This is a genomic window from Haloferax sp. DFSO52, from assembly GCF_048158745.1.
Taxonomy (GTDB): domain Archaea; phylum Halobacteriota; class Halobacteria; order Halobacteriales; family Haloferacaceae; genus Haloferax.
Map to the genome: position 1 here is coordinate 333,326 of NZ_JBLOPB010000001.1, position 54,059 is coordinate 387,384.

The following is a 54,059-nucleotide window of genomic DNA, read 5'->3' on the forward strand; positions in this document are numbered from 1 at the left end:
CGTCGCCCCCGCATCGCACAATCCCCGACGCTGCATCGCAATCGGTTTCCCCCCACGCGGGCGAAGACGGGTATGCACGTGAGCGAGGGAGGCGTCGAAATCGAGGTGCCCGATGCCCGCGACGGGGCATCCGAGGGGACCGGTGACGACGTCTTCTACAACCCCACACAGGAGTTGAACCGAGACGTCACGGTGGCCGTCTTGCGTGCCTTCCGCGAGCGCGAACCCCGTGCCGAATCGTATCTCGACGCGATGGCGGCCTCCGGAATTCGTGGCGTCCGCGCCGCCGCCGAAGGCTACGACGTGACCTGTGCCGACCTCGATGCCGACGCCGTCGAACTCGCCCAATCGAATCTCGACGCCGCCGGCACCGGCGGAACGGCAGTCCACCGCAACGCGAACGCTCTCCTCTACGACTCGGTGTTCGACGTGGTCGACCTCGACCCGTTCGGCACGCCCATGCCCTTTGCCGACCCGGCGTTCGCCAACACGCGCGACCTCGTCTGCGTCACCGCAACCGACACCGCGCCGCTCTGTGGTGCCCACCAGAAGAGCGGAATCCGCAAGTACGGGTGCGTCCCGCAGAACACCGACTACCACCCCGAGATGGGGCTTCGCGTCCTCGTCGGCGCGCTGGTCCGAACCGCCGCCAAGTACGACAAGGCCGCCGTTCCAATCCTCTCGCACGCGACGCGCCACTACGCGCGGACGTACCTCGAACTCGACGAACGAGCGACGAAAGCCGACGAACTCCTCGACTCGACGGGATTCGTCTACCACTGTGAAGACTGTCTTCACCGCGAGGCCGAACACTCGCTCATCGCGCACCCGCCCGAGTCGTGTGCGAACTGCGGATCCACGCGCATCCTCGAAGCGGGGCCGATTTGGCTCGGCCCCATCTCGGAGCCCGAGTTCGTGGACTCCGTTCGCGACCACGTTACCGACGATTTCGGAAGCGCGAAACGCGCCCGTCGAATGCTCGACACACTCGCCGTCGAACTCGACACACCGACGCACTTCGACCAGCACCGACTGTGCAAACTGTGGGGCCGGTCCGCATCGAAGATGGATGTGTTCCTTGAGACGCTCCGCGACGCAGGCTACGACGCGACGCCTGCTCACTACAACGGAACCGCGTTCAAGACGAACGCGACAGTCGCCGAGATACGCGAGGCCACTGCCGAACTCGACCCCGAAGCGTGAGATTTCGCGCGCCCCGCGGGCACTCGATTTCGGGGTAGTTTCTTCTGCTTCCGTGTCGTCTCGTTGAGACGTGAGCGCACAGATTCGTCCTCTCGTCTCCACCGCGAAGTCCGTCGTCGAGACGGTCCAAGAGAAGGAAATCACCTTCCTCGCGGCGAGTATCTCGTACTACACGCTCGTCTCACTCATCCCGCTTCTCGTTCTCGGTGTCATCGTCGCGACTGCGCTCGGTGGCGAAGCGCTCGAGATGCAAGTGCAGTCACTCGTCGAGCAGTATCTCGTGCCGTCGGGACAGGAACTCGTCGAAGAGACGCTCATGGACGAAACCGGGCAAGGAAGCATCGGACTCGTGAGTCTCGGGCTCACGATCTGGGGTGCACTGAAACTCTTCCGCGGCCTCGATATCGCCTTCTCCCGCATCTACGGCTCTGAGACTGGCGGTATCCTCGAACAACTTCGGGACGCGGTCATCTCACTCGCCAGCATCGGTGTCGGAACCATCGGCGTCGCGATGGTGACGGCGATTCTCGGCCTCCTCGACATCCCATTCATCAACCTCCTCTCACCAGTTATCTTGCTCCTCACGCTCTGTGTGGCGTTCTTTCCGCTCTACTACGTCTTTCCAGATGTCGAACTCACTCCGCGGCAGGTCCTCCCGGGGACGATTTTTGCGGCCATCGCGTGGACGCTTCTCGGTATCGGGTTCGGTATCTACGCAAGCTACGCCGGAGCGTCGGTGGCTGGCGCACTGGGGTCTATCTTGCTCCTCGTGACCTGGTTCTACTTCTCGGGGATTACACTCCTCTCTGGAGCTGTCATCAACGCTGTTCTCGCCGGTGTCGTCGGTGGCGAAGGGACGGAACCGGGCGACCGAAGGCGGGGTGTCGGCAGTGTGGACCGGCAGGTACAACATACGGGAGGCCGACATGACGTTCATACGGACATGAGCGACGACCGAGGTGACACTGATGGCTCGCAGACGGGCGATGACGCTGGCGACGAGACAGGCGCAGGTTCGTCTGTCTCCCCCCGCGGCGCACCCGATATCGCGGAGTTGGAATCGCAGGTCGAAGAGCTCCGTGCGGACCTCGACGCGTTCGAGGCCGACGTAACCGAACGGACGGTCGAGAAACCCAAACTCGAAGAAGAGTTGAAGCGATACGTCCGCCGCCAGATGCGCCGCGGCAAAGCCCGTGGATGGGGGCCGTACCTCGTGCTCCTCTACGGCGTCGTCCTCACGCTCGGTGCGTTCTACTACCTTCAGTCGGACCTCATCGCAGTCATCGCCATGCTCATCATCTTCCTGTCGACGCTGGGGCTCTACGTCCTGTTCGTCATGTTCGGCATCGGACTGAACGTGCTGGGCGTCCCCGGGCGCGCGGTGGATGCAGTTCGAGAACGTCGCAGCTAAGATGCTCACGTTACAGACACGCGGCGTCGGTGAAACTGTCCTCACGGAGCTTCCAGACGTCGTCGTCTTCCTCTTCGGCCTCGTCACGCAACTCGGAGACCAGTGGTTCTTCTTCGTCGCCTTCACCTCGCTGTACTGGTTGTGCTGGCCGCGCCTCTCGGAGCGCCCGCGTCGTGTGGCGGCGTCGTTCGTCGGTCTCGCACTGGCGTCGCTCGCACTCGTCACCGCACTGAAAGTCGGGTTCGCGTTGCCACGCCCGCCGACGGCGTCTGTCGCGTCGGCACCCGCGTGGCCCGCTCCGCTTTCGGACCTGTTCGTCTCGTTTACGACCGACGACGGATTCGGCTTCCCGAGCGGTCACGCACTCGGGACGACAGTCGTCTACGGCGCTGCGGCAGTCGTCCTCGACGTGTGGGACCGCCGCCGTCGAACCATCGCCGCCGCCGCAATCGTGGCGACGGTGTCGCTCTCGCGCGTCGTCATCGGCGTCCACTACGCCGTCGACGTGGTTGTCGGCATCCTCGTCGGTCTCCTGTTCCTCAAGGTGGTCTTCGCCGTCGCCGCCGTCGACGATGTCCCCGGCCACTTCGACCCTGCTCGACTGTTCGGCATCGGGGCGGCCATCGCCGCACTGGCGCTCGCTATCGCCCTCGTCACGGGCGCGCCACACCACGCTGAGAGCACCGCCGCCGCCCTCGGTGGGTCGCTCGGTGGCTACCTCGGATGGACTCGGCTCGGTGACCACGAGTCGCTTCCGACGTTGGACCCCTCCGTCGCCCTCGTCTCGTTCGTCGTCGCTGGCGGTCTCTGGGTCGCCGTCGACGCCCTCGATGCGCCGATTCTGGTGACGGTCCTCGCGACCGGTGCCGTCGTCGCGTTCATCCTCGTCGCACCGCAGTTGCAACTTCGACTCACTGGCGAGGCTCCCGCACAGAGTGCCGACTGACGACAGGGCGACACGGGACACACCTTACATCCCGAGTAGTTTTGCGATGCCGACGGCGACGAAGATGAGTCCGAGAAACCGAAAGGCGTAGCCTCCCGTCTCCGACGAGCGCGCACCGTCGGTAATCGGCCCGAACCGGCGTGCGAACACCATGTCTTCTGCGAAGGACAGCAGCACCACTCCGAGGACAACGAACACCAGACTGGAGTGGACCGACATCGGTCGAACGCTCTCACTGGCGAGTGAAAAACGCAGTCCTGTGTCGTCGCCGCGGGCGACCGAGAGACCAGTGGCTCACGGGTTTGGGGTCAAAAAGACCAGTGGCTCACGGGTTCGGGACCAAAAAGAATCGAAACTGTGTGACGCGTTTAGAACGTCTCGAGGTAGCGGTCGAGTTCCCACTCGGAGACGGAGACGAGGTAGTCCTGGAACTCCTCGCGCTTGGCTTCGACGAACTTCTCGAAGACGTGGTCGCCGATTGCCTCCTGAATGACTTCGTCTGCTTCGAGTGCGTCGACTGCCGCACCGAGGTCCTTCGGGAGCGTCTCGATGCCGTACTCTTCGCGCTTGGCTTCGTCGAACTCGTAGATGTTCTCGCGAACTGGGTCGGGGCAGTCGAGGCCGCGATCGATGCCGTCGAGACCAGCGTGGATGAGCGCCGCGAGGGCGAGGTACGGGTTACAGGACGGGTCGGGGAAGCGAGCCTCGATACGCGAGGCGGCCGGCGTGCGGGCGGCTGGCTTGCGGATGAGTGCCGAGCGGTTGCGGTCGGACCACGCGATGTAGACGGGTGCCTCGTAGCCGGGGACGAGGCGCTTGTAGGAGTTGACCGTCGGGTCACACACTGCCGTCACGGCGGGTGCGTGTTCGAGGATACCTGCGGTGAACTGCTTTGCCGTCTCGCTCAGGTTGAACTCGTCGTCTTCGTCGTGGAACGCGTTCTCGCCGTCCTGGAACAGCGAGATGTGCGTGTGCATGCCGGACCCGTTGATGCGGGCGATTGGCTTGGGCATGAACGTCGCGTGCAGGTCGTGTTCGGCCGCGATGGCGCGGACGACAGACCGGAAGGTCGCGACGTTGTCGGCCGTAGAGAGAGCGTCGTCGTACGTGAAGTTGATCTCGTGCTGGCCTTCGGCGACTTCGTGGTGCGACGCTTCGATGTCGAAGCCCATGTTCTCGAGGCCGTAGATGATGTCACGGCGCACGTCGGACGCGAGGTCCTTGGGAGCGAGGTCGAAGTAGCCACCAGCGTCGTTGGTGACAGTCGTCGCACGACCGTTTTCGTCTTCTTCGAAGAGGAAGAACTCCGGCTCAGGAGCGGCGTTGATGTCGTAGCCCATCTCGTCGGCGCGAGCGATGGCGCGCTTCAGGACACCGCGTGGGTCGCCTTCGAACGGTTCGCCGGTAGACGTGTTGAAGACGTCACAGATGAGGCGGGCCGCCGCACTGTTTTCCTTCTGCCGCCATGGGAGGATGGCGAACGTCGACGGGTCGGGTTCGAGACGCATGTCCGACTCCTGAATGCGGACGAAGCCATCGATGGACGAGCCGTCGAAATAAATCCCCTCTTTGAACGCCTTCTCGGCCTGCGAAGCCGGGATAGAGACGTTCTTCACGGTGCCGAGAATGTCGGTGAACTGCAGGCGGAGGAAGTCGACATTCTTCTCTTCGATTTCGTCGACGACTGCCTGTGCTTCCGCGCTCAGGCCACCGTCGGTGCGTACGTTTTCTTCCGTCATTTTCCTGGACACACGAGTCCAACACCCGGACTCTAAAGACCTTTCCGCTTAATGCAATTCCCCCCTGTGTGCGACAGAATTGGATATTCGTAAAATTCTAATGCCCCCGGACGGTGTCTCAATGTAATGACGTACGAAAACCTCGACGCGAAGCTCATCAACGCACTCCTCGGAGACGGTCGAGCGAGTCTGCGTAGTCTCGCCGAAGAACTCGACGTGTCGGTGACGACTGTCTCGAATCACCTCCGTGATCTCGAAGACGAAGGCGTCATCAATGGGTACACTCCGCGCGTGAACTACGACGCACTCGGCTACGACGTGACTGCCATCATCCAACTGAAAGTCGAAGGGACGGCGCTCGTCGACGTCACCGAGCGACTCCAGCAGGAAAAACAGATGATTTCGGTCTACGAGGTCACCGGGGACTACGACATCATCGCCATCGGCAAGTTCCGTGACACCGACGGCATGAACACACAGATCAAGAAGCTGTTGACCGACGTGGACATCCGCGAGTCCAACACCTCCGTCGTCCTCAACGCAGTCACCGAAAACGAACAGTTCGAACTCGATATCTCAGAGTAGAATCAGACGATTCGCGTTTTCACGTCACGCATCTCTTCGCCGCAGTAGGGACACCGATAGCGCGTCTCGAACCCTCGAGTACTCGTTCGCGTCCGCGTCTCGATTTCGTGGACGGCCACGTCGCGGCCACACGTTCGACACTGTACTGCTGGCATTGCTGAAACTCGCGTGCTAGCTCGGTTAACTCTGCTGGCTGTTTGTTGACCCATTGACACAATACTGTTGCGGTCTGAAAGGGTAGTGTTTCGACTGGAGATTTCGGAATTTCACGCCGTGTGTGACGTGTGTCTGACGGATTCAGGGCTGGAATCACTGGCAGAAATCCAAAGGGTAGTGTTTCGACTGGAGACTCGATGACACAACCGTCCTAGACGGAGTAAAACACAGAGGTGAAAGGTTGCTCGTGCAGTCGAATCCGTGCTGCTTACCCAGTTCGAACCGTCAAATCGGTATTTCTTGCAGTCGCGTTCGACCACGTCTGAGTTCCACTCGAACTCGGTGAACTTGCACTCTTGGCACCCAATTCCGCGCTCCATCGGTGTCGGAGAACGACATGGTCTCACGCGGCCGTTTCGTCGCTCTCCATCACGCCAAACCGGTTGCCTTCCGTATCGAAGCAGTAGGCGAGTCGGCCCACGCCCGGAATCGTCTGCACGTCGTCTGCGACGCGCCCGCCGTGTTCCGTCACAGACTGGACGACGTCGTCGACATCGTCGACGTCGATTGTACAGGTGTACGTCGATGCAGGGGTGTCATCGTCGGGGGTCGGTCCCGACCGTACTGCGAGTCCGCCATCGATACCGGGTGTGTCCGGGTCGCCCGTCATCACTAACCAGTAGTCCATTGGGCCGTCCCATTTCTCGAACTCCCAGCCAAACACCTCACTGTAAAACGAGATTGCTCGTTCCGGGTCGTCCGCTTCGATGTCGAAATGTACCACTCTCGCCATTGTTGTTCCACCTCGTTTCTAGACGCGAACAAGAGAGAAATAGCTATTCTCGGTCGGTTTTGGTGAAATTCTGGATGCTGGAGGCTGGTCAGAAGCCGTCTTCGAACACGAACCTCCCAGTTCCACCTTTTTCCGGGCGTTCGCTGCGCTCACGCCCGCAAAAATCTGGACCAAAACCTCAGCAGAGACCGCTTAGAAGTCTTCTTCGAACACGAACGTCCCGTTGCGCTGGACGACTTCCCCGTCGAGTTCGATGACCGAATCCTCGGACATGTCCACAATCATATCCACGTGCTCGGCGCTCTCGTTGACTTCGTTTTCTTCACCGACCGTCTCGGGGTAGGCCGTGCCGACGGCCATGTGGACGGTGTCGCCCATTTTCTCGTCGAAGAGCATGTTGTAGGTGAACTGGTCGATGTTGCGGTTCATGCCGATACCGAGTTCTCCGAGATAGCGCGCCCCCTCGTCGGTGTTGAACACGCCATCGAGGACTTCTTCGTTGCGTTCTGCGGAGTACTCGACGACTTTGCCCTCCTCGAACGTGACCCGGACACCGGAGACTTCGCGACCCTGCCGGTACAGCGGCAGGTCGAAGTACACCTCACCGTCTACGGAGTCTTTCACGGGGGCGGTGAACACTTCGCCACCGGGGAGGTTGTGTTCGCCCTTGTCGTTGATGGTGATGTTGCCGGCGACGCTCATCGTCACGTCCGTCTCGTCCCCCGATTTGATGTGGACCTCGTCGGCGTCGTCGAGGAGCTCGACCATCTGCTGTTGGTGTTCGGCCTGCTTCTCCCAGTCGAGGCTGACGGCGTCGTAGACGAAGTTCTCGTACGCTTCGGTGCTCATGCCGGCGAGTTGTGCGCTCCCCTTCGCGGGGAACTGCGTGAGACACCAGCGCTTCGAGAGCGCTTCCACCTGAACGGGCTTGTTCGCCCGTCTCCACGCGGCGTTGGTCTCGGGCGACACGTCGCTCTGTTCGCTGGCGTTCATCTCCGAGCGGATGTTGATGAGCACGTCCGCCTCCTCGACGAGTGCGAGTTGGTGCGACGGCGTCTCGAACTCCTCGTGGTCGGCCGCACGGAGGAACGCGCGCATGAAACGGGGGTTCGCACTCGTGGTGACGACGTACCCGCCGCGCTCACCGACGAGTTCGCAAACGGCGGTTACGAGGTCTTCTGCCTCTGCTGGCGCGGAGACGACGACGTTGTCGCCTTTCTCCACACGGGTCGAGTGGTCCACGACAGTCTGGGCGTGTTCGCGGATACGAGGGTCCATACCGTGTGGTGTGTCTCCCCCTGGGCAAACATGTTTCGGAGCACGAACATCGCCACTGTCGGGCGGAACCTGCACGGACCACCGGGCTATTTCTCACTCGATGCGCTCTATCGAGCCAATGATAGATCTCCGAAGCGACACGGTCACCCTCCCATCCGACGAGATGCGTGAGGCCGCCCGCGATGCCGCCGTCGGCGACGACGTGTACGGCGACGACCCGACTGTCAACGAACTCGAAGCACGCGCCGCCGAGTTGGTCGGCAAGGAAGCCGCCCTCTACGTCCCGTCGGGGACGATGGGTAACCAGATCGCTGCCCGCGTCCACGCGTCGCCCGGTCAGGAGGCACTCGTCGACACCGAATCACACGTCTACAAGTGGGAAGTCGGTGGATTCGCACAGTTGTCCGGCCTGCAGATTAGAGCGTTCGACGCCGGTGAGAGCGCGGTGCCCACGCCAGCCCAGATTCGCGAACACGCGCGAGAAGAATCGCTCCACGTCGCTGGAACCGGTGTCGTCTGCCTCGAGAACACCCACAACGCACGCGGAGGTATCGCCATCCCCAAAGCCGATATCGACGCCGCTGCCGAGGCAGCACACGAACTCGACGTTCCAGTTCATCTCGACGGCGCACGCGTGTTCAACGCCTGTGTCGCGCTCGGCGAAGACCCGGCGGCGATGGTCGAGAGCGTCGAGACGGTGATGTTCTGTCTCTCGAAGGGTCTCGGCGCACCCGTCGGGTCGATTCTCGCCGGCCCCGAGGAGTTCATCGAGAACGCGACTCGCGTCCGAAAGCAGTTCGGCGGCGGGATGCGACAGGCCGGCATCATCGCCGCACCCGGTCTCGTCGCCCTCGACAACATCGACCGTCTCGCTGACGACCACGAAAACGCCCGACTACTCGCCGACGGACTCGACGCTATCGAGGGCCTGTCGGTTCCGACGCCCGACACGAACATCGTCGTCGTCGACTCCGAAGACGCAGGACTCCCGGCAGCCGAATTCGTCGACCTGTGTGAAGGTGTCGACGTGCTCGGTGGGACGTTCGGCGAGTATCACACCCGGTTCACGACGAATCTCGATGTCGCTCGCGAGGATGTCGAAGCGGCAGTCGAACGCGTCGCCGAAGCGGTCGAATCGAGATAGCCAGCGTCTCGCTCAGAAAGCGAGCACGATGAACGCCCAGACCAGACCGATTGCGACGAACACGAGACCCCAGAATCTCGCTTTCTCGCGCTGAGTTCGCTCTGCATCCTGTGGTGATTCGTTCCACGTCTTGGGCGAGACGAAACTCCGAGTCTCCATCGGTTGCCTGTAGAGGTAGACGCCGGTTGCCACGACGAGGAGTGCTGAGAGGAGTTCGAAGCTGTTCATCTCACAGTTCAGGTTCGATGTAGACGAAGTGGACTCGGTCGTCCGCGTCTTTGAGTTTCTTTTCGATTGCGGTGATGCGGTCGTCTATCTCTTCGGTGTCGAGTTCGGAGTCGAAACTCACGTCGAGCGCGAGAAGCAGTTTCTCGGGGCCGACGTACGAGGCGCGGAACTTGTCCACGTGGACGACGTGAGGGTCGCTCTTGACGATGGCTTTGAGTTCCTGTTCTTCGCGGGTTGGGACGCTCTCTCCGATGAGGAGCCGTTTGTTCTCCCACGCGAGCGCGACTGCGAACACCATGAGGAGAATACCGATGAGGAGTGCTGTCGCGGCGTCGTACACTTCGTTCCCCGTAATCTCTGTCAGACCGATACCGACGAGTGCGAGCATCGCACCGACGAGTGCGACGGTGTCTTCGGTGAAGGCCGTCAGCGTCGTCACGTCGCTCGTCTCGCGGAACGCCTGGACGAGGCCATCCCACTCGTACTCACGAATCTGCCGCCGAAGTTCGGCGTTGGCTTTGATGAAGGCGTAACTCTCGAAGACGATTGCGCCGATGAGGATGGCGGCGTTGACGTAGACCGGACGAACCTCCATTCCGAGCAGGAGGATACTCTCTGCACCCCCGCTGTGGCCCGTGTGCGTCAGCGCTTCGTATCCGTGTTTTGCCGACTCCCAGCCTGCGATACCGAAGAGCATCACCGAGACGAGAAACGAGTAGAAGAACTGTGCTTTCCCGAATCCGAACGGGTGTGACTGCGTCTCGGCGCGTTTGCTGTATCGGATACCGATGAGGAGAAATACCTGATTCCCGGTGTCGGAGATGGAGTGGTAGGTCTCCGACAGCATGGAGGGGCTACCGGTGGCGAGAAATCCGAGAAATTTGAGGATGGCGATGGCCCCGTTCGCGAAGAGTGCGGCGACCACAACCGACGTGCTACCTGCCATGCCGTGGGCCACTCTCCGCTGCCGGATAGACGTTTCGCCACGGCCACATATTCACTGCTGACTGGCGGAACGTCTCCCAGTTCGGCCGCCGGAAGTCGGTAGCCTTCACTATCTTCGACTCGTAGCAGCGGTATGCTCGTCGTCGTCTCCGACACACACAGTACAGACGGCCATCGTCTCACGAGTCGAACGCTCGACGCAGTCCGAGACGCTGACCTCGTCGTCCACGCGGGTGACTTCATGCGTGAGTCCGTTCTCGACGCGTTCATCGACGAGGCAGCCCAGTTCCTCGCCGTCTACGGCAACAACGACGGTCCAGAGATTCGCGCACGGATTCCCGAGGCGCGGAACTTCACCTACGGCGGCGTGGAGTTCGCGATGACACACACCCGCCGTGGTGGGGGGACGGCGCTCTCACTCTTCGGCCGCGAACGCGGTGCCGACGCCGTCATCTTCGGCCACAGTCACCGTCCGGTGTTCGACGGGACGGCCGCGATTCCACTCCTCAATCCGGGAAGTCACGCACAACCGAGAGGGAACCGACAGGCACACGCCGAACTCGAAACACTCCCGGGTGGTGGTCTCCGGGGCCGACTCGTCACTGTCGATGGCGACGTCTTCGAAACGTTTCGTATCGTGCCCGGCGGGAACTGACGAAAGGTGTGGTGGGGCCGAGAGAACCAGCGGGAACTGGGTGGAGGGCGGTTTCGGCGTTCCGAGGCCACGTCACGGGTCGGCGACGGGGGGCAGGGGCAAAGCTGGGGGCAACGTACCCGTCGTCGATGACCCACTTGTGGCCTCGTACACAGTCGTACGGGGGTACAGGTCAAATACGCACCGTAAGCTAAAACGACCGTTTTAGTCACGAATCATCCACACCGCAACCCACACCAGCAGGACGGTCAGTCCACCGAGGAAGAACATCGTCCCCGGTGAGAGTGACCCAATCGTGTCGGCGATGCCGGGTGCCCCACGTGCGACTTGGGCGGCCGTCTCCGTTGTTGTCTGTGCTGCGGTCGTCACGGGTTCTGCTGCTGTCGCTGGTTCTTCGGCTGGTGTCGGTGTCGCTGCCGGAGTTGCCGTCTCTGTCGCAGTGCGAGTCGCCTCTTCGGTGACCGTCTGCGTCGCCTCGGCGGATTCGGTGGTCGTCTGCTCTGCGATACTGTATCCGCCGTCGCCTTCGGTAGTCGTCGCCGTCGCGTCTGCAACAGTCGTCTCGTGTCCACTCGTCGAGTTCGCTGCGATATCTTCTCCCTCGTAGCTAACTGCCACGTCCGAACTCGTCGAATCGTTCGCCGCGCCGCCACCCCCTCCGGCACCTCCACTGCCGCCAGCGTCGGCACTCTCTGCACTCCCTCCATCAGCGCCGCCGGTCGCAGCGAACGGGAAGATGCTGCCAGTCCGTGCGAGACGGTTCACCACCGCGGCACCGATACCGAGGACGCCGACGCCGCCGATGAGTCGCGAGAGCGCACCTTTGAGCCCTCGTGTCTCGTCTTCGCGTCCGGCGACGACGACGAGCGCACGGTCTGACGGTGTGTACACGTTCATCTCGCGGCCTTTCTCGGAGTAGCGCGTGTCTGCGACTTCGATGAGGCCGGCGTCGGCGAGGTTCCCGAGGTGGTACTGGACGTTCTGGAGCGACGTGTCGACCGATGCGGCGAGTTCTGAGGGCGTCGCTGGCGCTTCGTGGAGTGACGCGAGGACTGACCGAGCAGTCGACGAAGAGATGGCACCGAGTAAGTCGTCGGCTTCGTCGCTGTCGAGGCCGATAACCCGTGGGTCTCGGTCCTCTCGACTGTCGTCGAGGTCGCTGGAATTGGAGGGTAGCAGGTCGGCCATCGAGTAGCGATACTCGTGTTCTTGTGAAAAATATTAACACGTTGGTACGTTCCACGCCGAAATGGCTATACCCCGGGCACTCGGAATGCTGGCACATGGCCGACCCTCTGGTCGTAGACGGCGTCGTCGATTTCCTCGTCGGAGACCCAGTGTTCACTGGGTTGCTCGTCGTGATGTTACTCTTCGTCTTCTTCGCGTATCTTCTCGTGCGGCGGACGCTGCTCGGATTGCGCGAAGGCTACGATGACGCCAGACGCCGATAGGATGTCCTCGACCACTCGGGCGAACTCGCGGGGTATCGAACTGTGGTAGCAGTCGGAACGCTTGCGACGCTCGTCGTTGCCGCACTCGCGAGTCTGTTTATGGCGTGGGCCATCGGTGCCGGGTCGTCCGGGTCCACGCCGTTCGCACCCGCTGTCGGAGCGAACGCCATCTCGGTGATGCGGGCGGGGTTCATCGTCGGCCTCCTGGGCTTTGCGGGCGCGATTCTGCAGGGAGCCAACGTCACCAACGCAGTCGGAACCGAACTCATCGGCGGCGTCACGCTCACCGTCACTGCGGCGGTCATCGCACTCATCACCGCGGCGGTGCTCGTCGCACTCGGCGTCTTCGCCGGCTATCCAATCGCGACGGCGTTCACCGTCACGGGTGCCGTCGTCGGTGTCGGACTCGCCATGGGTGGCGACCCCGCGTGGGCGAAATACCAACAAATCGTGACGCTGTGGGTGCTCGTTCCGTTCGTCGGTGGCGGTGCCGCGTACGCCACTGCTCGAATGCTTCGGTCCGAATGGGTCTCCGAGACGTCGACGGTGCCAGTGCTCGCAGGAGTCGTCGGCGTCCTCGTCGCCAACATGGAGTTCGCAGGACTCGGCGCGAACGGGTCGTCTGCGTCGGTGGCCCGCGCGTCGGCCGTCGAACTCGCTGGCACCATGTTCGGAGAGACTGTGTGGTTCGTGGCGAGTGTGCTCGTCGCCGGCGTCGTCGCGGCGGCCATCGTCGGCCGATGGGTGCGCACAGACCAGACGCGTGGCCAACGGCGGTTTTTGCTCGTCCTCGGCGGACTGGTCGCCTTCTCTGCCGGCGGGAGTCAAGTCGGTCTCGCAATCGGCCCGCTCGTTCCGCTGCTCGATGCGGTTACCGTCCCACTGCTCGCGTTACTCGTCGGCGGGGGTCTCGGGCTTCTCATCGGGTCGTGGACGGGCGCTCCCCGGATGATCAAGGCGCTCGCACAGGACTACTCGTCGCTCGGCCCACGACGGTCGATTGCGGCGATGATTCCGTCGTTCGCGATCGCGCAGACGGCCGTCGCACTCGGCGTTCCCGTCTCGTTCAACGAAATCATCGTCAGCGCCATCATCGGGTCCGGATTCGCTGCCGGCGGGTCCGGCGTCTCGAAGCAAAAGATGGTCTACACCGTCCTCGCGTGGGTCGGGTCGTTGGCGCTCGCGTTCGGACTGAGCTACGGCGTCTTTACGCTCGTGTCGAACGTACTGTCAGTGTGAACGTTCGTGCGCTCCGGGTAGCCGTCGCCAACCTCGTCGCCGCACTCTGGGCAGGGTTCGGTGTCTACCACGTCGCGATGGCTATCGTAACCGGTCTCTCTCTCCGTGGATTTACCTTCGGCGCTGTCGGCCTCGGCGGCTTCTTCTTGGCGATACGATTCCGCGCGCGTTCGGGTCAACTCCAAGACGGCACTGCGAACTCTCGTGAGTTGGTCATGCTCACGCTCTTCGCGCTCGTGCTCATCCTCCTCTCGTTTACACTTCTCGGCTAAAAACAGGGTGGACGAATCAGGCGTCCGGTTCGACTTCAGCTTCTTCGTCGCCGTCGTCACTTTCGTCGTCGACGCCGACGTTGGTTCGGATGCGCGCTTTCATGATGCGCGTGTTGTCGACCTGCTCGATGCGGATGACGATGTCGCCGTAGGTTATCTCCTCGCCTTCTTCGACGAGGCGACCAGCGCGGTTGAAGATGAACCCGGCGAGTGTCTCGAACTCTTCTCCCTCGGGGAGTTCGATGTCGAGCATCTCGTTGACTTCGTCGATGTTGACCTCGCCACGGACGAGGAACGTGTTTTCGTCGACTTCCTCGAACGGCTCTTCTTCGTCTCCTTCGAGGATGTCGCCGACGATCTCTTCGACCATGTCTTCGAGGGTGATGAGCCCCTCGGTGGTCCCGAACTCGTCGATGACGATGACCATCTGCATCCGCGTGTCTTGCATCTCGGCCATCAGCTCGTCCACGTTCTTCGACTCGGGGACGTGGAGGGTCGGCGAGACGATATCTGCGAGCCCGACACCGCGTTCGCCGTAGTACTTCTCGCGGACGAGATTCCGGATGTTGACGATGCCGATGACGTTGTCGAGGTTGCCGTCGTAGACGGGGACGCGTTCGTGGTCGGCCTGCACACAGGTCTCGATGGCCTCGTCGATGGAGGCGTCTTTCGGGACGGCAGTCATGTCGAGACGCGGCGTCATGACCTCTTTCGCAATCGTCGAGTTGAACTTGAAGATGCGGTTGAGCATCTCGCGTTCTTCTTCTTCGATGACGCCCTCGCGCTCGCCCGTCTCGATGAGATTCTGAATCTCGTCGCGGGTGACGTACGTCGTCTCGATGGCGGTTTGGCCGCCCGTGACACGGTTGACGACCCGCGTCAGGTAGTCGAAGAAGATGACGAGCGGCAGCAACAGCAGTTCGGCGTACTTCAGCGGGCGGGCGATTCTGAGCGCCCACGACTCCGTGTTCTCGACTGCGTAGGATTTCGGTGCGCTCTCGCCGAACAGCAAGACGAGCGTCGTGATACCCAGCGTGGAGATGAGCACGGACTGGCCGGGTGAGAAATCGAGCACCGACAGGAGTCCCGTCGCCAGCGCTGACATCGCGATGTTGACGATGTTGTTGCCGACGAGAATCGTGACCAGGAGGCGGTGTGGGTCGTCTTTGAGTGCTTTGACTCGCGTGGCCCCCGGAACCCCGTCATCGACGAGCGAATCGACGCGATGTTTCGCAAGCGAGAACATCGCAATCTCAGAGGAAGAAAAGAACGCCGAGAGTGCGATGAGGACGAGAATCGCGGTCCCGCCGAGGACCGTTATCGTCGTGTCGTCCAGCGGGACGTTCGAGACCTGTACGGCCGCGAATAACGTGGCTGGAAGTGATAGTAGCGGCGGCAAACCCATGTAACTATACAGTCTTGCATGGCACCGGAATTAAGAGTTGCCCTCGGACACCGCCAGACCGGACTGTCGTCGGTGGAGAGACCGAGTGCCCGGGCGCTATTGCGGCGGGGATACCCGCGAGCGAAGCGCTTAGGCGGGGGTCTTCCCAATGTGTCCCCATGTCAGACGACCAGCCGGCGATTACCTTGTATCGGTTGCAGGCGTGTCCCTACTGCGAACGCGTCGTTCGCGTCCTCGACGAACAGGGGCTCGACTACCGCTCGCGCTTCGTCGAACCGATGCACTCCGACCGAAACGTCGTCAAGCGTGTCTCAGGAAAGCGCACCGTTCCCGCCATCGTAGACGAGAACACGGGCGTCACGATGTCTGAGTCCGCGAACATCGTCGAGTACCTCGAAAACACCTACGGAAACGGGGAGGTGGCATAATGGTCGATTTCGACGTGGTCGAACTGCCACCACACGACGCGCCCGACGTTGGGGACACTGCACCTGATTTCACCCGCCCGCTCGTCAACGAAGAGTACTGGGAGGATACGTCGCTCTCGGACCTGACCGACGACGGCCCAGTTCTGCTCGTGTTCCACACGATGGACGGTGCGTTCCCCTCGACGTACATCTGGAACAACCTCCGTGACCGTGGTGTGCCCGAGGAGATTCAGGCCGTCGGCGTCTCGATCTCGTCGCCGTACGAGCACAAGACGTTCGTCGAAGAGCGAGCTGTCGATGCCCGTTTCTTCTCGGACCCTGCGGCGGGCGTCGCCACCGAGTTCGGTATCGAGAACGACCTCGACAACATGACGGGCATCACCGAACACCGACCCGCGGTCTTCCTCCTCGACGAGAACCGTGAAATCCAGTATCGCTGGGTCGCCGCCCAGTGGCCCGACTTCCCTGACTACGACGAAATCGCCGACGCAGTCGCCGAGAACTAAGTCGCCGAGAATTAATCCAGTTCGTCGTCCTCGTCACCCAGTTTCGGCACGTTTCGATACGCTGTTTCGTCACCCAGTTTCGGCACGCTTTTTCTCCCATCTCGCATCTCCTCGGTCATGCCTGACGACGACCTGACGGAGGCGGCCGATGCAATCCGCCGTGGTGAGGCCGTAGTCTATCCGACCGAGACCGTCTACGGGATGGGTGCGGATGCGACGAACCCCGACGCTATCGAACGCGTCTTCGACATCAAACGGAGAGACCGAGACAAACCGCTCTCTGCGGGATTTCCTGACGTTGACGCCGCGCTCGACTACGTCGTCGCCGACGAGACGGAGGAAGCGTTCATGCGTCGATTCCTCCCCGGCCCCGTCACCGTCGTCGTCGAACGCCGCGACACGCTCCCGGACGTGCTCGTCGGCGGCCGAGACCGTGTCGGCGTGCGCGTTCCCGACCACGAACTCGCACGCGACCTGTTCCGTGCGGCCGGCACACCGGTCACGGCGACCAGCGCCAATCGGTCGGGAACCGGGAGCATCACCCACCCTTCGCAGCTCTCCGACGAGATTCGCGACGCCGTCGCTGTCGTCCTCGACCGCGGAACTACGCCGGGAACCGAGAGTACCGTCGTTGACCCCGGCCGCGGCATCATCCACCGACGCGGCGCGAACGCGGACGACATCGCGGCGTGGTTAGAAGCCAACGAGTGACCTCAGCGTCCGCGTCTTCACCCCGCACTGTGTTCGATACGCGCACTCGTCGCACTTCGGAGACCCACGCAGTCGCGGCGGGACGAAGTCGAGTTCCCATGCGACGCGAAGCGCTCGGCGATACGCGGCCTTGTTTCTCGTCGTGAGTCGGACGGTTCGGACGACGCCGTGGGCAGGATATTCGACGTACGCTGTGGGAACTGTCCGCTCTCGCTCCCACGCGAGTGCCTTCGCCAGCGCGACGGCCCGAACCCGTTGTGGTTCCCAGACCCCTCGCTCTGGTGGCGTGCCGGGTGAGACGAGCGACGGGACCGCCGGGTCGGCGACGAGTTTGTGGGCGATGCCGCGACAGTCCTTTCCCGTGAGCCGTACGTCTCTTCCGACTGGTTTCGACAGCGCGTCCCACTCGTCTCGCTCGCTGAGTCGGCGGAGATTCTGGCGATATTTCTCCGGAGTCGTCGCCAGCGGCCGGGTCGCCAGTTCGTCGTCCGCTGCCGTGAGAAGCGTCGGGTATTCGAACGCGAGGGCGCGAATGCGACTGACTTCGGGCGGTGGCGCTCGCTCGTCGTCGCGGCGAGCGTAGTACAGTTGGCGCGGACAGTACGCGGCGCGAGCGAGGTCCGACACAGCGATTCGGTTCGACACGACGCGTCTGGCCTCGTCTTCTGATAAATACCTACGGCCTGGTCGAGACACTCGTTCTCCTCTCGTTCTCCTTCTCGTTCCTCCCCCTGTTCTCTCGGTCAGTGTGTTCCACTCTTGCGCAGAAATGGCTATTTTGTAACTGACAGGCTCACGTTTTGAGCATCTAACGTTCGTCTTGGAGCATTCTGGGTCGAATAAATCCGATTCGCTGCGATTCAGTATTGCACTAAATTGGGAATACTATCCGAAGACTTAATTGGACGCACCTGAGAACTCTCGATGAAAGTCGGTTGGTCCACGACACAGGAACTCGAACGATGGTTACTCTCCTCACTTCCAATGGTTGAACTGGTCTCGCTCGCCCTCTTCGTCGTCGCCAGTTCGGTGAGTCTGTTCATGGCGTGGATAATCGGAGCCGGGTCGGCAGGTGCGACACCCTTCGCACCGGCAGTTGGCGCGAACGCCATCTCGATACTGCGGGCGGGTCTCGTCGTCGGTGTCATCGCATTTCTGGGTGCCGTCGTTCAAGGTGAGAGCGTCTCGTCGGCTATCGGGACCGGTCTCATCGACGGCGTCTCGTTGTCACCCGTCGCGGCAGTCGTGGTGTTACTCCTCGCGGGTGGTCTCATGGCCGCCGGCATCCTCACTGGAATCCCCATCGCGACGGCGTTCACCGTCACTGGAGCGGTCATCGGTATCGGTCTCGCCCTCGGCGGGACGCCCGCGTGGCCGAAATATCAGGAGATTGCGTCAGTGTGGGTTCTGACGCCGTTCATCGGCGGTGGCATCGCCTACGGACTCGCACGAGTGCTCTCGCGCGAGTGGGCACCGGAATCGCTCTCCATCCCGGTGTTGGCCGCGACCGTCAGCGCAGTCGTCGCAAACATCGAGTTCACACTCCTCGGTGGCGATGGTGGCAGTGGGTCGTTCGCGAGCACGCTTGGGTCGTCACTTGCCCCACTCTCCTCGCACGGGTCGCTCGTCGTGACACTCCTCTTTGCGGTTGTGGCAGCCGCGCTCGTCCGCCTCGATATCCGCCGCGACGAACAGCGTGCGATGAACCGGTTCCTCCTCACACTCGGGTCGCTCGTCGCCTTCTCTGCTGGCGGGTCGCAGGTTGGCCTCGCCGTCGGGCCGTTGCTCCCACTCTTCGATTCGATGGCGATTCCGCTCGTCGCAGTGCTCGTCGGCGGTGGGTTCGGAATTCTGCTCGGTGCGTGGATGGGTTCGCCACGGATGATAAAATCGCTCTCACAAGATTACTCGTCACTCGGCCCTCGCCGGGCGATTTCGGCGCTGATTCCATCGTTCCTCATCGCCCAGGTCGCCGTCTTCCTCGGCGTGCCAGTCTCGTTCAACGAAATCGTCGTCTCCGCCATCATCGGGAGCGGTGCGGCCATCACCGGTGGCGCGGGAATCAGTCGGACCAAGATTGCCAAGACGCTCGGCGCGTGGGTCGGGTCGTTCGCTCTCTCGCTTTCGGCCGGCTATCTCCTCTTCACCATCGTCTCGATGGTTCGGTAGCCGACGCGCTGTCGCTGTCTGGTGTGGCCCCCACTGTGTCGAGTCGGGTAGATGTCATTTGCGTGATTTAATACCCGGCTTCCCCTACGAGTACTCTATGGCTTCGACGCCCTCCCTCTCGCCGCTCCGGATGTCACGCCCTGAACTCGCAGTGTTCGTCTCCGGTATCACGAGTATGGGGTTGGAGATTCTCGCTGGGCGAATGATTGCGCCCGAGTTCGGAAGTAGCATCTACACGTGGGGGAGCATCATCGGCGTCTTTCTCGCGGCACTGAGTCTCGGCTATCATCGTGGTGGCCAGCGGGCGAAGACGGCGTCGAACGACAATCTGGTCCGCGTGTTCATCGCCACGGCAGTCTACATTGCCGGCGTCATCCTTCTCGGTGACCTCTTCTTGCAGTCGATGGCGGGCCTTCCCTTGCCGAGTCGATTCGCATCACTCCCCGCGATAACGCTGCTCTTCGGCCCGCCGACCTATCTCCTCGGGTATATCAGTCCGTACGCGGCGGAACTGTCCGGCCGTTCCGACGTCGGCGCAGCGTCAGGACACGTCTACGCCGTCGGCACCATCGGGAGCATCGTCGGTGCGTTCGCGACGACGTTCGTCCTCATCCCGTCGCTGAGCGTGCCGCAAATCGGACTCGTTCTCGGTGGTATCTCGGTCGGAACCGCCGTCCTCCTCGCTCGTCCGAACATCACCCGACAGGAAGTGACCTGGAGCGTCGGCGTCAGCATCCTTCTCGTCCTCGCAGCGGTCACCGGCGGCATCGGCCTCGACAGTGCCGGAACGACGGTCTACCACACCCAGACCGCCTATCAAGAACTTCGCGTCGTCGATGCCGGAGACACGCGGACGCTCTATCTCGACCGCCAACCGCACAGCGCGATGGATTTAGACGACCCGACCCGACACGTCTTCGAGTACACGTCGTACTTTCACGTCCCGTTCCTCCTCTCAGACGATATCGACCGAGTGTTGTTCGTCGGCGGTGGTGGATTCACCGGCCCACGGGTGTTCCTCGAAAAATACCCCAACGTCACCGTCGACGTCGTCGAAATCGACCCAGAGGTGGTGTCTGTCGCAAAGCAGTACTTCCGCGTCCAGGAGTCCGAGCGCCTGAACATCTACACGATGGACGGACGCCAGTATCTCCAGGAGACCAACCAGACGTACGACCTCATCGTCCTCGACGCCTACCGCAAAGACAAGGTGCCGTTCCAGTTGACGACCGTGGAGTTCATGCGACTCACCTCGGACCGCCTCGACGACGACGGAATCCTCTTTGCGAACGTCATCTCCGCACCGTCGGGTCCCGCATCGCAGTTCTACCGGGCAGAGTACAAGACGATGCAGGCGGTGTACCCGCAGGTGTACAGTTTCCCCACCGCTGGGAGCGTCGTCGTCCAGAATATCGAGGTGGTTGCGACGAAGGACTCGACGCTCGTGACACGCGACGAGTTGCAGCTGCGGAACGAGCAACGGGACATCGGCATCGACCTCGCCGCCGAAGTGTCGTCGTATCGGAACGACGAACCGACAGACGACGTCCCGCTCTTGCGAGACGACCGCGCACCAATCGACAGTCTGTTGGACCCGATGATGGGACAACGCTACGTCATCGAGGAGGCGAACGAGAGTGAAGAGAACGAGACGGCGATGGCCACGTCGGCGATGGTTGTGGCAGCGATGGCCACAACGCCGACGGTCATCGCAGCGGTCACGACGATAGCCTAACACAACGACGCGTGGTCGCACGACCTCGACGAACTGCAAGCGCACTGTACCTGCCCACATTCTTGTAAGTCTAATAACACTTAGGCTGTCAGCCATCCATATACCAGTGGAAGATGGTTGAGCCCTTTGCCCCCACAGTGGACGCCTTTGACACCGTGGCGTTCCTCGCGGGGTCTCCGAACCGAATCATGGTACTCGATTCGGTTATCTCGTTTGGCCCGATATCGCGACGTGAACTCGTCGACGTACTCGGACTCTCGCGCGTTACTGTGAGCCGCATCCTCGACGATTTCGAGGAACGTAACTGGGTGTCTCGTCGCGGAACGCTGTACGACGCAACACCAGTTGGCGAGGTCGTCTGTGAACTGTTCGAGAGGTTCCTCCAGACTGCCGGGGCGCTCCACGCCATCTCGGAGGTGCTTCCATGGCTTCCACCCGGGTTCGACGTTGACGTGCGACTACTCACGACGGCTCGCATCACGATACCGACGTGGAGTGACTCGATTGCGCCTGTTCGCCGGGCGGCCAGGCTCTGTGAAGGAAACGACGTTCTCCGAGTCGCCGCATCTGGCGTCGCACCAGACGTAATCAACGGGATTCGGAATGCTGCTGTCGAAGACGGCGCAGATGTCGAGGTCACCTTGACCACAACTGCACTCTCTGTCCTCTGTGGTGACCCGCCGATGCGAATCTGGTTCCACGACCTCGTGGATGCTGGTGGTCGAGTGTACGAACATCCCGGACATCCATATCTACTCGCAACGTGTGACCGGCGAGCAGTCATCGGAATGAACGACGACATGGGCGTTCCACGAGGACTGATCGAATCGACTGACGCTGATATCTTCGAGTGGGTCGCGGAAACGATAACTCGGTGTCGCGAAGAGGCAGTACCCGTCGACAACGAGGTGTTTTCGGGATGATGCGATGCTCGTCAGATGGACTGTGGCCGCCGTGACGTCCCCACTCGACGCGGCCCTGTTTCTCGCTCGTTCGGAGAACCGCGTCCGGGCGCTGAACGCACTCACCGAGCGCCCGTACGACCGTGCAGACCTCGCAGAGACACTCGGCATCTCTCGAGTGACTGCCCAGCGCACGCTCGACATCTTCATCACGTACAGGTGGGCGACTGTGGAGAATCGCTGCTATCGTGCAACCGAACTCGGCGAGGTTGTCTTTGCGGAGTTCGAGTCGATGCTCGAGACGCTCGAAACGACACAGCGACTGGCAGTCGTCACTCCGTGGCTTCCGCGTGAGTTCGATGTCGACGTGCGGCGACTCACTACTGCTCGAATCACGCTTCCTGCGTCCGGAGACCCAACCGCACCACTCAGACGCGCAACTGAGCTGATGGGGAACGCCACGGCAATCCGTGGAGTCGGGTCCGGAATCGCATCCGACGTACTCCGGACCAACCACCGCGCTGTCGTGGAAGATGGACAGTCGTTCGAAGTCGTCTTCTCGGGTGGCGTCCTCGACGTGATTGCAGCAGACAAACAGATGTCCCGATGGCTATCCGAACTGCTCGAAGCAGGCGGGACCATCTACCGCCACGAAACGCCCGACCTCCTTCTCGGAGAGTTCGACCGAGACGTGATTTTCATGGGGGTCGCAGACGAGTCGGGAACCCCACAGGGCGCTATCGAGAGCAGCGACCCGGCGGTTCGCGAGTGGTTCGAGACGACCTTCGAGCGCTATCGTACCGAAGCGACGCCGGTCGACGCCGAGTCGTTCACACCCTGAACGCCGTTCACGGGGTGTACATCGGTCTCGGGGTGTCTATATCGTGTTTGTTAGCAAATGACATATTGATGAAATCGAATAGCTATCAGCCGAACGGTCAGACCGATGATTCGCGTGTCGTGTCCACTCACGACGAGCTATCGAGTCGAGTCGCAGGGCGACGTCGAATCCTCAAGCTAGCCGGGGCAGGTGTGCTCCTCGGACTTGGGGCCGGTACTGCAGGTGCAGCACCACAGGAGGGAACGCCCGGATACTTCGAGGTGAAGGCCTCCTCCCCCGAGTGCGAGGTCATCGAACTCGAATACAGCAGTGGAATTGCACCGGTGACCGTCGATATCTCTGGACCTGCCTCGTACACGGAGATACTCACTCGTGACGACCGCGTCAGAACACTCACGGACGTTCCTCCCGGGACGTATACTGTCGGTGCGTTACCTGGAAAAGAGTACGACCCCGAAGAGGACTCACCCGTGAACGTGGTCGGAAGTCAGCTTGTCGTGGACTCTTGTGTGACTGGTGTGACGGTTAGAGCCGAGTGTAATGGCAATTACTTGAAACTCTTCGCTGAGAACCCCACGAACCAAGATGTGTGGTTAGTCTGGCGTACCGTTTGGCCATTCGGTGCGGTTTCCAGTTCAGGCGTTACCATCCCTGCAAACTCCCCCGAGACGCTCCTCCGGTCCACTCTCGGAGGAGCGGGGTTCACGCACACCTTCACAGCGAGGGTCGGTGCGACCAGTGACACTTGGACTTGGATCGATGTGAACGGGGTGTCCAGTTACACACTTCCACCGTACGAAGAAATCTGTGCATAGAATCCTCGACATCGACTGGCGGCAGGTGCAGGCGGAGAAGACACGGCCGCAGACGCGGCCAAGTCTCTTATAACGATAGTTGAACACGCTGGCATCGTGTTGTAAGGTCGCGAGGAGTACGAAACGTGTCTCTACATCACCCCGAACGGGAACACTCGAATCGAAGCCGGCGACATCGTCTCGATCGTCTCACCCGACTCCCTCCCGGAGCAGTTGCTTCGGGCGTTCGATAAGGAATCGTCGAGTGACGAGTGACTGGTCGCTCGCCAATCGGTGCTGCGACAGCAGAAACAAGGTGAGAACTGCGTTCTCGTTCAGGACGAGATGGTGTCGCAGTTCCACCCGGGGTCGTGGCCGGTTCGTGCGATGAGGTCAGACCGACACGCCGGGCAGTAGTCGGGCGTGACTGCCTTCCCTCGCGGGACGTAGACCGCGTTACCGCATTCCACACACGCATCGTCGACGATGGTCGCACAGTCCGCACAGATGTTGAAATCGTCGACTGTGAGGTCGCGCAGGTTCTCGAGTTGTTTGTCCAGGATGTACTCGTCGATGACCGCCTGACAGCTGTGGCACGGCTTCATAGCGATACACTGTGGGGCTTGGTAGCATGGTACATATAGCTGTCGGAGAGTGTTCGGGTTTCGTGGTTGTTGCTTCGTGAAAAGTAGGGACCGCCCGGATTGTGAACATCGTGGACAGAAGTCCACGTGCTCACACTCGCTTCGCTCGTGTGAACCTCACTCGCAACAAGTTGCTCACTGGTTCAAATCCGTCTTCGTCCACGCACCACGGATTCAGAAGGTGCTCGCACACCCTACGCGGTGCTCGGGAGTCGAGTTCGCGTAGAAGTGGGACCGCCCGGATTTGAACCGGGGTCACGGGCACCCAAGGCCCGAAGTATACCAGGCTAACCCACGGTCCCGCATATACATCTCTTTTCGTCCCAATGTAAAGGGTTTCGTTCTGATTCGTCAGGTAAGCGGGAAGAAATACGCCACCCCGAGGGTGGTCACGACGCCGAGAACCAACTGAAGCGGACCGCCGACGCGCATGTAGTCAGTGAACTTGTAGCCGCCGGGACCGTAGACGAACAGGTTCGTCTGGTAGCCAACCGGCGTCATGAACGCCGTCGATGCCGCGAACATGACCGCGAGAACGAACGAGAAGGGCGATGCGCCCAGTGTGGTCGCCGCTTCGATAGCGACGGGAATCATGAGGACGACGCTCGCGTTGTTCGAGATGATGTTCGTCAACAGCGCCGTCACGAAGTAGAAGACACCGAGGACGGCGAGAAGCGGCAGCACGTCACCACTCATGACGACCATCTCGGCGAGGAGTTCGGCCGCCCCGGAGTTCTCCATCGCAATCCCCAGCGGGATGACGCCCGCAAGCAGGAAGATGACGTCCCACTGGACGGCGTCGTACAGTTCGGTCGGCCGAAGGCATTTCGTCGCGACCATCGCGAGCGACCCGAGCAACGCGGCGACGACGATTGGAATGAAGTTGAGCGCTGCCAACCCGACGACGCCAGCGACGATGCCGACGGCGACGGGAATCTTCGATTCGCGGAAGTCGTGGCGCTCGATCTCCTGTGCGACGATGAAGTCACGGTTGGTGTCGAGACGTTCGACACTCTCGACCGTCGCCTGTACGAGCAACGTGTCACCGACACGGAGCGGGAGGTTGTCCATCCGGCGGCGGATGAGTTCGCCACCACGACGGAGAGCGAGGACGGTGGCGTTGTATCGCTGGCGGAAACTCGCGGTCGCGAGCGACTCGCCGACGAGCGACGACCCCGGTGCGATGACTACTTCGACGAGGTTCTGGCCTTCGCCTGCGATTTCGAGTTCGTCTTCGGTCACCGTCGCCGGCACGATGTCCAACCCCTCCATGTCGAGCAGGTCGACCAGCGTGTTGCGGTCGGTTCTGACGGTGAACACGTCACCGGCTTGTATCTCCTTCGGGCCGAGTGGTTCGAGGAAGACGCTGTCACCACGAATCAGTTGCAGCAGGTCGACGTCGAAATCCGTCTCGACGAGCGCTTTCTGGACCTGTTGGCCGATGAGTGGTGAATCGTCTCGGACGACCACTTCGGTCAGGTACTCCGCCAGTTCGAACTCTTCGGTCAGGTCGAGTCGCGGTTCGATTCGCGAGGGGGTCAGTCGGCGGCCAATCGTCAGGAGGTAGACTGTTCCGACGACCATGACAACGGCACCCAGTGCGGTGAATTCGAACATCGAGAAGGGCGCTTCACCGGTGATACGGGCGTACACGTCGCTGGCGAGGATGTTGGTCGAGGTTCCGATGAGCGTCAACATTCCGCCGAACATCGAGGCGTACGACAGCGGCAAGAGCAGTTTCGACGGCGACGTTCGCCCGCGTTCTGCGAGGTCCGTCACCATCGGCAACAGAATCGCCACGGCGGCGGTGTTGTTGATAAATCCCGATATCGGCCCGACGAGGCCGACTGTCGCGGTCAGTTGCTTCAACTCGCTGTCGCCAGTGAGTGCAGACACTTTCGCACCGAGTATCTGGATGACACCGGTTCGCTGGACGCCATCGCTCAGGATGAACATCGCGAGCACCGTCAACGTCGCCGTGTTGGCGAATCCGGAGAGTGCGTCGCCGGGATACGACTCGAAGAGAATGATTGGTTCGCCGAGCAGACCCGCGCCTACGAGTGCCTCCGAGGCGGGTTGAATCAGCATCAACGTCACCATGATGCCGATTGCCGTCACGTCGACCGGAACCGGCTCTGTCGCAAAGAACAGTAACGCGACGAGGATGACGGCGAAGACGACGATGATTGCCGGCGTTATCGCTACCACGCACGTATCGACGCGCTGGCACCCGAAAAGCGTGCGGGATGCGGAACGTCTCTTTTGGCCGACTGTCTCGTCTCGGTGGTCGCGGTTGACGCTGGTTATCGGTCGTCTTCGGCGAGTTCGAGGTCAGCGACGATATCGTACGGTGACAACCCACTCCGAATACCGTCGAGGATGCGGAACGCCTCTTTCGGAGCGAGGAACTGTCTCGTGACGGCGACGCCGAGCGGTGTCGGATCGAGGCCGTCGATGAAGCCCCATTCGAGCAGTTTGCCGACTGCGTGAGTCGTCGGCACCTCGCCGAGCATTCGGTCGTTGAGCGATTTCGCTTTCTTGCCGGCGACGACGATGTTCGCCAGCGTCTCTTCGGCGGCCGACGACTCGTCGTAGACCGTTCTGACCTCCTCCATCTCACCTTTCAGGAGTTTGAACGCGACTTCGTCTTCGGTCATCTCCATCGAGTTGTGGTAGGCGGCGTCGGGTTCGACGAGCAGGTAGACGGTCCCTTTGTCGTGGTAATCTGGTCGGCCGGCGCGCCCGAGCATCTGGCTGAACTCCTGGACAGAGAGCCACTCAATGCCCATCGCCAGCGTGTCGAAGATGACCTGTGACGCGGGGAAGTCGACACCGGCGGCGAGTGCAGCGGTGGTGACGACGGCCGCGAGGTCCTGATTGGCGAACTGTCGTTCGACCCGCTTTCGGCGCTTGTAGTCCAATCCGGCGTGGTACGGGGCGGCGTTGTACTCCAACTTGCGGGAAATCTCGTGACAGCGTCGTCGTGAGTTGGTGAAGATAATCGTCTGGCCGCGGTAGCCCTTCGAGGACTTCGTGTCGAACGCCCGTTTCACGAGTCGGTTCTCGATGCGAGGTTTCTCTTGTCCGCTTGCGAAGGTGACGTGTCGCTCGATGGGAACCGGTCGGTCTTCGTACTCGATGAGTTTCGCCTTCAGGCGCTGCGCAAGCCACTTCGGGTTGCCGACGGTCGCAGAGAGGTAAATCCACTGCGCGCCGTCGTAGTTGTCGCGGCCTTTTGCGCGGTTCTCGCAGTAGTATTTCAACCGCGAAATCATGCCGTCGAGACGGTGGCCGCGCTCTTCTTCTTTCAGCGTGTGAACCTCGTCGATGACGACGGTGCCGATGTCCCCGAGGTCTTTGCCCGTCCGGAGCGCGTGGTCGATACCTTCGTAGGTACCGACGATGACGTCGGCGTTCGGGTCGAACCGGTTCCCGTCGTCGTTGATTCTGCTCGCGCCGACGCGAATCGTGACGTTTCCGAGGTGGCCATAGCGTTCCTTGAAATCCTCGTGTTTCTGGTTGGCGAGGGCGACGAGCGGGACGAGAAAGAGCATCTTCCCGTTGCCCTTCAGCATGCGGTCGATACCGGCGAGTTCGCCGATGAGCGTCTTCCCCGTCGCGGTGGCACTGACCACCAGTTGGTCGTCGCCGTCGAGCGTGCCGTTTCGGACGGCGAGACTCTGCACCGGGAGCAACGTCTCGAACCGCTCTGTCAGCATCGACTTGAGGTTCGGATGGATATCGAGGTCGGCCGTATCGACCAAATCGACGTCTTCAGTCGTCGCGCTGATGGTGTCGAACTTCGTCAGGTCGGGGTCCAACTCGCCCTGTAAGAGGTTCGTGATACGAGTCAGGTCGCCCGTCTCGTAGAGGAGTTCTTCGAGGCGGTCCTGGGCTGCTCTCGTGAGGCCGCCAGCGAAGGAGAGTTCCTGTTCGAGTTCGCGGACGGCACAGTCGCGGCAGACGTACTCGTGTTCGGCTTTGATAGCCGTCTCGTCGGTGATGGGGGAGTAGCGGCCGTTCGCCGAGCATCGGCGACAGGTTCGGACGACGAGCGCCTCCAGTTGATAGCCGTCGAGCATCGCTTTGAGTTCCTCACGGCCGTGCTGGGAGGTCTGCTGTGAGATACGGATTCGAGAGGCAGACCGAGCGAGTTCGACGAACTGACTCGGGTCTCGTGGCGTTTCTTCGCCCTTTCGGATGACGAGGAATCGCAACGGACGGGGGCCCGCGTTCGTCTCTTTGAGTTCGAGTTTGCCGCGGAGCACCCGCTTTCCCTCTCGCTGGACCACGACGAGATAGTCGTCGTCCATCTGGTGGAGAAAGAGCGTGTCGACGCGGGTGACCTGTTTAGACACGATGCCTGCTACGGTGACGTGGTATTTCAGGGATTCGTCTGCGCGTCGTGTCTGAGGTTCGTCTGCGCGTCTCGTCCGTGGTGTGACTGTGTCGCGTCCTCTCTGCGTGTCTGTTGCTGTGGCTACTTGTCGTCGACGAGTTCGATCGCGTCGTCACCGTTCGGGACGGCGCAGAGGAACGACCCTTCCTCGTCGGATTCGTTTCGGTACCAGTGGACGACGCCAGCGGGGATGAACAGTGAGTCGCCCGCCTCGACTTCGAACTCTTCGTCGCCGATGCCGACGACGTACCGCCCAGAGAGGACGTGCTGTTCGTGTTCGACTTCGTTCGTGTGTTTCGGAACCGAGGCACCGCCGTCGAGGACGAACCGCCGAATCGCGAAGTTCGGTGCGCCGTCGTCGCCGGAGATGAGGACGCCTTTCGACATGCCGTCGGCAGCGCCAACCGATTCGTAGTCGACATCCTCGCCACGCTTGACGACCGGTTTCGGTCGAGAATCGCTCATGTCTATGTGTGTATCGTCGGTCCGCGTAAGCCTTGCTCCCGTAACTGGACTCTCATCTACCTGCTGGACTCTCATCGACTTACTGGATTCTCATCGACTTACTGGATTCTCATCGACTTACTGGATTCTCATCGACTTACTGGATTCTCATCGACTTACTGGATTCTCATCGACCTGCTGGACTCTCGTCCACCGACCGCTCTTCCATCTCTCCACTGCCCTGATTACTTAAGCCCCCTGCGTGACTAGTAGCGGTATGCGAGGAATCCGCATCGGTAGTGTCTTCGGCATCCCGATCAGGTTGGACCTCACGTTTCTCCTCATCCTCCCGCTTTTCGCGTGGCTTATCGGGTCTGACGTCGGGAATCTCTCACTCCTCATCAACAACCTCTTCGGGGCCTCTATCGACGGGGACGCACTCTCTGATGGCTCGATACAGTGGATTCTGGGCAGTGCGGCCGCAATCGGGTTGTTTGCTGGCGTTCTCCTCCACGAGTTCGGCCACTCGCTCGTCGCGATGCGGTACGGCTACGAGATCGAGTCGATTACCCTGTGGCTCTTCGGCGGCGTCGCTCGATTCAAAGAGATTCCAGAAGACTGGAAACAGGAGTTCACGATTGCAGTCGCTGGCCCACTCGTCTCTGTCGCCATCGGCGTCGTCGCGTACGCCGGGTTTATCGCACTCCCGGACTCGCTGGGACCCCTGAAGTTCGTCACGGGCTACCTTGCCTTGATGAACATCTCACTCGCCGTGTTCAACATGCTCCCCGGATTCCCGATGGACGGTGGCCGAGTGCTCCGTGCGCTTCTCGCCCGGAATCGCCCCCACGCCAAGGCGACCCAGATGGCCGCCGAAGTCGGGAAGGTGTTCGCGTTCCTCCTCGGTATCTTCGGGCTGTTCTTCAACCTCTTCCTGGTCGCACTGGCCTTTTTCATCTACATGGGCGCGTCCGGCGAAGCCCAACAGACCGTGCTCAAAGCGACGTTCCAGGACGTCGTCGTCAACGACATCATGACCACCCGAGAGAATCTCGACGTTATCGACGAGAAAGCGAGCGTCACCGAACTCCTCGAACGGATGTTCGTCGAGCGACACACCGGCTATCCGGTCCTCCAGAACGGCCACCTCGTCGGGATGGTCACCCTCGACGACGCCCGCGGTGTCAGAGAAGTCGAACGAGACGCCTACCTGGTCGAAGACATCATGAGCGACGAACTCGCGACCATCGACCCATCGGCGGACGCGATGGACGCGATTGCACTCATGCAAGAACGCAGTGTGGGCCGACTCCCGGTCGTCGACGAACAGGGCGAGTTCGTCGGCCTCGTCTCGCGGTCGGACCTCGTGACCGCCTTCAACATCATCCGCAGTCGCGGCTCACTCGACACGATGGCCCGGAACGAAGGCGGCCTTCCGCAACTTCGCTAACCTCGTACTCCCTCTTACTTCGGTTCTTCCCGGACTTCTTCGGTTCGGGTCGTGTCTTCTCGGTTGGCTTGGTTTCGGTCCGCGTCTTCTCGTGATCGTTCGATTGCGGCTTCACTCTCGTAGAGGTCGACTGTCGCGTGTTCCCAGACCCACGAGACGGCGTCGTCGAGAACGGCCGAGTCGGAGCCAGTGAGTTTGATTCGCGTCGGCCCACCTCGATTTGGGTAACTGCCGACTTCGACGCCGAACCGCTCGGCAGCGAGGCCGAGTTCGCGGGCGACTGCGCCCTCCGGTGCATCGGCGTAGAACTCACGCGACACTCTGTCGCCGGCGAATCGCTCCGAAATCCCGTCGAACATCGGTTTCATCTCGTCCGGAATCCCCGGCAGGACGTAGACGTTCCCTGCCCGGCACCCCGGTGCGAGTCCCTCGTCATTCGCGAGTACCTCCGCACCCGCTGGCATCGAGGCGTACCACTCTACGTCGAGGTCGAAGTCGATGTCGGGCCGGCGTTCGAGAATCGCCGCGATGGTCGTTTCGACCTGTTCGGCGGCCTCCTCGTTGACGACGAACTCACGCTCTAGACCGGCGGCGACGGCCTCCATGGTGATATCGTCCGGCGTTCCGCCCAGTCCACCGGTCACGATGACCGCGTCGAAATCGGCGCTCCACGCCGCGACGACGCCGGCGATGACTTCGTGGTCGTCTGGAACCGTCTGAATCCGGGCCACTGTCGCTCCCCCGTCGGTGAGTCGCTTGGCTAGCCACGTCGCGTTCGTGTTCTCGATGTCGCCTGCGAGGAGTTCGTTGCCGACGGTGAGGATGGCGACGTTCATTGGGTGTTCAGTCGTGTCGATGAAAGAAAGGCGTACCCGTTTTGCGCAGTCCCCGCCGATATCTCTCACTCGAGTCACCTCTCGAAGCGGGCGTTCGTCTGCGACGAGGACCGCGAAAAGTTCGGAGTCGTGACCGCTGCGACAGTCCCAGCGAGTGGTTAGCCTGCGGGGACAGTCGGCCCCACTGGATCTTCGTTGTCTTCCGGGTCGCCCCGGTTGAGTATCGCGTCGCGGATGCGGTCGAATATCGATTCGTCTGTGCGAAGGGTTGGGGGACGCATACCGTGTAGTATGTTGTGCGTTGTCACACTTTGTTCTGGTGGGAAACGATGTGAGTGGTTTCTCGGTCTCGCCTACCGGTAGACCTGCCGGACGGTCGTCTCGTTTACGAAGTACGTCGCTTCGGTAACCCTGTCTGCTTCTACGTCGCCACTCGTGTACCAGTACTCCTGTTCGAAGTGGACGTACACACCGCTTCCCGTCCGGTTCGTCACACGTGCCGACCCGTGACCGACGCCGTATCTGTCGTAGTGGTCTATCGAGTCGAGCGTCTGTGTTTCATGGTGGTCGAGTGCCCGTTCTTTCGCTTCATCGTCGCTAATCGGTGGGTTCGGTGTCGGCGTTGGCGTGGATGTTGGCGTTGGCGTCGCTGTTGTTGTTTGGGTGGTTTCCGTCCGTGTCGGTTCGGTGCTTGGAGTGACGCCGAGACAGCCGGTAGAGAGGAGAACGATGGCGAGGACGAGGGTGAGTGTGGAGGGTCGCACAGGTTGCTGTCTAATAGATGATGTATGTGTTTTGTGGGATGGTCGGTGCGAGAATTGAACCCCAGTCGCTCACTTCGTTCGCTGTGCGCGACCTCCCCGATTCAATTCTCTCCGTCGGACTTCGCACATTCTCGATTGGTACTCGCGGTGCTCACTGCCGTGAGCACACGCTCGAAGGGTGAGAATGTGAAGAAGGTCCAGGTGCGAGAATTGAACCCGCGTCTCAGCCTCCACAAGGCTGAAGGATAGTCCACTACCCCAACCCGGACACGCTGCAACCATCTGTAATCCGCTACGACTAAAATACGTTACGCTACGGCCCCGGAGTGACAGAACCTCACAGTCCACACCCTACTGCACCGCTTTGAAGGCGTGTTTCCACGTCCCGAGATTCGACCCCACGCGAACCCAAAGCGGCACGAGCGCCTCCAGATACCGCGCCGACGTGATATCGCCCACGTCCATCACACTGGGCCATCCGAGTTCGACCACTATCTCTTCGGTCTGTGCTTTGGCATCGTCGTCGTTGCCACAGATGAACATCGGTGGCGTCTCCTCGTCGAATTCGGGGTCTATCATCTGGATATTCGAGACGGTGTTGAAGCACTTCACCACCGAGGCGTCGGGAAGCGCCTCTTGAATCCGTTCGCCGAGCGAGTCAGTTCCACCGAGCGAGAGATGCGGAACACCGCTGGAGAAGTCGAGTGGATTCGTCGCGTCGAGGACGAGTTTCGCTGCAAAGTTCTCTGAGCCGGCCATCTCGACGACGGCTTCGGCGGCATCACCGAGGACTGCAAGGACGACGACATCGCCGTACGCGGCCGCCTCTTCGAAGGTTCCGACAGAGACATCGCCGTCGCTTGGGTCCAGTTGCGCTCGAAGTTCGTCCGGATTTCGGGTCCCGAGCATCACGTCCCACCCGTGGCGGTCGAACCCCCGCCCGAGTGCGCGCCCCACGTCACCACTCCCGAGAATTCCGACACGAGTTGTCTCCATTTCTGTACATAGGGTCCCGGCAGAAATATAGCCCGCGTCGGACGCCAGCGAGAGCGGGAATCTTTTGCTCCTCAACGCCAAATGAACGTCTACGCGTGGCTATCACGGACAAAATCTATCTCAAAAATCACCGCCAAATCGTCTCCCAGCTGGACGCGAACATCCCGAAACGCGTCTTCAGCGGGGCGACGCTCGAAGTGCTCTACTCCGGCGAAGGCCTGACGAAGGTCAACGGCGCGACCCGTGACCGACTCCTCGACTTCGCAGAGGACTTCCTCGACTGCGAGAACTCGGACGACATCTACACTGGCTACCCTGAGCGCAAGTTCATCGCCTACCTGCTCGAACTCCGGGCACAGGGCCTCGGCCCCGACGCCATCGTGGACGTGATGAGCGACGAATACATGGTGTACGCCTACCCCGGCGACGTGCTGTCGTTCCTCGACAACTCGGTTCGGACGCTCGAATCGGTCGAAGCGCTCGCTGACGTCGAAGGCGACAGAGAGATGCAACAGGAAGCGCGGCAAGCGAAGAAGGACCTCGTCGGTCCGCGCTGAAGTCGGCTGCGGGCGGATCTTTGCGCCCGCGACAAAGGCCGTCAGTTATCCGAGTCGAAAGGAGGGTTCGTCGCTCGCGGCGTCGAGGTCCTCCAGTTGGATGACCTCTTCGACGTCGTCACGGTCGCTTTCGAGTTCTTCGCGGAGGTAGTTCACGTAATTTTTGTGCTCTTCGAGTTGCTCGCGGAGGTGGTCGGCCTCGAGTTCGAGGCGCTCGTGTTCGCGGATGAAACTCTTCGGAACCTCGACGGTCGGCGGGAACGACGTCTCGTCGCTCTCGCGGAGCGTCTCCAGTTCGTGTTTCGGGACGACCTGTACCTGACCGTCGTGGGCAACTAACGTGTCCACGTAGTCGCGGAAGACGGCGGACAGGGAGATGTCCCGCTCTTCGGCTATCTCCCGGAGTGTCTCGAACGCGTCTTCGTTGACGCGGAACGAGATGGTCTTATTCTTGTTGCCCATGTTACTGTTCGCTCTGTAGTCTGACCACTTAATATTTCGTCAGACGGGGTGTTCGACCGGTCGAACGCTCCGAAAATGGGGGCGAAACGGTGGAAACCGTTCGTCGATTCGGTTCGATTGGGGGAACTGTCGCCTCGATAGCGACGAGTTACGCGCTCAGTTCGTCTGCCTGTTCGAGGCTTTCGAGTGCAGCGATTGCGGCGTCTTTGTACTCGTCGGCGTCGAGGTCGTAGTGTTCGCGGGCCATCCGCGCGTACTCGTTGCCCTCGTCGTCGATGCGCCCGATTCGGTCGAGCGTTCGCTCGGCAGTCTCGGTCACCCAGCGGTCGCGCGTCGCCGCGTCGACTTCGGTGATGGACTCGGGGCGGACGGAGACGTTGATGTTTCCGTCGTCCGTCTCGTAGGTCCGCGGTTTGCCGACGACGGCGACGTACGCGGGCGCTTCGAGGTCACGCAGTGCGCTCGCGGCCTCGGGCTGGTACTGGCCGGCGTAGACGAAGAACGTCCCCGTCGGGTCGACGATGCGACCACGCCAGTACTCGTTGTCTTCGCCCACGTCTTCTTTCTCGGTGAGGGTCCCCACGAGGAAGACGCGGTTCGCGCGTTCGCCCGTCGGGAGCAGCAAGTAGACGGGTGCGCGTTCGTCGTCGGACTCTTTGAACGTGTAACCGGCGTCGTTGAACTCCTGTGCAAAGACGCGTCGGGCGACCTCTCGGGTGGGAATCTCGTTGGAACTCATTTACATCGACCTCGCTTTGATCAGCAGTTCTTCAGCATCTGTTGGTGCACCGAGTTGCTCGACTTCGTTCGCGAGCACGTATCGGCCGAACGTCGGGCCGGTGACGCGGTAGTAGTACCCAACGAGGTCACCGCGCATCTCCTCTTCGACGATGGTGGTGTCGAGGGCGTCCATGGCCATTTGCTTCGCTTCGTCCAGTTCGATGCCAGTCAGTTCCTCGGTCATCTCCCGGTTGAAGATGACTTCGTGGACCTCGTCGCCGTCGTCGAGGACGGCCTTGATGCGAAGGTCGAACTCGCCTTCGACGTTGCCGTGTTCGGAACACCGCCCGTTCTGGAGGACGCGCGTGCAGTCCTCTTCGGGACAGCGTTTGATGAGGCCGCTTCCGGACTGGATGTCCACGAGGGCACCTTCGACGGCAGTCGAGTCGTCGCCGACTTCGATTTCTTCGTCGAGTTCCGTGATGCTCGTCGTCCGGTTGAGCTTCACGGAGAAGTTGCCCTGGTACTCGTCGGTGACGACGTTCCCCAGCGCGTACGATTTCCCTTCTTCGAGTTCGGGGAGTTCGGACGTGGTGAACGAGACGAACTTCATCCGGCCGGATTCGTCGCCGAGCAGGCCGACCTGTGCGATGGAGTCGCTCCGGGGTTCCCAGAGGTCGACGACTTTCGCTCGCACGTCGACCCACTGTTCGTCCTGGTCGATGTCGTTGAGCAGGGTCTGTTCGTTGCCGCCGGCACCGCCGCCGAGCTCGTCGCGCTCGATACCTGCTTCGTCGAGGTAACTGTTGACGACGCTCCGCCGTGCTTCGTCGACAGGGACGCGGTACTCGCTGACGAGGCGTTCGAGGCGCTCCTCGACGTCGTCTGTGGACACGTCTAGATGGTCCGAGAACTGTTCAGCTATCTCCGCTGCGTGGGTTCGCAAATCAGTCATGGTCTTCCTCGCCTCCACCTTGGTTTCCATTGGGAGGCATACGGAGCTTGGATGCGTATTCATATAAAAATGTCTGAGGCGGAGTGAAAGTGAACAGCACCTCCGAATGAACGAGGAATTGATAGCCACGGGGCACACATCCCTTTGCATGGACGACCGCCTCGAAAGCATCATCCGAAGCGCCGCCCGGACCGCCGGGAAGCGGTACGAGGAGGTCAAACGCGCCTATCGAGACGGCCACGCGTCGTCGGACAGGTTCGAGTCGCTGCCCCGAGATTCTGAGGGCCGTGCACAAATCGTCTGCCGACGACACGCCGAGCGCCGCGCCGTCGCCATCGACGCGAAGGGCCGCCCGGCCTGTTTCGACCCGGACCATCCCGACTGTCAGGGGTGTGCCGAGGATATCCGCGAAGGCATCGTCGAGACGTGGTAACCACCGAGCCGGCGTGCGTCGAGATTGTGTGAGTTGAACGGCGTGAGTTTTGGGTCTGCAGTGTGACCCGGCGGTATGGACCGCCCAATCGTCGCACTCGTCCTCGCTGGCGGCACCGGCACGCGTCTCTTCCCCGCGAGCCGGAGTTCCCGTCCCAAACAGTTCCTCTCGTTCGACGGTGACCAGTCACTCCTCTCGGCGACCGTCTCCCGTGCCGACTTCGCCGACCACGTCGTCGTCTCCACCCGCCCGGCGTTCGCCGACCAGATTGCAGACCACGCACCCGACGCCGATGTCGTCGTCGAACCGGCGGCCAAAGACACCGGCCCGGCGCTCGTCTACGCAACCCACCGAATCGCAGCGCTGTACGACGACCCGCTCGTCGTCGTCCTCCCGAGCGACCACCACGTCGGCGACGGTTTTTCGGAGGATATCGCCCGCGGTGCCCGTGTCGCCGCCGACACAGACTCGCTCGTCGCCTTCGGCATCGACCCGACTCGCCCGGACACTGGCTATGGATACATCGAACCCGGCACAGACCGGGGCGATTACCGCAGTCTCGTCGCCTTCCACGAGAAACCGGACGAGGAGACGGCGACGCGATACGTCGAGCGGGGCTATCTCTGGAACGCTGGGATGTTCGCGTGGACGCCCGACGCGCTCTTTTCGGCCGCCCGCGACTCGCCCCTCGAACCGCTGGTCGATGCGCTCGACGACGGCGACCCGCAGGCCGGATTCGAGGCCGTCGAGTCGGTCAGTATCGACTACGCCGTGATGGAGCGCGCGACCGACGCGGCAGTCGTTCCCGTCCACTTCGAGTGGGACGATTTAGGCTCGTGGGACGCACTCGCCCGTATTCTCACCCCCGACGACGATGGCAACGTGGCACTCGGCGACGACCCCACGTTCGTCGATGCTGCCGACAACGTCGTCGCCACCGACGGCGCGAACGTCTCACTCGTCGGCGTCTCCGACCTCGCGGTGGTCTCGTGGGACGACGAGGTGCTCGTCGTTCCGAAAGCCGACGCACAGCGTGTCCGCGAGGTAGTCGCGAAATTGAAAGCCGACGGGCGATTTTAGCCCTTCGAAGGGGCGAATTCAGGCGCTCCGCAACGTCCCGCCATCGACGGGCACGCACGCACCGGTGACGAAACTCGCCCGGTCGCTGGCGAGGAAGGCGACCACGTCACCGAGTTCTCGTGGGTCGCCGACGCGGTTCAGGGGGATATCGTCGGCCCACGACTTGAGTCCCGCGTCGTAGGTGTCGTGGTCGCCGCGTTCGACTGCCGCTTCGACCAACTCTTCGATACGACCCGTCTCGTGTGCACCCGGTAAGACGGCGTTCACGCGGATGCTCGGCGCGAATTCACGCGAGAGCGACTTCACGAGGCCGATGACACCGCGTCGAACCGCGTTCGAGAGGATGAGGTTGTCGACGACTTCTCTGACCGTCGTGGAGGTGATACAGGTAATCGTTCCGGCGTCGCTCGCTTCGAGGTGTGGCCGGGCGGCTTGCACCGTCCAGACGGCGCTCATCACGAGCATGTCGAACGCACCGTACCACTCTTTCTCGGTCAGGTCGGTGAACCCGCCCGGTGGCACGCCACCGGCCGAGGTGACGACGTGGTCTACGCCACCGAACTCCTCGACTGCCGCCTCCACGAGCGTCTCTAACTCTTTCTTGCTCGTGATATCCGTCTCGACGCCGACGACGTCGCCAGCGAGGCCCTTCAGGTCTGCTTCTGTCGCCGCGAGGCGCTCAGCGTCGCGTCCACAGATGACGACGTTCGCGCCTTCGGCAACGAGTGCTTCGGCACTCGCTCGCCCAAGTCCGGCGGAACTCGCCGTCACAATCACCGTATCTCCGTCGATTCCGAGGTCCATGCGAGACGCGACAACCCCCGCGAGCAAAAACGTACGTGACCGTCTCGTCAGGAATTATCAGCCTGCCGCCGAACGCGAACGCGACCATCACTGGTGACGCCGACGAACAGTGACTCTTTGACTTCACGTCCCTTTACCGCCTCGCCGGCGGCGTCTGAGACGATTTTCATCAGGTCCGGTGCGGTCTGATTCACCTTTACGCCCGCGTCGTCGCAGGCGTCGTAGACCTGTTTCGGCACGTCGTACAGGTCGCTTCCAGCAGCGACTTCGATACGAACTGGGGCCGTGAGGGCATCGACGAAGGTGACCGTCTCGCGGGCTTTTTCGACGTTTGCGCGGGCGCTCGCTTCGACACTGGAGACGTTCGCGCGCGAGGTCCCGAGATAGTCTGCGATGGTCGATTGCCGGACGCCCTGTTCGCGGAGCGCCAGCACCTCTGCTTGTCGACGGGTGAGAACGCTCCGTTCGGGGTCGAACCCTGCCGTATCGAGCAGTTCGTCTACATCGGGCACCGTCTCGTCGTCGTGTCCGGCGTCGCTCATACTCGACCTATGCAGTCGGGATGAAAAAAAGATACAGCAGGCTGACTGTCCACTGGAACGCGGTGACGAGGTGCCGTCACTCGCCCCAGAAGTTATCTCGACTTCCGAGTGCTTCGGGTCGCTTCGGGCCTTTGCGCTTGGACCGCTTCGACGGGCGCTCCGGTTCGCCTGCTCCGGTTTCGCTCTCTGCGTCTTCTGCATCGGCGTTAAGGGGGAGGCGCTCGACGATTTTCTTCGCCCGAGCGTGACTTCCCTTGACCTGGTCGATGCGAACGATGGCTTTGGCGTCCGGAAGGAGGCCGTCGACGAAGACGATGAATCCGTCTTCGGTTCGACCGACACCCGCACCACTCTCGTGGATGTCCTCGACTGTGACGACGACTTCTTCGCCGGGTTTGACAGGCTGTTGTTTCAGTTCGCTGATAGGCCTATCGTAATGTTCACACCACTCTGCACCGCCGCGGTCGCCGTAATATTGACACCCCATCCCGGCGATTCGCTCCGAGAAACTGGGGCATTCGTCCGCCAATGGACAGTCCGACATGGGCGGAATTACACTAGGGGCACTCTAAACGCTTCCGGGTAGGGCCCCACCGCCGAAACGCTTTCTGCCGTCGGGTCAAACCCCGCGACATGGCCGAACGTGTCCCCGAGTTTGCGCTCCTCATCGGTGTCTTTCTCGGACTCTCCGCAACCGTCTCTGCCGCCGTCCTCACCGGCACACTGTTTCGACCCCTTCTGTTCGGCGTCGTCGCGTGCTACCCCTTTGCGGCGTTCGGTGTCGTCCGTTCAGACGACCCGTCTGAAGCACTTCCCCCGAAGTACGTCCTCGGTATCGGCGGGGCTCTGGGTGCTCTGGTACTCGTGTCTGCCCTCCTCGAACGCCCGTACGTCGGTGTCGTTCCGGGCCTCCTCGCAGCGACACTCGTATTCCTCCCGCCTGCCGCGTACGCGACGTACTTCGGTGCCGACGTGAACCCACTTTCGCCAGCCCAGACGCTCGTCGTGAGTACCGCTGTCGGAGCGACGTTCTTCGGACTTGCACCGCTCGTGGGGTCCCTCAGTGCAGTTCTCGGTCTCGCCATCGGGCTCTCGGGTGCGCTCTACGCCGATGCCCGCGGGTTCCACCCCACCCACCGACAGCAACGTCTCGGCATCGCCGTGGGAGTCGTCGCTGGTATCGCACTCGCGTGGTTCGGGCTTGCGATGCGACTTCCGCTGGGGCCAACGACGGCGGCGGCCGCCGGACTGGTCCTCGCTCCGAGTTTGTTCGTCGCGCTCACGCGTGCGCGAGAGAGATAATCAGCGTCTGAGAACAGACTGCAGAAGAGAACTGGACGAAAATTCAGAACTCAAGCTAACGGCGTCCGCTCGACAACCGTCCCATCGTAGGTCGGATACTGCTCGACGATTTCGCCGTCGTCGATGTCGCCTTCTTCGATCATCTCTTCGAGCAACCACCACGCGACTTCGACGTGGTTCGATTTGATGGAGTAGAACTCGTCTGGGACGCCGAGTTCGATGAAGCGCTCGGCCGGGGTGTAGGTCTTCCCGTAGACGAGGGTTCCGTCTTCGGTTATCTCGTCGAACGGGCGACTCAGGTTCTGGGCCATCCGCTTCAGGCGGTTGCGGTGCTGGGCGGCGTCTTTGAAGACAGAGGTACAGAAGTAGACGCGCTCGTGGTCTCCCATCTCGTCGAGGATGGCCCGTTTCGAGCCATCGACCGCCGACATGTGGCCCTCTTGGAGTTCGTAGCCCTTCTGTTGCATTCTCCGATAGTTGCCGTCGGACATCTCGAACTCGTTGATGTTACAGAACTCTGCGGCACCTTCGTCGAGGAATTCGAGGAACTCGGGTTCCGCCCGGATACCCGGAATCTCGAAGGCAGGTGTGAGGCCCTCTTCGCGGGCGATGTAGAGGATATCTTCCCACTCGGTTCCGTGCATGTCGCCCCAGAGTTCGAGCGGCGGGTGGAACCGAATCTCGTCGAGTCCCGCCTCGGCGAGTCGGCGCATGTTCTCGCGCCCGCCGGTGATTCCGGTGTAGAGGTGGATGTGGTGGTCCTCGCCGAACTCGTCTTTCAGGAGCGAGATGTAGTGACAGGTCTTGTCGAGCGCCTCCTGGGGTTCACCACCGGTGATAGACGACCCGAGGGCGTCCATGCGTCGTGCCTCCTCGATGACGTCGTCGTCGGACTCGACGAGTCGCTCGTTGGCGTACACGTCGGTCACGTTCTTGCGGTTCTCACCGAGTGGGCAGTAGAAGCAATCGCGCTCGTCACAGTATCCGTAGACGAAAAGCACCATCTTCCCACCCATGGCGCACTGTTCGCAACCCTTCGAAATCATTCAGTTACAGGCGTATACTTGATGCATCGTCAAAAGGCGTCCGACTTGGACCGACGAGCAACTCTGTGCGTCCGCACCTGCTTCCTGCAGAGAGAGAAGTAGACGGTACGGTTAATATCAATCAGCCTGAATTTATGCTATGGGCGTCGGGGGCGTCTTTGGTGGGAACGAACCCATCTCTGTCCTCCTCGTGGGTGGTGAGCCAGGAATTGCAGCGGTTGCATCTGAAGTTCTCGCTGCCCACCCGAGTATTGAGACGGAGGTAGTCGCAACCCCAGCGGAGGCGTTCGCCCGCATTGACTTCTCGAACGTCGACTGTCTCGTCTCTGAGCAGGCGTTTTCGAACACGACCGGTATCGACTTCCTCCGCGACGTTCGCGACTCCCACCCGAATCTCCCGTTCATCCTGTTTACTCGCCATGGCTCTGAAGCTGTTGCGAGCGATGCAATCTCCGCCGGCGTGACCGACTACCTGCGAAACGATTTGTCGGCGGAAACATTCGACGTGCTGGCGCACCGAATCGTCGAGGCGGTTTCGGCCGCACGAACGTCGAGAACGCGCGACCAGCTATTCCAGTGGTACGAAGCAATCGTCGAGGAGTCACACGTCGGACTGTACGTCGTACGAAACGGCCGTATCGTCTTCGCGAACGACTATCTCTTGACGCTCCTCGGATACGAACTCACGGACGTAATTGGCCACCGAATCGTCGACTTCGTCGCTGAACACGACCGGCAGGTCGTCGAAGAACGCGTCGCTCCACAGACCGATGGCGGGGTCGAGTCGATGACGTACACTGTCGATATCATCAACGAACACGGCCACCCGGTTACGCTCGAACTCACCAGTCGGCGGGTCACGGTGGGTGACGAGACGGTCAACGTCGGCGCGGCGACGGACGTCACCGCACGCCTCGCGTCAGAACGCGAGATTCGGCGGTCCGAGCGCATCACTCGACAGGTCATCTCGTCGCTTCCGGACATGGTCTTTCTGTCCGAACCGGACGTGTTCGACATCGTCTACATCAACGACACGTTCAAAGAGGTCTGGGGCCGCCCGAAATGGACACTGTACGAAGATCCCACGTCGTTCTTCGAACTCGTCCACGTCGACGACAGAGCGCGACTCAAACAGGGGGTCGAGAAGGTGTTTCAGGATGTCGCAGACGGAACCGCCGAAGAACGATACGAGTTCGAATTCCGGTTCACCCCCGAGGGGAGTGAGACTGTTCGGTGGGCAACCGCGCGTGCGGTCCCCCTGTACGACGAAGACGGGAGTATCACGAACATCCTCGGCGTGATGACTGACCTCACAGAGCGCATCAGACGAGAACAGGAACTCTCCCAACAGAACGCTCGTCTCGAAGCGTTCGCGCGCGTCCTCTCACACGATATTCGTGGGCCGCTGGCGGTCGCACAGGGCCGACTTGACCTGGCTCAAGAGACGGGCGACCAATCGCATCTCGACTACGTCGAACAGTCGCAACGACGAATCGCCGAAGTCATCGAAGACGTTCTCTCGTTGGCCTGTGACGACGGAGCCGTCGTCGACAGGTCTCCGGTCGAGTTGGCCGAGGCGGCGGCATCTGCGTGGAATCTCTGTGGAGCAGACACCACCCACGCACGCGTCGAAATCGGTGACTTACCGACCGTTCAGGCCAACCAGAGCCAGGTGAAACGCCTCTTCCAGAACCTCTTTCGGAACTCGCTCGAACACGCCGGCGCTCCTCGTGATACCGACCTCGTGATTCGCGTCGGGTCGCTCCCGTCCGGTCGTGGATTCTTCGTCGAAGACAACGGGCAGGGTATCTCCGAATCGATTCGTGACGTGCTGTTCGAACAGGGCACCTCGACGAAGACAGAGGAGGGACACGGCCTCGGCCTCAACATCGTCAAAAAAATCGTCCACACACACGGCTGGTTGATACGCCCTGCTGAAAGCGACAGTGGCAGTGCGCGCTTCGAAATTCTGTTCGATACTGTCGGGGACGGGGCGGCCATAAACTGACCACGCGCTGTCGGTACCGACTGACGAGGGCGCAAACGGCCTCGCCCCCGAAAGCAGATATATCCCCACGGCATACAGACGAACGATGCTCTTGGTCCTCTGTGTCGACCTCGACGACGACCTTGGACGTAAGACGGGGCTCAAAACTCCCGTTGTCGGCCGACAGAACGTCGAGGATGCAGCAGTAGCACTCGCTACCGCCGACCCAGAGGATTCTGACGTGAACGTCCTCTTTCAGGGAATTCGCGTCCACGACCAACTCCTCGAAGAAGAAGACGAAGAGGTCGAAGTCGCGGCCGTCACCGGTGTCGAAGGCAGTGACGTGAAGGCGAACCGGGCTATCGGTGAGGAAATCGACACGGTCCTCGCCAGCATCTCGACGGGTGAGTCGATTCACGCGATCGTCATCTCCGACGGTGCGCAGGACGAATCCGTCCTCCCGGTCATTCGGTCTCGCGTCCCCATCGACGGCGTCCGCCGCGTCGTCGTCAGACAGGCGCAGAACCTCGAATCGATGTACTACACGATGAAGCAGGTTCTCGCAGACCCCGAGACGCGTGGGACCATCCTCGTTCCGCTCGGTATCTTGCTTCTCATCTACCCCTTCGTCACCATCGCGAGTTTCTTCGACGTGCCCGGAGCCGTCGTCTTGGGACTCATCTCGGCACTCCTCGGTCTGTACACGCTGTTCCGAGGTCTCGGACTCGAAACTGCCGTCGACGAAGCAGCGAACCGCGCACGCAACGTGCTCTACGCTGGCCGTGTCACCATCATCACCTACGTCGCTGCCGCCGCACTCCTCGTCGTCGGCGGGGTTCGCGGTGTCGAACTGGTCCAGACCGTCTCGGACGCCGTCGGGGGCAACCCACCGGCAGGTCTCATCCTCGCGGCACTCGTCCACGGTGCAGTCGAGTGGTTCGCCGCCGCCGGAATCACGAGTAGTCTCGGACAGGTGACCGACGAGTATCTCCACGACCGATTCAAGTGGCGGTATCTCAACGCGCCGTTCTACGTGGCCGCCATCGCAATCGTGCTCTACGCACTCTCTGGGTTCTTCCTCCCCGAGGGCGTCGCCAGAATCCAGACGTTCGACCTCCCCGGGCTCGCCGTCGCACTCACGGTGGGTACCCTCCTTGGGGTGTTGAGCACGCTCACCTTCGCGGTGGCAGAATCTCGTTTCCCGACGGCACCTGAAGCCGAACAACCTGCCTGACGCGCGGCATTTTGCGGGTGGTATTAGCCCGCCCGGCGACAAGGAGTCTCATGCCGACGAGTCGAATTACCCTCTACATCGCAGCGAGTGTGGACGGCTACATCGCCACTGACGATGGTGGCGTCGAGTGGCTGAACGAGTTCGAACAAGACACGGCGAACGGCGATATCACCGAGGCGTACGAGGAGTTCTTCGACTCTCTCGACTGTCTCGTCATGGGAGCGACGACGTACGAACAGATACGCGGGTTCGGTGCATGGCCGTACGAGGACAGACCGACGTACGTCTTCACCCACAGAGACCTGCCACGGGCCACTGAAACTGTCGAGTTCGTCGATGGAGACGTCGATTCCGTAGCTACGGAACTCGAAACGCAGTACGACCACATCTGGCTCGTCGGCGGGGCGCACCTCGCTCGGGAGTTCCTACGTGAACACCACGTCGACGAACTTCGACTCTCGGTCATTCCAGTGCTTCTCGGGAGCGGCATACCACTCTTCACAGAAGACCACGAGACCCGTCGATTGCAGCATCTCGACACGACCACGTACAACTCCGGAATCGTCGAACTCCACTACAAAATCAGGACGTGACGGCTTTCGTGTGTCGCACACGACGACTCCCGAACGAGGACTGAGTGTCGACTTCGTCGGGCTAACTCTCGCGGACCACGACGAACTGCGCCAGCTCGCGGAGGTACTCCAGCGGTTCCGAGTCCTCTACGCCGGACGATTCGAGTGCACTGAGTGCATCGTCCGCCTGTTTTCGGGCGCGACGGTTCGCCTCTTCGGGCGTGAGATTGGTCACTTGCACGAGCGACGGGCGGCCCATCTCGGCGTCTTGGCCGGTCGGTTTGCCCAGTTCTTCTGCGTCGGCAGTGGCGTCGAGAACGTCGTCGCGAATCTGGAAGGCGACGCCGACACGCTCTGCGTAGTCACCGAACGCTTCGACGACGTGGGCGTCTCCACCGGCGGCGACAGCACCGAGTTCGGCGGCAGCGCGGAAGAGCGCGCCAGTCTTCCGGCGTGCGAGTTCCATGTACTCCGTCTCGTTCGACGGGATGGCGACGAGTTCGGTCGCCTCTCCTTCTCCGAGTTCGACCATCGATTCGGCGACGATGCGAGTCGCGCGGTCACTCGACGACAGGAGGGCGAATGCCTCTCCGAGCAAGCCGTCAGAGGCGATGATTGCCGGTCCGTAGCCGTATTCGGACCATGCACTGGGCGTCCCGCGGCGAATATCCGACCGGTCGATGATGTCGTCGATGACGAGTGAGGCGTTGTGGACGAGTTCGACGCCGACGGCGAAGTCGACGGCGTCTTCGGGTGTACCCCCGACGGCTTCGCAGGCGAGGATGGTCACAGCAGGGCGGACGCGCTTGCCGCCCGCCAGAGCGACGTGGTCGAGTTGGTCGGCGAGTTCCGACGGTTCGACCGCCGAGACGACCTCCTCGAGGCGGTCGTTTACCATCGTGACCCGGCGCTCCAGGTATTCCATTGTCGGTTCGTAGGGTTGGGTAGGGAAGTACGTACCGGATTTGTCGAAACTACGCGACCAGGACCCACTCGCCGGCGACTTCTGACCGAGAGAAGACGACGGTATCGGAGCGGAGACGTCTCGACGGTGAGCGTCGAAAATACCGCAAAACTCTGTCTTTGTGAGCGGGAGCGAACGAAGGCTCGTGAGACGCGTAGTGTCTCACGGTGGACCAAAAAGATGAGAATTTGAGCGTCTATTCGAACTGCTTGATGAGTTCCGGAACCACGTCGAAGAGGTCACCGACGATACCGTAGTCGGCGATGTCGAAGATAGGCGCGTCGGGGTCGGTGTTGATGGCGACGATGTTCTCGGCACCCTTCATGCCGGCGACGTGCTGGACTGCGCCGGAGATACCGACCGCGATGTAGAACTTCGGCGTCACGACTTTCCCGGACTGGCCGACCTGCCGGTCCTTCGGGAGCCAGCCGTTGTCGACGATGGGGCGCGACGAGGAGAGCGTCGCACCGAGTGCGTCCGCGAGGTTCTGGACGAGTTCGAGGTTCTCTTCTTCTTCGATACCACGGCCGACGGAGACGAGCACGTCGGCGTCCGTGATGTCGACATCGCCGCCGCCGACTTCTTCGAAGCCGGTCACGCGCGAGCGGACGCGAGACTCGTCGAGTTCGAAGTCGAAGGCTTCGATGGCGGGTTCGCCGGCCGCTTCGGTGGGTTCCCACTCGGCAGGGCGGATGGTGACCGCGGCGTTGTCGGCGTCGACTTCCACGGTGGATTCGACCTTCGAGGCGTACATCTCGCGTGTGACCACGAGGCCACCGTCGTTTTCGAGGCCGATTGCGTCGGTCACGAGCGGGATGTCGAGGGATTCTGCGACGGCGGGCGCGTAATCGAGGCCGTTGACCGTGTTGCCCATGAGGACGTACGTCGGTGCGAGTTCCTCGTAGAGGGCGGCGACTGCCTGCACGTACACGTCGTGGTTGAATTCGTCACCCTCAGCGATGGTGTGGATGGTGTCGACGCCGTCGAGCGAGAGCTCCTCGGCGAAGGCATCGACGTCGCCGCCGATAATCGCGAGATGGAGGTCACCGTCTCCGGCGAGTTCGGCACCGGCGGTGACGAGTTCGAACGAGACGTCACGGAGTTCACCACGGCGGTGTTCGGCGACTGCGAGAACGTCGCTCATTGGGCACCCACCCCCTTGTCACGGAGGACAGCAGCAAGTTCAGCGGCTTGGTCTGCGGCCTCTCCTTCGAAGTAGACGGCGTCGGACTCCGTCTCCGGTTCGTACATGTCCGTCAGGACGAGTTGCGATTCGACCGCCGAGGCGTCGAGACCGAGGTCCGAAAGCGACTGCGGCTTGATCTCCTTGGACTGCGCCTGGCGGATGCCACGCAGACTGGCGTACCGTGGCTCGTTGATACCGGTCTGGATAGAGAGGACCGCGGGAAGGTCGACGTTGGAGAGCTCCTCGACACCACCTTCGAGTTCGCGGCGGAGGTTTGCCACGCCACCGTCGACATCGAGGTCGAGTGCGTTGACGACTGCGGCCCACTCGAAGTCGATGGCGGACGCGAGCGAGACGCCGGTCGCGCCGAAACTGTCGTCGTTGGCTTGCACACCAGTGAGGACGAGGTCTGGGTCTTCTTCTTCGACGACTGCGGAGAGGAGACGCGTCTTCGCACCGACGTCGAGGAGGTCAACGTCTTCGAGCGCGTCGTCCCACACACGAATCGCGCGGTCGACACCCTTCGCGAGCGCCATGCGGATGGTCTCTTCGGACCGCTCGGGACCGATGGTAACGCTGACGACTTCGACGTCGTCGTTCTCCTCTGCGATCTGGACGGCCTCTTCGACCGCGTACTCGTCCCACTCGTTGAGATCGTACTCGAGATACTGCTCTGCGACGTGTAGCCCGTCGAGTTCGAAGTCTTCCTCCACTTCGGCGACTTCTTTGACGGTTACAAGAACTTTCATCAACGTTTAGTATTGAATGCGGGTGAATAAACGTTTTCGACAAGCCTTCGCCGTCCGTCTGTCACTCGGTTGATTACTCTTCGGTCTCCTCGTTGTCTGGGAGGGAGATGAGGTTCTCTCGACCGAGTCTCAGTTTCTCGACGCGGCCGTTGTCGGCCATCGAAGAGAGCAGTTGCGAGACTTTCGCGTCGGACCAGCCAGTCTCTTTGACGATGTTTGCTTGCTTCATGCGCCCACCGCTCCGCTCTAAGAGCAGTTCGACGCGTTCCTCGTCGGAGAGGAGGTCCATATCGACGCCATCGTCGTCTGGTTCGACGGGTGGTATCTCGTCGTCGGAGTCTTCCGAATCGGTGTCTGTGCCCGCCCCACCTGGAGGGTGTCCCCCCGAGTCTGCTGCACCGTTCGGACTCGTTGGTTCACTCCCGTCCGACTGCCGACGGAGGTAGACGATGACTGCCGCGGTCAAGACGGCGACGGCAACGATGCCGCCGATGATGAGTTCCCACGGCAACTGGGGTGGTTGGCCGCCTGTCGAGACGTAACTCACGGTCAACTCCTCAGTGGATTCGAAGGTCCGTGGGCCTTCGATGACGACTGCGTTGTTTTTGAGTGGGAGACTCGTACTGCTGACGGCGTAGCCCGATGGGGTCTGGATAGTGAGGTTCTGATTCGCTCGGAGCGACGTGAGCCACGTCGCGTCTGCTCCTGCCGCGAAGGCATCACCCAGACGAAGGCCGTTGTCGGTCTGTTCGAGGAAGTTGGTCCATGTGAACGACAACGAGATAACGCCGGTGTCGTTTTCGACGTACGCCGTCGTGGTGGCGTTCTCGATCGCCATCGAGCGCCCCGTCTGTTCTTCGGCCGTCTCGCTGACCCGTTCGAAGAGGGCCGCGTCGAGGCCGATGTCCGAGGTTCCTGCTTCGTACTCCTGTGCAAACTCCTCGAAGGCCGCAGTCTCGTTTTCGTTTTCGAGGTTGTACCGCATCACGATTTCCCACTGTGCAGACTGGTCGCTGTGGAGTTCGATGAATATCTCTGTCTCGGGCGACCGTTCGAGGGTCGCCTGTTGGGACGCGGCCAGTGGATGGGACGCGGCCAGTGGATGGGACGCGGCCAGTGGCGAGTTGAGGGCCGTCGTCGTCGCACCAGCGTCACGAGTGGTCACAGACGAACTGCTCGCTGTGACCGGTGCCGCGACACCGGCGACGACGAGTAGGAGAGCAACGATGAGGACGGCACTCCGCATACGTGAAGTCGTTTCATCCGGCGATGAAAACGCTTTCCATCGACTCAACGCCCCTGACCACCTCGCTCGCGGTGCGGGTTCGAATACAAGAGGGCAATTTTAGTACCGGCATCGTGTACCCTTACCGCGATGAAGGCCCTCCCGATCTTCGTCGTCGTACTCTTGGTGGCTTCACCGGTTCTCGCGGCAGCGAATCCCGGTGGCGTCGCGGGTGAAGCGGCCGCTCTCTCTGGGGCGACGCCCGCACAACTCGAGCCATCGTCGAACGATACCATTCGAACCCTCGACATCGAAGACGAATCGTTGGTTCGCTCACGGGTCGAAACAGAGTACGTCGACCTCGGCCCGTCACTCGACTTTGCCTCTCTCAGGGCTGTGGGCCAAATCCAGACCCGCGCGTCTGTCGAACGAATCGAGTCGGTCGACGACGTCAGTAGCCGGAGTCAGTTGATACTCGGAGAGTTGAACACGGTCGAACAGCGGGCGATTGCTCTCCAGAGCGCCCAGCAATCTGTTATCACACAGTTCAACGCCGGGGAGCTTTCAGCCCGGGAACTCCTCGTCGAACTCGCCCGAATCGACACTGAAGCCCGCGACCTCGAAACCCGACGCGTGGCACTGCGCGAACTCGCGCAAGAGACGCCCGACTTCTCTGTGGACTCTGGCCGATTGGCAGCACTCGAACGTGAACTCGACACGTTTACCGGACCTGTCCGTTCGCACGCCGCCGACGTCATCTCCGGGAAGGCCGAGCCAACACGGTTCTCGGCCCGAACGAGCCAATCGGGAGTCGTCTTGAGTGCCGTCGCTGACGACACGTACATCCGAGAAGTCTATCGGAGCGACCTCCGAGATAGAGACAGGAGCGGTCTCTCGCCGACAGTCGCACTCGACACCGTCGCAGAGAACTACCCCGAAGTGTGGGCGAGTCGCGCCACGCAGAACGGTGCCGACGTGGTCGGTGCGGGGAACAGCTATCTCGTCCGCATCAACCACGATAGAGGACAGCTGTACGCCTACGTCGACAGCGGGAGTCGCCAGGTCTTCAAAGAGTCTCAGATTCGGCCACTCGAATCGGTCTCGAACGGCACGCCTGCGACCGAAGTCAAAGACGGCCTCGAACTGACCGTCTACCGAACCTACCCCGGTGGCCCACTCCGCATCCAACTGAACGAGTCGGCCAGCGGCGACCCCATCGACGCGAACGTCACGATTGGCGTCGAAGCCAACCAAGAGAGTACGTTCCTCGGCCGAACTGGCCCCGATGGGACCATCTGGACTGTCTCGCCGTCGAGTACGTACTCGATTACGGTCATCAGAGGGAACGCCGCAGTCGTGTTGACCACCGCGCCAACCGCTGTCCCAGCGTTGGCGACCAACACGACCGAAACGAACACGACAGAAACCGTTCTCCCACCCACGCAATCAGCACTCAGTGCCTCTGCGGCGTAGTTCCTCAGCGTCTGCAACATCGTTCTTCCCCGGTCCTCTTGCGGCGTCGTTCCTCTCCAGCATCTGCAGTGTCGTTCTTCCAGTTCCATCACCGCCGTCATCCTTCCAACGAGACGACTGCACCACCCCTGCGAACCTTCTTATCCGATGACGGGGCCACTCCGCTTCGATGTCCGACAGCTTCCACTGTGCGACGCGTGGTTCGACGGTGCTCGTGGGGAGCGTTCTCGTCGTCGCTCTCGTCGTCGTTCTCGCCGGCGTCGTCGGTGTCGCCGCGCTCGACGCTGCCGAGTCGGCCCCCGACCCAGTTCGCCCAACCGTCCTTTCGGCGTCAGTAACAGATGGAACGCTCACGCTCACGCACGAGGAGGGTGCGCCGCTCGACGTTCGCTCGCTCCGAATCCACATTACAGTCGACGGCGACTCACTCGCGTATCAGCCACCGGTTCCGTTCTTCTCGGCACGGGGATTCCGTCCGGGGCCGACTGGCCCGTTCAACTCGGCGTCTGACCCGGAGTGGACGGTCGGCGAGTCAGCGAGCGTTGCGGTTGCGGGGACGAACGACCCGGCGCTCACGAGTGGTTCGCGAGTCGTCGTCCGGGTCTCCGATGGTGAGACACCCATCGCAGTCCTTCGGACAGTTGCGTCGTGAGAACCAGTGCGCGTGCGAGAGGATGGAGTCTTACTCGTCGGCCGGTGCGCGTGCAATCGTCACGATGGCGCGCGGACTGCCGGGTTGTCGCTGGAGGATGTGGTGTTCGATATCGACGAAGCCAGCGTCCTCGAACATCCGGTCGGCCTCTTCCTCGTCGTAGAACAGCATGATGGCGTCGGCGAGTTTCTGGAAGACGCCGGTCTTCGGATAGTCGGGGCCGACGACGAGGACCTTGTTTCCGGGTTTGACCACGCGGCGGAACTCTTCGAGGGCGGTGACGGGATTCGGCCAGTACTCGATGGACCCGGACGACCAGATAACGTCGAACGAGTCGTCCGCGAAGGGAAGTCGTTCGGCATCGCCGCGGTAGAAGCGAACTTGGTCGTTCTTGCCGAACTTCTCCCACGCCTTCTGCATCTGGTGGATACTCTGGTCTAACCCGTGGACGTCGTCGGTGTACCGGAGCAGTCCTTCAGTCCCAAATCCGGTGCCACAGCCAACGTCGAGGACGCTGTCGCCCTGCTGAATGTCGAGCATCTCGAGCGCCTCGTCGCGCATCTCCTCGTTCCAGATGAACGGGTTCACCCGGTCGTACACCTTCGAGAGGTACTTGTAGAACAGGCGGGCCCGCGCTTTATTTTCGAGGACTCCCATTGCGCCGGAATTAGGACTCACTGATGATAACGGTGCGGATTCGTCGCGCAGTTTTGGTGGGTGCGTCTACCACGTCGGTCGGCTGTCGGTGGGAGCACGTGACGTGGTGAATCCGGCATGCTCACGCGAACTTTCCGCAAACACCTTATACAGCGGTTGTACAACATTTGGGTGATACGAGTATGCCGAGACAAGAGGTTCTCGAAGAAATCAAAAAGGTCGAGCAGGAGGCCGACGAGATCGTCGAAGAGGCCGAGGCCAAACGCGAAGAACTCGTCGCGGAGGCCCGTCGCGAGGCCGACGAGATTCGTTCCGAAGCCGAGTCGAAGGCGAACGAACTCGAATCCGAGCGCTTGTCCGAAGGGCGCGAGGAGATCGAGGCGGAGCGACAGCGTATTCTCGAAGAGGGTGAAGACGCCCGAGACGAGTTGATCTCCGATGCCGAAGACCGTATCGACGAGGCGGTTACCTACGCAATCGGGCAATTCGAGGAGGCGGTTGATGCTCAGACCTGAGCAAATGAGTAAGGTCTCGGTGGCAGGTTCCAAGGGCGTCATGCCCGATGTCATCGAGGCTGTTCACGACCTCAGTGTCCTCGACCTGACCGAATACGACGGGTCGTGGCAAGAGGAGTTCGGGTTCGACACGGGAACGCCTATCGAAGGCGCAGAGACGGCATCTGAGAAGCTCGTCACCGTCCGCTCGCTCAAGAGCATCCTTGGCGTCACCGAAGAGGACGCCGGTCGGCAGCGCATCGTGCCGAACGATGCCCTCGACGAACCCCTCGAAGAGACTCGTGAGAAGGTCAACGATCTCGACGACCAGCAATCTGAGATCGAAAACAAGCTTGCGGCCGTCGAAGAGAACATCGACGCGATGGAGCCGTTCGTCGACCTCGGCATCGACCTCGACTTGCTCTCGGGGTACGACTCGCTGCAGGTCGTCGTCGGCTACGGAAAGTACGAAGTCGTCGAACGAGCCCTCGTCGACGCCGACGAGATCGACGCGTTCGAGATATTCTCGGGCCAGCGAACCCTCGCCGCCGTCGGGCGACCTGTCGAGGGCGCGTCTGACTCTGCACTGGTCGACGCACTCGTCGGCACCGAGTTCACGACGTTCGAGATTCCGGACGCTTCGGGAAGCCCCGAAGACCACCTCCGCGACCTCGAACAGCAGAAGCGTGAACTCGAATCCAAGCTCGAGACCGTCGAATCCGAGCTTCACGACCTGAAGGTCGAAGAAGGCGAGTTCCTCCTCGCAGCAGAAGAGCGACTCGCAATCGACGTCCAGAAGACGGAAGCACCGTTGTCCTTCGCGACGACTGAGAACGCGTTCGTCGCCGAAGGCTGGATTCCGACAGCGCAGTACAACCAGTTCGCCAGCGAACTGAAGAACGAGGTCGGTGAGAGCGTCGACATCGAAGAACTCGAACGTGCCGAGTTCTCGCGCGACGGTCACGACCACGCAACTGAAGACGTCGTCGAAAGCGGTGGAACCGCCGCAGCAACGGATGGCGGAACGGTTACGATGGCGAACGACGAACCGCCGACCGTCCAGGACAACAGTGGTGCGGTCAAGCCGTTCGAACTGCTCGTGCAGGCAGTCAACCGACCGAACTACCACGAACTCGACCCGACTGTCATCCTGTTCTTGACGTTCCCGGCGTTCTTCGGGTTCATGATCGGTGACTTCGGGTACGGGCTTCTGTACACCGCAATCGGATACTTCCTCTACACCAACTACGAGAGCGGCGCGCTCAAGAGCATGGGTGGCGTCACCATCGCGGCCGGTGTGTCCACCACGATCTTCGGTATCCTCTACGGCGAAATCTTCGGGCTGCACCTCATCACCGAGTACTTCTGGGTCGGTGTGGTCGGACTCGAACACGCACCCATCGAGAAGGGGCTGTCGCCAGCGACCGCAGAGTGGGCACTCGGATGGCTCACCGTGAGCGTCGTCCTCGGTATCATCCACCTCAACGTCGGGTACATCTTCGACTTCTACGAGAAGTACGATCTCCACGGCATGAAAGAGGCCGTCCTCGAATCCGGTTCGTGGATTCTCATGCTCAACGGGCTGTGGATCTGGATCTTCAGCTCCGCGCTCGGTGACCTCCCGCCGGACTTCCTGTTCACTACGTTCAGCAGCGAGGGCGTCATCCCCCTCGGATTCACCGGCTTCTCGGCAATCGTCGGCTGGGCAGGTCTCGGTGCCTTCTTCGTCGGGCTCATCTTCCTGGCGATGGCTGACTTCATCGAAATCGTCGAGTTCCTGAACGTTCTCTCGAACGTCCTGTCGTACACCCGTCTCGCCGCAGTGTTGCTCGCGAAGGCCGGAATGGCCTTCACGGTCAACCTGCTGTTCTTCGGGGCGTACGAGCACCACGGTGA

At 61.5% G+C, this 54,059-nt stretch carries 59 protein-coding genes and 2 tRNA genes (1 of these 61 cut by a window edge); 29 read left to right on the forward strand and 32 right to left on the reverse strand.

What is annotated here, in order from left to right; translation table 11 throughout:
- Window positions 1–72: 72 nt before the first annotated feature.
- From ACK3SC_RS01735 to ACK3SC_RS01745, 3 genes are all read left to right on the forward strand, one after another.
- Window positions 73–1,203, forward strand: coding sequence for a tRNA (guanine(26)-N(2))-dimethyltransferase (locus ACK3SC_RS01735; protein WP_416838402.1), 1,131 nt, complete (start codon window positions 73–75; stop codon window positions 1,201–1,203).
- A gap of 70 nt (window positions 1,204–1,273) precedes the next feature.
- Window positions 1,274–2,614 carry a YhjD/YihY/BrkB family envelope integrity protein gene (locus ACK3SC_RS01740; protein WP_416838403.1) on the forward strand — a complete coding sequence of 447 codons (1,341 nt, stop codon included), beginning with the start codon at window positions 1,274–1,276 and terminating at the stop codon, window positions 2,612–2,614.
- 1 nt (window position 2,615) lies between these two features.
- On the forward strand, window positions 2,616–3,560 hold the full coding sequence (locus ACK3SC_RS01745) for a phosphatase PAP2 family protein (protein ID WP_416838404.1): 945 nt from the start codon (window positions 2,616–2,618) through the stop codon (window positions 3,558–3,560).
- Between the two features lie 24 nt (window positions 3,561–3,584).
- On the opposite strand, the gene ACK3SC_RS01750 is transcribed toward ACK3SC_RS01745, so the two are convergent.
- Window positions 3,585–3,779 (reverse strand): hypothetical protein, encoded by a 195-nt coding sequence (locus ACK3SC_RS01750; protein ID WP_416838405.1) that lies wholly within the window; start codon window positions 3,777–3,779, stop codon window positions 3,585–3,587.
- 149 nt (window positions 3,780–3,928) lie between these two features.
- Complete coding sequence (glnA, locus tag ACK3SC_RS01755; protein WP_416838406.1) at window positions 3,929–5,299, reverse strand: type I glutamate--ammonia ligase; 1,371 nt, start codon at window positions 5,297–5,299, stop codon at window positions 3,929–3,931.
- A 126-nt stretch (window positions 5,300–5,425) separates the two neighbouring features.
- Between glnA and lrp the strand changes: the two genes are divergently transcribed.
- A complete protein-coding gene (gene lrp / locus ACK3SC_RS01760; RefSeq protein ID WP_416838407.1) occupies window positions 5,426–5,884 on the forward strand; it encodes an HTH-type transcriptional regulator Lrp in 459 nt (152 codons plus the stop codon).
- A 2-nt stretch (window positions 5,885–5,886) separates the two neighbouring features.
- On the opposite strand, the gene ACK3SC_RS01765 is transcribed toward lrp, so the two are convergent.
- From ACK3SC_RS01765 to ACK3SC_RS01775, 3 genes are all read right to left on the reverse strand, one after another.
- A complete protein-coding gene (locus ACK3SC_RS01765; RefSeq protein WP_416838408.1) occupies window positions 5,887–6,039 on the reverse strand; it encodes a hypothetical protein in 153 nt (50 codons plus the stop codon).
- Between the two features lie 404 nt (window positions 6,040–6,443).
- Window positions 6,444–6,833: a VOC family protein gene (locus tag ACK3SC_RS01770; RefSeq protein WP_416838409.1), complete on the reverse strand. Its 390-nt coding sequence runs from the start codon at window positions 6,831–6,833 to the stop codon at window positions 6,444–6,446.
- A gap of 192 nt (window positions 6,834–7,025) precedes the next feature.
- Complete coding sequence (locus tag ACK3SC_RS01775; RefSeq protein ID WP_416838410.1) at window positions 7,026–8,111, reverse strand: aminopeptidase; 1,086 nt, start codon at window positions 8,109–8,111, stop codon at window positions 7,026–7,028.
- A gap of 118 nt (window positions 8,112–8,229) precedes the next feature.
- On the opposite strand from ACK3SC_RS01775, the gene ACK3SC_RS01780 reads away from it, so the two are divergent.
- The gene (locus tag ACK3SC_RS01780; protein ID WP_416838411.1) at window positions 8,230–9,255 is read left to right on the forward strand and encodes a threonine aldolase family protein; all 1,026 of its coding nucleotides are present in this window, start codon (window positions 8,230–8,232) and stop codon (window positions 9,253–9,255) included.
- 12 nt (window positions 9,256–9,267) lie between these two features.
- Here ACK3SC_RS01780 and ACK3SC_RS01785 read toward each other — a convergent pair whose 3' ends face one another.
- Together ACK3SC_RS01785 and ACK3SC_RS01790 are read right to left on the reverse strand one after the other, a co-directional pair.
- Window positions 9,268–9,483 (reverse strand): hypothetical protein, encoded by a 216-nt coding sequence (locus tag ACK3SC_RS01785; RefSeq protein ID WP_416838412.1) that lies wholly within the window; start codon window positions 9,481–9,483, stop codon window positions 9,268–9,270.
- A 1-nt stretch (window position 9,484) separates the two neighbouring features.
- Window positions 9,485–10,429, reverse strand: coding sequence for a cation diffusion facilitator family transporter (locus ACK3SC_RS01790; RefSeq protein ID WP_416838413.1), 945 nt, complete (start codon window positions 10,427–10,429; stop codon window positions 9,485–9,487).
- Between the two features lie 132 nt (window positions 10,430–10,561).
- On the opposite strand from ACK3SC_RS01790, the gene ACK3SC_RS01795 reads away from it, so the two are divergent.
- On the forward strand, window positions 10,562–11,083 hold the full coding sequence (locus ACK3SC_RS01795; RefSeq protein WP_416838414.1) for a metallophosphoesterase: 522 nt from the start codon (window positions 10,562–10,564) through the stop codon (window positions 11,081–11,083).
- Between the two features lie 204 nt (window positions 11,084–11,287).
- Here ACK3SC_RS01795 and ACK3SC_RS01800 read toward each other — a convergent pair whose 3' ends face one another.
- Window positions 11,288–12,271: an ArsR/SmtB family transcription factor gene (locus ACK3SC_RS01800; protein WP_416838415.1), complete on the reverse strand. Its 984-nt coding sequence runs from the start codon at window positions 12,269–12,271 to the stop codon at window positions 11,288–11,290.
- A 95-nt stretch (window positions 12,272–12,366) separates the two neighbouring features.
- Between ACK3SC_RS01800 and ACK3SC_RS01805 the strand changes: the two genes are divergently transcribed.
- From ACK3SC_RS01805 to ACK3SC_RS01815, 3 genes are read left to right on the forward strand one after another with little or no spacing between them, the layout of a single operon-like run.
- A complete protein-coding gene (locus ACK3SC_RS01805; protein WP_416838416.1) occupies window positions 12,367–12,534 on the forward strand; it encodes a hypothetical protein in 168 nt (55 codons plus the stop codon).
- A 42-nt stretch (window positions 12,535–12,576) separates the two neighbouring features.
- Entirely contained in the window at window positions 12,577–13,773 is a 1,197-nt protein-coding gene (locus ACK3SC_RS01810; protein WP_416838417.1) for an anion permease, read from the forward strand.
- Window positions 13,770–14,045, forward strand: a complete 276-nt coding sequence (locus ACK3SC_RS01815; RefSeq protein WP_416838418.1) for a hypothetical protein — start codon at window positions 13,770–13,772, stop codon at window positions 14,043–14,045. The genes ACK3SC_RS01810 and ACK3SC_RS01815 overlap by 4 nt, the downstream gene beginning before the upstream one ends.
- 16 nt (window positions 14,046–14,061) lie before the next feature.
- On the opposite strand, the gene ACK3SC_RS01820 is transcribed toward ACK3SC_RS01815, so the two are convergent.
- Window positions 14,062–15,450 (reverse strand): hemolysin family protein, encoded by a 1,389-nt coding sequence (locus tag ACK3SC_RS01820; RefSeq protein WP_416838419.1) that lies wholly within the window; start codon window positions 15,448–15,450, stop codon window positions 14,062–14,064.
- A 158-nt stretch (window positions 15,451–15,608) separates the two neighbouring features.
- On the opposite strand from ACK3SC_RS01820, the gene ACK3SC_RS01825 reads away from it, so the two are divergent.
- The 3 genes from ACK3SC_RS01825 to ACK3SC_RS01835 all read left to right on the forward strand — a co-directional run bounded on the left by ACK3SC_RS01825 (window position 15,609) and on the right by ACK3SC_RS01835 (window position 17,095).
- Complete coding sequence (locus ACK3SC_RS01825; RefSeq protein ID WP_416838420.1) at window positions 15,609–15,878, forward strand: glutaredoxin family protein; 270 nt, start codon at window positions 15,609–15,611, stop codon at window positions 15,876–15,878.
- Entirely contained in the window at window positions 15,878–16,384 is a 507-nt protein-coding gene (locus ACK3SC_RS01830) for a redoxin domain-containing protein (protein ID WP_416838421.1), read from the forward strand. Before ACK3SC_RS01825 ends, ACK3SC_RS01830 begins: the two co-directional genes overlap by 1 nt.
- Before the next feature lie 117 nt (window positions 16,385–16,501).
- The gene (locus ACK3SC_RS01835) at window positions 16,502–17,095 is read left to right on the forward strand and encodes an L-threonylcarbamoyladenylate synthase (RefSeq protein WP_416838422.1); all 594 of its coding nucleotides are present in this window, start codon (window positions 16,502–16,504) and stop codon (window positions 17,093–17,095) included.
- Here the strand turns inward: ACK3SC_RS01835 and ACK3SC_RS01840 are convergent.
- Entirely contained in the window at window positions 17,078–17,740 is a 663-nt protein-coding gene (locus ACK3SC_RS01840) for a CRISPR-associated protein Cas4 (RefSeq protein WP_416838423.1), read from the reverse strand. The two genes, ACK3SC_RS01835 and ACK3SC_RS01840, sit on opposite strands and share 18 nt — an antisense overlap.
- 339 nt (window positions 17,741–18,079) lie before the next feature.
- On the opposite strand from ACK3SC_RS01840, the gene ACK3SC_RS01845 reads away from it, so the two are divergent.
- The 5 genes from ACK3SC_RS01845 to ACK3SC_RS01865 all read left to right on the forward strand — a co-directional run bounded on the left by ACK3SC_RS01845 (window position 18,080) and on the right by ACK3SC_RS01865 (window position 23,557).
- Window positions 18,080–19,264, forward strand: a complete 1,185-nt coding sequence (locus tag ACK3SC_RS01845) for an anion permease (RefSeq protein WP_416839924.1) — start codon at window positions 18,080–18,082, stop codon at window positions 19,262–19,264.
- A gap of 97 nt (window positions 19,265–19,361) precedes the next feature.
- A complete protein-coding gene (locus ACK3SC_RS01850; protein ID WP_416838424.1) occupies window positions 19,362–20,999 on the forward strand; it encodes a spermidine synthase in 1,638 nt (545 codons plus the stop codon).
- Window positions 21,000–21,112: 113 nt separating this feature from the next.
- Window positions 21,113–21,922, forward strand: a complete 810-nt coding sequence (locus ACK3SC_RS01855) for a helix-turn-helix transcriptional regulator (RefSeq protein ID WP_416838425.1) — start codon at window positions 21,113–21,115, stop codon at window positions 21,920–21,922.
- A 4-nt stretch (window positions 21,923–21,926) separates the two neighbouring features.
- Window positions 21,927–22,742, forward strand: coding sequence for a helix-turn-helix transcriptional regulator (locus ACK3SC_RS01860; protein WP_416838426.1), 816 nt, complete (start codon window positions 21,927–21,929; stop codon window positions 22,740–22,742).
- A 191-nt stretch (window positions 22,743–22,933) separates the two neighbouring features.
- Complete coding sequence (locus ACK3SC_RS01865; RefSeq protein WP_416838427.1) at window positions 22,934–23,557, forward strand: hypothetical protein; 624 nt, start codon at window positions 22,934–22,936, stop codon at window positions 23,555–23,557.
- A 314-nt stretch (window positions 23,558–23,871) separates the two neighbouring features.
- Here the strand turns inward: ACK3SC_RS01865 and ACK3SC_RS01870 are convergent, their stop codons facing one another.
- The 5 genes from ACK3SC_RS01870 to ACK3SC_RS01890 form a co-directional block, all read right to left on the reverse strand.
- Window positions 23,872–24,141 carry a hypothetical protein gene (locus ACK3SC_RS01870; protein WP_416838428.1) on the reverse strand — a complete coding sequence of 90 codons (270 nt, stop codon included), beginning with the start codon at window positions 24,139–24,141 and terminating at the stop codon, window positions 23,872–23,874.
- Window positions 24,142–24,409: 268 nt separating this feature from the next.
- Window positions 24,410–24,482 (reverse strand) — tRNA-Pro (locus ACK3SC_RS01875).
- Between the two features lie 49 nt (window positions 24,483–24,531).
- Entirely contained in the window at window positions 24,532–26,388 is a 1,857-nt protein-coding gene (locus tag ACK3SC_RS01880) for an SLC13 family permease (protein ID WP_416838429.1), read from the reverse strand.
- A gap of 95 nt (window positions 26,389–26,483) precedes the next feature.
- Complete coding sequence (locus ACK3SC_RS01885) at window positions 26,484–28,538, reverse strand: DEAD/DEAH box helicase (RefSeq protein WP_416838430.1); 2,055 nt, start codon at window positions 28,536–28,538, stop codon at window positions 26,484–26,486.
- A 122-nt stretch (window positions 28,539–28,660) separates the two neighbouring features.
- Window positions 28,661–29,044 (reverse strand): cupin domain-containing protein, encoded by a 384-nt coding sequence (locus tag ACK3SC_RS01890; protein ID WP_416838431.1) that lies wholly within the window; start codon window positions 29,042–29,044, stop codon window positions 28,661–28,663.
- Between the two features lie 256 nt (window positions 29,045–29,300).
- On the opposite strand from ACK3SC_RS01890, the gene ACK3SC_RS01895 reads away from it, so the two are divergent.
- Window positions 29,301–30,473, forward strand: coding sequence for a CBS domain-containing protein (locus tag ACK3SC_RS01895; RefSeq protein WP_416838432.1), 1,173 nt, complete (start codon window positions 29,301–29,303; stop codon window positions 30,471–30,473).
- A 14-nt stretch (window positions 30,474–30,487) separates the two neighbouring features.
- Here the strand turns inward: ACK3SC_RS01895 and ACK3SC_RS01900 are convergent, their stop codons facing one another.
- The 5 genes from ACK3SC_RS01900 to ACK3SC_RS01920 all read right to left on the reverse strand — a co-directional run bounded on the left by ACK3SC_RS01900 (window position 30,488) and on the right by ACK3SC_RS01920 (window position 33,069).
- Complete coding sequence (locus ACK3SC_RS01900; RefSeq protein ID WP_416838433.1) at window positions 30,488–31,309, reverse strand: competence/damage-inducible protein A; 822 nt, start codon at window positions 31,307–31,309, stop codon at window positions 30,488–30,490.
- A gap of 158 nt (window positions 31,310–31,467) precedes the next feature.
- Entirely contained in the window at window positions 31,468–31,590 is a 123-nt protein-coding gene (locus tag ACK3SC_RS01905; RefSeq protein ID WP_416838434.1) for a hypothetical protein, read from the reverse strand.
- 72 nt (window positions 31,591–31,662) lie between these two features.
- Entirely contained in the window at window positions 31,663–32,073 is a 411-nt protein-coding gene (locus tag ACK3SC_RS01910) for a hypothetical protein (RefSeq protein WP_416838435.1), read from the reverse strand.
- Between the two features lie 195 nt (window positions 32,074–32,268).
- Window positions 32,269–32,341 (reverse strand) — tRNA-His (locus ACK3SC_RS01915).
- An 83-nt stretch (window positions 32,342–32,424) separates the two neighbouring features.
- Window positions 32,425–33,069: an NADPH-dependent F420 reductase gene (locus ACK3SC_RS01920; RefSeq protein ID WP_416838436.1), complete on the reverse strand. Its 645-nt coding sequence runs from the start codon at window positions 33,067–33,069 to the stop codon at window positions 32,425–32,427.
- 95 nt (window positions 33,070–33,164) lie between these two features.
- Between ACK3SC_RS01920 and ACK3SC_RS01925 the strand changes: the two genes are divergently transcribed.
- Window positions 33,165–33,626: a DUF5814 domain-containing protein gene (locus ACK3SC_RS01925; protein WP_416838437.1), complete on the forward strand. Its 462-nt coding sequence runs from the start codon at window positions 33,165–33,167 to the stop codon at window positions 33,624–33,626.
- 45 nt (window positions 33,627–33,671) lie between these two features.
- On the opposite strand, the gene ACK3SC_RS01930 is transcribed toward ACK3SC_RS01925, so the two are convergent.
- The 3 genes from ACK3SC_RS01930 to ACK3SC_RS01940 form a co-directional block, all read right to left on the reverse strand.
- Entirely contained in the window at window positions 33,672–34,088 is a 417-nt protein-coding gene (locus ACK3SC_RS01930) for a ribbon-helix-helix protein, CopG family (RefSeq protein ID WP_416838438.1), read from the reverse strand.
- A gap of 148 nt (window positions 34,089–34,236) precedes the next feature.
- Window positions 34,237–34,827: an RPA family protein gene (locus ACK3SC_RS01935; protein WP_416838439.1), complete on the reverse strand. Its 591-nt coding sequence runs from the start codon at window positions 34,825–34,827 to the stop codon at window positions 34,237–34,239.
- A complete protein-coding gene (locus ACK3SC_RS01940) occupies window positions 34,828–35,763 on the reverse strand; it encodes a replication factor A (RefSeq protein ID WP_416838440.1) in 936 nt (311 codons plus the stop codon).
- A 148-nt stretch (window positions 35,764–35,911) separates the two neighbouring features.
- Between ACK3SC_RS01940 and ACK3SC_RS01945 the strand changes: the two genes are divergently transcribed.
- Window positions 35,912–36,196: a hypothetical protein gene (locus ACK3SC_RS01945; RefSeq protein WP_416838441.1), complete on the forward strand. Its 285-nt coding sequence runs from the start codon at window positions 35,912–35,914 to the stop codon at window positions 36,194–36,196.
- Between the two features lie 75 nt (window positions 36,197–36,271).
- Window positions 36,272–37,276 carry a mannose-1-phosphate guanylyltransferase gene (locus ACK3SC_RS01950; protein WP_416838442.1) on the forward strand — a complete coding sequence of 335 codons (1,005 nt, stop codon included), beginning with the start codon at window positions 36,272–36,274 and terminating at the stop codon, window positions 37,274–37,276.
- Window positions 37,277–37,294: 18 nt separating this feature from the next.
- Here the strand turns inward: ACK3SC_RS01950 and ACK3SC_RS01955 are convergent, their stop codons facing one another.
- The 3 genes from ACK3SC_RS01955 to ACK3SC_RS01965 form a co-directional block, all read right to left on the reverse strand.
- Window positions 37,295–38,080 (reverse strand): SDR family oxidoreductase, encoded by a 786-nt coding sequence (locus ACK3SC_RS01955; RefSeq protein ID WP_416838443.1) that lies wholly within the window; start codon window positions 38,078–38,080, stop codon window positions 37,295–37,297.
- 47 nt (window positions 38,081–38,127) lie between these two features.
- Window positions 38,128–38,622 (reverse strand): Tfx family DNA-binding protein, encoded by a 495-nt coding sequence (locus ACK3SC_RS01960; RefSeq protein ID WP_416838444.1) that lies wholly within the window; start codon window positions 38,620–38,622, stop codon window positions 38,128–38,130.
- A gap of 76 nt (window positions 38,623–38,698) precedes the next feature.
- Entirely contained in the window at window positions 38,699–39,166 is a 468-nt protein-coding gene (locus ACK3SC_RS01965; RefSeq protein ID WP_416838445.1) for a TRAM domain-containing protein, read from the reverse strand.
- 89 nt (window positions 39,167–39,255) lie between these two features.
- Between ACK3SC_RS01965 and ACK3SC_RS01970 the strand changes: the two genes are divergently transcribed.
- Window positions 39,256–39,924: a hypothetical protein gene (locus ACK3SC_RS01970; protein ID WP_416838446.1), complete on the forward strand. Its 669-nt coding sequence runs from the start codon at window positions 39,256–39,258 to the stop codon at window positions 39,922–39,924.
- A 50-nt stretch (window positions 39,925–39,974) separates the two neighbouring features.
- Here the strand turns inward: ACK3SC_RS01970 and ACK3SC_RS01975 are convergent, their stop codons facing one another.
- Window positions 39,975–40,970 (reverse strand): radical SAM protein, encoded by a 996-nt coding sequence (locus tag ACK3SC_RS01975; protein ID WP_416838447.1) that lies wholly within the window; start codon window positions 40,968–40,970, stop codon window positions 39,975–39,977.
- Between the two features lie 139 nt (window positions 40,971–41,109).
- On the opposite strand from ACK3SC_RS01975, the gene ACK3SC_RS01980 reads away from it, so the two are divergent.
- From ACK3SC_RS01980 to ACK3SC_RS01990, 3 genes are all read left to right on the forward strand, one after another.
- Window positions 41,110–42,978, forward strand: a complete 1,869-nt coding sequence (locus tag ACK3SC_RS01980) for a PAS domain S-box protein (protein WP_416838448.1) — start codon at window positions 41,110–41,112, stop codon at window positions 42,976–42,978.
- 85 nt (window positions 42,979–43,063) lie between these two features.
- On the forward strand, window positions 43,064–44,191 hold the full coding sequence (locus ACK3SC_RS01985) for a DUF373 family protein (RefSeq protein ID WP_416838449.1): 1,128 nt from the start codon (window positions 43,064–43,066) through the stop codon (window positions 44,189–44,191).
- A gap of 50 nt (window positions 44,192–44,241) precedes the next feature.
- Window positions 44,242–44,784, forward strand: coding sequence for a dihydrofolate reductase family protein (locus tag ACK3SC_RS01990; RefSeq protein ID WP_416838450.1), 543 nt, complete (start codon window positions 44,242–44,244; stop codon window positions 44,782–44,784).
- Window positions 44,785–44,845: 61 nt separating this feature from the next.
- Here ACK3SC_RS01990 and ACK3SC_RS01995 read toward each other — a convergent pair whose 3' ends face one another.
- The 4 genes from ACK3SC_RS01995 to ACK3SC_RS02010 all read right to left on the reverse strand — a co-directional run bounded on the left by ACK3SC_RS01995 (window position 44,846) and on the right by ACK3SC_RS02010 (window position 48,908).
- On the reverse strand, window positions 44,846–45,688 hold the full coding sequence (locus ACK3SC_RS01995) for a polyprenyl synthetase family protein (RefSeq protein WP_416838451.1): 843 nt from the start codon (window positions 45,686–45,688) through the stop codon (window positions 44,846–44,848).
- 235 nt (window positions 45,689–45,923) lie between these two features.
- Window positions 45,924–46,871, reverse strand: coding sequence for an electron transfer flavoprotein subunit alpha/FixB family protein (locus ACK3SC_RS02000; protein ID WP_416838452.1), 948 nt, complete (start codon window positions 46,869–46,871; stop codon window positions 45,924–45,926).
- Window positions 46,868–47,662, reverse strand: coding sequence for an electron transfer flavoprotein subunit beta/FixA family protein (locus tag ACK3SC_RS02005; protein ID WP_416838453.1), 795 nt, complete (start codon window positions 47,660–47,662; stop codon window positions 46,868–46,870). Before ACK3SC_RS02005 ends, ACK3SC_RS02000 begins: the two co-directional genes overlap by 4 nt.
- Before the next feature lie 73 nt (window positions 47,663–47,735).
- Complete coding sequence (locus tag ACK3SC_RS02010; protein WP_416838454.1) at window positions 47,736–48,908, reverse strand: helix-turn-helix transcriptional regulator; 1,173 nt, start codon at window positions 48,906–48,908, stop codon at window positions 47,736–47,738.
- 129 nt (window positions 48,909–49,037) lie between these two features.
- Here ACK3SC_RS02010 and ACK3SC_RS02015 point away from each other — a divergent pair, with 129 nt between their 5' ends.
- Both ACK3SC_RS02015 and ACK3SC_RS02020 read left to right on the forward strand, forming a co-directional pair.
- On the forward strand, window positions 49,038–50,360 hold the full coding sequence (locus ACK3SC_RS02015) for a hypothetical protein (protein ID WP_416838455.1): 1,323 nt from the start codon (window positions 49,038–49,040) through the stop codon (window positions 50,358–50,360).
- Between the two features lie 169 nt (window positions 50,361–50,529).
- Window positions 50,530–51,012 carry a type IV pilin gene (locus ACK3SC_RS02020; protein WP_416838456.1) on the forward strand — a complete coding sequence of 161 codons (483 nt, stop codon included), beginning with the start codon at window positions 50,530–50,532 and terminating at the stop codon, window positions 51,010–51,012.
- A gap of 30 nt (window positions 51,013–51,042) precedes the next feature.
- Here the strand turns inward: ACK3SC_RS02020 and ACK3SC_RS02025 are convergent, their stop codons facing one another.
- Complete coding sequence (locus ACK3SC_RS02025) at window positions 51,043–51,669, reverse strand: methyltransferase domain-containing protein (protein ID WP_416838457.1); 627 nt, start codon at window positions 51,667–51,669, stop codon at window positions 51,043–51,045.
- Between the two features lie 182 nt (window positions 51,670–51,851).
- On the opposite strand from ACK3SC_RS02025, the gene ahaH reads away from it, so the two are divergent.
- Together ahaH and ACK3SC_RS02035 are read left to right on the forward strand one after the other, a co-directional pair.
- Window positions 51,852–52,184: an ATP synthase archaeal subunit H gene (gene ahaH / locus ACK3SC_RS02030; protein WP_416838458.1), complete on the forward strand. Its 333-nt coding sequence runs from the start codon at window positions 51,852–51,854 to the stop codon at window positions 52,182–52,184.
- A 4-nt stretch (window positions 52,185–52,188) separates the two neighbouring features.
- Window positions 52,189–54,059: the 5' portion of a V-type ATP synthase subunit I gene (locus ACK3SC_RS02035; protein ID WP_416838459.1), read on the forward strand. Its footprint extends 283 nt past the window's final position; the window shows 1,871 of its 2,154 coding nt (coding positions 1–1,871); the start codon lies at window positions 52,189–52,191; its stop codon lies off the right edge, out of view.

Excerpts from the sequence above, each read along its gene's own strand:
- ACK3SC_RS01995 (WP_416838451.1), bottom strand. The coding sequence starts at position 45,688 with ATGGAATACCTGGAGCGCCGGGTCACGATGGTAAACGACCGCCTCGAG.
- ACK3SC_RS01930 (WP_416838438.1), bottom strand. The coding sequence starts at position 34,088 with ATGGGCAACAAGAATAAGACCATCTCGTTCCGCGTCAACGAAGACGCG.
- ACK3SC_RS01820 (WP_416838419.1), bottom strand. The coding sequence starts at position 15,450 with ATGGGTTTGCCGCCGCTACTATCACTTCCAGCCACGTTATTCGCGGCC.
- glnA (WP_416838406.1), bottom strand. The coding sequence starts at position 5,299 with ATGACGGAAGAAAACGTACGCACCGACGGTGGCCTGAGCGCGGAAGCA.
- ACK3SC_RS02010 (WP_416838454.1), bottom strand. The coding sequence starts at position 48,908 with ATGCGGAGTGCCGTCCTCATCGTTGCTCTCCTACTCGTCGTCGCCGGT.
- ACK3SC_RS01790 (WP_416838413.1), bottom strand. The coding sequence starts at position 10,429 with ATGGCAGGTAGCACGTCGGTTGTGGTCGCCGCACTCTTCGCGAACGGG.
- ACK3SC_RS01920 (WP_416838436.1), bottom strand. The coding sequence starts at position 33,069 with ATGGAGACAACTCGTGTCGGAATTCTCGGGAGTGGTGACGTGGGGCGC.
- ACK3SC_RS02000 (WP_416838452.1), bottom strand. The coding sequence starts at position 46,871 with ATGAGCGACGTTCTCGCAGTCGCCGAACACCGCCGTGGTGAACTCCGT.
- ACK3SC_RS01770 (WP_416838409.1), bottom strand. The coding sequence starts at position 6,833 with ATGGCGAGAGTGGTACATTTCGACATCGAAGCGGACGACCCGGAACGA.
- ACK3SC_RS01980 (WP_416838448.1), top strand. The coding sequence starts at position 41,110 with ATGGGCGTCGGGGGCGTCTTTGGTGGGAACGAACCCATCTCTGTCCTC.
- ACK3SC_RS02015 (WP_416838455.1), top strand. The coding sequence starts at position 49,038 with ATGAAGGCCCTCCCGATCTTCGTCGTCGTACTCTTGGTGGCTTCACCG.
- ACK3SC_RS01890 (WP_416838431.1), bottom strand. The coding sequence starts at position 29,044 with ATGAGCGATTCTCGACCGAAACCGGTCGTCAAGCGTGGCGAGGATGTC.
- lrp (WP_416838407.1), top strand. The coding sequence starts at position 5,426 with ATGACGTACGAAAACCTCGACGCGAAGCTCATCAACGCACTCCTCGGA.
- ACK3SC_RS01780 (WP_416838411.1), top strand. The coding sequence starts at position 8,230 with ATGATAGATCTCCGAAGCGACACGGTCACCCTCCCATCCGACGAGATG.
- ACK3SC_RS01765 (WP_416838408.1), bottom strand. The coding sequence starts at position 6,039 with ATGCCAGCAGTACAGTGTCGAACGTGTGGCCGCGACGTGGCCGTCCAC.
- ACK3SC_RS01900 (WP_416838433.1), bottom strand. The coding sequence starts at position 31,309 with ATGAACGTCGCCATCCTCACCGTCGGCAACGAACTCCTCGCAGGCGAC.
- ACK3SC_RS01905 (WP_416838434.1), bottom strand. The coding sequence starts at position 31,590 with ATGCGTCCCCCAACCCTTCGCACAGACGAATCGATATTCGACCGCATC.
- ACK3SC_RS01955 (WP_416838443.1), bottom strand. The coding sequence starts at position 38,080 with ATGGACCTCGGAATCGACGGAGATACGGTGATTGTGACGGCGAGTTCC.
- ACK3SC_RS01985 (WP_416838449.1), top strand. The coding sequence starts at position 43,064 with ATGCTCTTGGTCCTCTGTGTCGACCTCGACGACGACCTTGGACGTAAG.
- ACK3SC_RS01775 (WP_416838410.1), bottom strand. The coding sequence starts at position 8,111 with ATGGACCCTCGTATCCGCGAACACGCCCAGACTGTCGTGGACCACTCG.
- ACK3SC_RS01850 (WP_416838424.1), top strand. The coding sequence starts at position 19,362 with ATGGCTTCGACGCCCTCCCTCTCGCCGCTCCGGATGTCACGCCCTGAA.
- ACK3SC_RS01945 (WP_416838441.1), top strand. The coding sequence starts at position 35,912 with ATGGACGACCGCCTCGAAAGCATCATCCGAAGCGCCGCCCGGACCGCC.
- ACK3SC_RS02025 (WP_416838457.1), bottom strand. The coding sequence starts at position 51,669 with ATGGGAGTCCTCGAAAATAAAGCGCGGGCCCGCCTGTTCTACAAGTAC.
- ACK3SC_RS01970 (WP_416838446.1), top strand. The coding sequence starts at position 39,256 with ATGGCCGAACGTGTCCCCGAGTTTGCGCTCCTCATCGGTGTCTTTCTC.
- ACK3SC_RS01795 (WP_416838414.1), top strand. The coding sequence starts at position 10,562 with ATGCTCGTCGTCGTCTCCGACACACACAGTACAGACGGCCATCGTCTC.
- ACK3SC_RS01835 (WP_416838422.1), top strand. The coding sequence starts at position 16,502 with ATGCCTGACGACGACCTGACGGAGGCGGCCGATGCAATCCGCCGTGGT.
- ACK3SC_RS01830 (WP_416838421.1), top strand. The coding sequence starts at position 15,878 with ATGGTCGATTTCGACGTGGTCGAACTGCCACCACACGACGCGCCCGAC.
- ACK3SC_RS02020 (WP_416838456.1), top strand. The coding sequence starts at position 50,530 with ATGTCCGACAGCTTCCACTGTGCGACGCGTGGTTCGACGGTGCTCGTG.
- ACK3SC_RS01965 (WP_416838445.1), bottom strand. The coding sequence starts at position 39,166 with ATGTCGGACTGTCCATTGGCGGACGAATGCCCCAGTTTCTCGGAGCGA.
- ACK3SC_RS01855 (WP_416838425.1), top strand. The coding sequence starts at position 21,113 with ATGGTTGAGCCCTTTGCCCCCACAGTGGACGCCTTTGACACCGTGGCG.
- ACK3SC_RS01990 (WP_416838450.1), top strand. The coding sequence starts at position 44,242 with ATGCCGACGAGTCGAATTACCCTCTACATCGCAGCGAGTGTGGACGGC.
- ACK3SC_RS02005 (WP_416838453.1), bottom strand. The coding sequence starts at position 47,662 with ATGAAAGTTCTTGTAACCGTCAAAGAAGTCGCCGAAGTGGAGGAAGAC.
- ACK3SC_RS01860 (WP_416838426.1), top strand. The coding sequence starts at position 21,927 with ATGCTCGTCAGATGGACTGTGGCCGCCGTGACGTCCCCACTCGACGCG.
- ACK3SC_RS01735 (WP_416838402.1), top strand. The coding sequence starts at position 73 with ATGCACGTGAGCGAGGGAGGCGTCGAAATCGAGGTGCCCGATGCCCGC.
- ACK3SC_RS01825 (WP_416838420.1), top strand. The coding sequence starts at position 15,609 with ATGTCAGACGACCAGCCGGCGATTACCTTGTATCGGTTGCAGGCGTGT.
- ACK3SC_RS01750 (WP_416838405.1), bottom strand. The coding sequence starts at position 3,779 with ATGTCGGTCCACTCCAGTCTGGTGTTCGTTGTCCTCGGAGTGGTGCTG.
- ahaH (WP_416838458.1), top strand. The coding sequence starts at position 51,852 with ATGCCGAGACAAGAGGTTCTCGAAGAAATCAAAAAGGTCGAGCAGGAG.
- ACK3SC_RS01895 (WP_416838432.1), top strand. The coding sequence starts at position 29,301 with ATGCGAGGAATCCGCATCGGTAGTGTCTTCGGCATCCCGATCAGGTTG.
- ACK3SC_RS01975 (WP_416838447.1), bottom strand. The coding sequence starts at position 40,970 with ATGATTTCGAAGGGTTGCGAACAGTGCGCCATGGGTGGGAAGATGGTG.
- ACK3SC_RS01745 (WP_416838404.1), top strand. The coding sequence starts at position 2,616 with ATGCTCACGTTACAGACACGCGGCGTCGGTGAAACTGTCCTCACGGAG.
- ACK3SC_RS01960 (WP_416838444.1), bottom strand. The coding sequence starts at position 38,622 with ATGAGCGACGCCGGACACGACGACGAGACGGTGCCCGATGTAGACGAA.
- ACK3SC_RS01800 (WP_416838415.1), bottom strand. The coding sequence starts at position 12,271 with ATGGCCGACCTGCTACCCTCCAATTCCAGCGACCTCGACGACAGTCGA.
- ACK3SC_RS01845 (WP_416839924.1), top strand. The coding sequence starts at position 18,080 with ATGGTTGAACTGGTCTCGCTCGCCCTCTTCGTCGTCGCCAGTTCGGTG.
- ACK3SC_RS01870 (WP_416838428.1), bottom strand. The coding sequence starts at position 24,141 with ATGAAGCCGTGCCACAGCTGTCAGGCGGTCATCGACGAGTACATCCTG.
- ACK3SC_RS01785 (WP_416838412.1), bottom strand. The coding sequence starts at position 9,483 with ATGAACAGCTTCGAACTCCTCTCAGCACTCCTCGTCGTGGCAACCGGC.
- ACK3SC_RS01940 (WP_416838440.1), bottom strand. The coding sequence starts at position 35,763 with ATGACTGATTTGCGAACCCACGCAGCGGAGATAGCTGAACAGTTCTCG.
- ACK3SC_RS01935 (WP_416838439.1), bottom strand. The coding sequence starts at position 34,827 with ATGAGTTCCAACGAGATTCCCACCCGAGAGGTCGCCCGACGCGTCTTT.
- ACK3SC_RS01805 (WP_416838416.1), top strand. The coding sequence starts at position 12,367 with ATGGCCGACCCTCTGGTCGTAGACGGCGTCGTCGATTTCCTCGTCGGA.
- ACK3SC_RS01950 (WP_416838442.1), top strand. The coding sequence starts at position 36,272 with ATGGACCGCCCAATCGTCGCACTCGTCCTCGCTGGCGGCACCGGCACG.